The sequence below is a fragment of the Sphingopyxis sp. GW821-FHT12C06 genome (assembly GCF_058807415.1).
This window is the reverse complement of the sequence record NZ_JBXAQR010000006.1, coordinates 55,754-110,002: the sequence shown is the minus strand read 5'-3', so window position 1 is coordinate 110,002 and position 54,249 is coordinate 55,754. Positions and strand designations below refer to the sequence as shown.

The following is a 54,249-nucleotide window of genomic DNA, read 5'->3' as shown; positions in this document are numbered from 1 at the left end:
AGCCTTGGCCTTGCAGCCCAGCGCTGCGATCGCAGCGACAGTTCCGGCGGCGGGGACATAGGCCTTGGCGTTGCGGCGCAGCGCGGTGATCGTCGCGACGGTTTCGCCCGCGGCGTCTTCGTCGCGGGTGTAATTGACCGCGACGTCGGCGCCTGCCCTGGCCAGCGCGATCGCGATGCCGCGGCCGATCCCGCGCGAGGCGCCGGTGACGAGCGCGGTGCGGCCCGCGAGGTTGATGTCGGCCATATGTCTCTCCCTATTGCATCAGTTCATTATAGATGTCGTCGTCGCTGCGGCTCGCGGCGTTGCGCCATTTGGGCGCGTCCTTGCGGTTGAGAACGTCGCCATCGGCGTCGATAATCGCGACGGTCGGGGTGCCCTTGATCCGGAAACCGAAGCGTTTCGGTACGCCGGGGTTCCGGACGATGCCGCGGTGCGGCATGCCGATGTCGGCATAGACGATGTGATAGCGCGCGCGGACCGGTGCAAAACGCTCGCTCGCGACCAGATTGGCGAACCAGGCGCTGTCGTGACAATCGTTCATGCCCATTACCAGCAGCACCTGCTTGCCCGATTGGCGCGCCGCAGACAGCGCGGCGTCGATTGCCGCCATCGGATCGGCGTTTTCGGTGAAAGCGCCGGTTTCGAAAGGTGCCTCGACGCCGGCGATCGTATGCGGGGCGGTTTCGGTGGCGGCCAGCGGGGCGGAAAAGGTGAGGAAAGCGGCGGCGATCGCCAGCGTGGTTCTGCGTGTCATCGGGCGACGATAGCAGGGCAAAAGGGGCGGGCAAGGTTTTGCATGACGTTTCCGTCAACGTCAGTTAGCCTTCGTCCCATGAGCTGGAAAAACGAGATCGACGAACTGGCCGCGCGCCGTGCGATGGCCGAAAAAATGGGCGGCGAAGAGAAGGTCGCGCGTCAACATAGCCGCGGCAAGATGGACGCGCGGGCGCGGCTCGCGGGGATCGTCGACGAAGGCAGTTTTCGCGAGATCGGCAAGATTGCCGGACGCGGGACATATGGCGCTGATGGTGCGCTCGAAGATCTGGCGGCGTCGAACTTCATCTTCGGGCGCGCCAATATCGAGGGGCGGCCGGTGGTCGCCTCGGCCGATGATTTCACCGTGCGCGGCGGCGCGGCCGATGCGGCGCTGCACCGCAAATTTATCCAGTGCGAGGCGATGGCGCATGAATATCGCCTGCCGCTGATCCGCATGATCGACGGCACCGGCGGCGGCGGGTCGGTCAAGACGCTCGAGGATATGGGCTATACCTATATTCCGCATGTTCCCGGGTGGCACGAGATCATCGCCAATCTCGACACGGTCCCGGTGGTCGCGCTCGCGCTCGGGCCGACTGCGGGGCTCGGCGCGGCGCGCGTTGTGGCGAGCCATTACAGCATCATGGTGCGCGGACTGTCGCAGCTGTTCGCGGCGGGGCCCGCGGTCGCGGCGGCGATCGGTGACACATTGGACCGCGAGGAACTGGGCGGCAGCGACGTTCACACGCGCAACGGCGTCGTCGACGACGAGGTTGCGAGCGAGGCTGAAGCCTTCGCAGCGGCGCGGCGCTTCCTGTCCTATCTGCCCTCGTCGATCCATGATCGGGCGCTGCGGACGGCGTGCAGCGATCCGGTCGACCGGCGCGAGGAGGCGCTGCTGTCGGCGGTGCCGCGCGAGGCGAAGCAGGTCTATTCGATGCGCCGCATCGCCGATGCGGTGTTCGACAAGGGCAGCTTCTTTGAAATGGGCGCGCGCTGGGGGCGGGCGGCGATCACGGCGTTCGCGCGATTGGATGGCTATCCGGTCGCGGTGCTCGCGAGCGATCCCTCGTTCCTTGGTGGATCGTGGGACGCGAAGACGAGCGAGAAGGCCGAGCGCTTCGTCAAAATGGCCGACCAGTTCCGGCTGCCGATCGTTCACCTCGTCGACAATCCCGGCTTCATGATTGGCGGCGAGGCTGAACGGGCGGGGACGATCCGTTACGGGGTGCAGGCGATGAACGCGATCTACCGCGCGACGGTGCCGCTGGCGTCGGTCGTGGTGCGACGCGCCTACGGGATTGCGGGCAGTGCGATGTCGAACGCCGAGCGCTTCCAGTATCGCTTCGCCTGGCCGTCGGGCGACTGGGGCAGCCTGCCGATCGAGGGCGGGGTCGAGGTGGCTTACAAGAGCGAACTCGAGGTCGCCGAGGATCCGGCAGCGCATCTGGAGGCGATCCGCGAGCGGCTCAATCGCGTACGCTCGCCTTTCCGGACGGCGGAGAAATATGGCGTCGAGGATATCATCGATCCGCGCGACACGCGGCCTTTGCTGTGCGAGTTTGCTGAGCTCGCTTGGCGGGTGCTGAAATAGATATATCCATTGTCGTCATCCCGGACTTGATCCGGGATCCAGGCAACATCGCGCGCATGGATCCCGGATCAAGTCCGGGATGACGAATGTGGGAGGAGGAAGCCTATGACCGGCGTGCGTCACCTCGGCATGGATTGGCTGCGGATCGGGGCGTTTGGCCTCCTCATTCTCTATCATATCGGCATGTATTTCGTGCCGTGGGGCTGGCATGTGAAGATCGCGCAGCCGCTCGATTGGGCCGCGATCCCGATGCTGGCGACGAACAGCTGGCGGCTGCCTTTGCTGTTCCTCGTGTCGGGCTATGCGAGCGCGGCGCTGTTCGCGAAGCTCGGCGGTGCGGGGGCATTTGTGCGGTCGCGGAGTGCGCGGTTGCTGATCCCGCTCGCTTTCGGCATCATCGTCATCATCCCGCCGCAGCCGTGGATCGAGCTGGTCGGCCAGCATGGCTATGCCCATGGGCTCGGCTATTTCTGGCTGCACGACTATTTCCGCTTCGGGATGCTGGACGGCATTATCCTGCCGACGTGGCAGCATCTGTGGTTTGTCGTCTATCTGTGGGTGTATACGCTGCTGGCGGCGGCGGTGCTGGCGTGGGTGCCCGGGCGCATACGGACGCGGATCGCCGACAGCGCGGCGCGAGTGCTCGGCGGCTGGGGCATGTTGATCGTCCCGCTTGCGGTGTGGTTGCTGATCCTCACGCTATTCCCCGATCATGACGAAACGCACGCGCTGTTCGATGACGGGCCGTCGCATCTCCATTATCTGATCCCCTTTGCCATCGGCTGGCTGCTTCGCGTGCGGCCGGCGCTGTTCGCGGCGGTCGCGCGCTGCTGGCGCGCAGGGCTGGTCATCGGTCTTGCGGCGTTTGCCTTCGTTGCGTGGGTAGAGTGGAACTGGCCGGGTGATGCAGCCGCACCCGACTGGGTGTCCGTGCCGTTCCACATCGCGCGGCTGGTACAGGGCTGGGCGACGATCGTCGCGCTCGTCGGGATCGCCGACGCCTTTTGGAACCGCGACCACCCGTGGCGCACGACGCTCGCCGAGGCGGTGTTTCCCTTTTACATCATCCACCAGACGATCATCGTCGCCACCGGCTGGTATCTGCTTCGGGCCGGCGTGGGAGCGTTGCCGTCCTTTCTGATCCTGCTCGTCGTCACGATTGTGGGGTGCTGGCTTTTCTATGCGATCGGGCGCACCATCGGCTGGCTGCGGCCGCTGATCGGATTGCAGCGCCAATAGGGGAGAGCGAGCATGGGGGCCTTGAAAGGAGTATTGGCGATCGTCGGGGTCGCGATGGTTCTGGTCGGCGGGTTGTGGGCGTTGCAGGGGCTCGATGTCGTGCGCTGGCCGGCGAGCAGCTTCATGCTGGGCGACACGGTATGGACGCGCAATGGTGTCGTGCTGGCGATCGTTGGTGCCGTGCTGATCTGGTTCGCGCGCAAGCGCTGATCGACTACAAATGTAGTTGAACCTGCACTATGTCTGGGGCACATTTCCTTTCAAGCCGGGGTTTGGATAGGAGTTACCTCATGAAGCATTCCCGTCATCTCGTCCCCGTGCTGTTGCTCGCGGCCGCTGCGCCGTTCGTCGTCGCGCCGGTTCTGGCCACCGACACCGCCCCCGCCCCGGCCGTGCGGGCCAACAGCATCGCCGAAAATTATGCTGCGCTGCTCGAGCGCGATTATGTCTACCCAGAAACCGGCAAACGCTATGCCGAAGCGATCCGCGCCGGGATTGCGTCGGGCCGCTATGCTTCGTTGACCGGCGAGGCGCTGGGGCAGGCGGTCGACGAGGATGTGACCGCGGTGTCCCCCGACGGTCATTTGCGGCTCCGCGCCCCCGAGGGTGCCCCGGTATCGGGCAGCGCCGCCCCGACGCGGCGCCCGCCGCGCGTCCCGATCGAACAGGCGGGATGGATCGCGCCCGGGATCGCTTTTGTCCGCTTCAACGCCTTCCCCGACGATGCGGTAGTGACTGCGACAGCGGCGAAGTTCATGGCCGATCATGCCGACGCCAAGGCGATTATTTTCGACATCCGCACCCACAATGGCGGCGGGCTTGATCAGATGGACGTCATATTCCCCTGGCTGTTTGCCGAGCCGACGCGGCTGGTGACGATGGCGACGCGCGCTTCGGTCGACGCGCGCGGTGGTTCGCCGATCGACGGGCTGGCCTCGATGCGCCCGGTGAAGGGCGATGCCGGCATGGTGGCGCGCGAGCATTGGGCGACCCCGAATGCCGACACTCGGCTGCGCGATGCCAAAATCTATGTGCTGACGTCGGGCGCCACCGCTTCGGCGGCCGAGCATTTTTCGCTGGCGATGAAGCATAGTGGACGCGGTACTTTGGTGGGTGCACCGACCGCGGGCGCCAATCATTTCGGTAACGGTGAGGAATTGGGCGGCGGTTTCACCGCCTTCATTCCGGTTGGGCGCACCTATGACCCGGTGACGGGTAGGGATTGGGAGGGCGCCGGCGTTCAGCCCGACATATTGGTGCCGCCGTCGGAGGCATTGATGCGCGTGCTGACCGATCTGGGTGTCGAAGCGGACGAAGCCGAGCGTTTGTCCGAAGCGCATATGCCGACCGCGCCGATGGTACGGCGGGGGCCGAAGCCTGCGCGCCAGTGAACGCGCGGACCGGGCAGCTGATTGCTTCTGTCGTCATTCCGGACTTGATCCGGGATCCATTCAGCACCGTCGTCCGGGCCCCGGATCGAGTCCGGGGTGACGAAGATCCGGGGGCGAAGGTTCAGGAGCCCGCGAGGCTGGCGAGCGCGTCGCCGTCGACGCGCATCACCGTCCATTCGTCCATCATCCGCGCGCCGAGGCTCTGGTAGAAACCGATCGCCGGTGCGTTCCAGTCGAGCACGCTCCATTCGAGCCGCGCGCAGTCGCGTTCGGTGCAGAGCGCCGCGAGGTGGATGAGCAGCGCCTTGCCGAGCCCCGATCTGCGGGCTTCGGGGCGGACGAACAGATCTTCGAGGTAGATGCCGGGGCGCCCCTCGAAGGTCGAGAAATTGTGGAAGAAGAGTGCGAAGCCCTGCGGCGTGCCGTCGAGTTCGCCGATCACCACTTCGGCATAGGGGCGCGGTCCGAACAGTTTTGCGCCGAGCGTCGCTTCGTCGAAGCGCACTTCGTCGGCGAGCTTTTCATAGTCGGCGAGGTCGCGGATGAACTGCGCGATCAGCGGCAGGTCGGCGGACGTGGCGGGGCGGATTGAGAGGGTCACGCGGGTCATCCTGTGCAGAGGGTGTCGCGGCCCCTTTAGCGGCGGCGACGCCCGATGGGCAATGGCGCCGCCCTTACAATCACCGGCCGCCGCCCCATATGGGAAGGATGCCGCTGGACCAGGCCGCGTCGCAACGCGGCAGGACATCTGTCGGGCATTGTCTCCTTTCGATCAAAATGACTTTGGTTGGGTTTTTCCGGGACAGGAAATGATCGCGATTCCGGAAGGCTGACAGCCCGGGTCGGCGATCCGAAAGGCATGCCTTCATGATCGGCTATTTCATCCTTCTCCATCGCTTTCCCGAACAGTTCAAGCGGATGTTTCGCGCCATCTATGCTCCCGGCAACAGCTATGTGATCCATGTCGACAAAAGCTCGGGCCCCGAACTCGCCGCGGATATCGCCGAATTTTTGCAACCCTATCAGGGCGTCGCGATCATCGAATCGCAAAAGGCGCTGTGGGGCGGATACAGTCTGGTCGAGGCCGAGCTGCGCGGAATGGCCAAATTGCTGGCGATGAACAGCAGCTGGAGCCACTATATCAACCTCAGCGGCCAGGATTTCCCGCTGAAGTCGCAGGCCTATATTGCCGACTTTCTGCGCGCTCACCCGCAGCGCCAATATATTCGCGCGCTCGACCAGCGTGCGATTCGCCCCGACACGATGAACCGCGTCAGCCATATGTTCGTCGAGGCACGCGGACGGATGTTCCGCACCCGCCTGCCGCGCGCCTTCCTGAAGGGCGCGACTCCCTTTATCGGCACCCAGTGGAAAGCGGTGACGCGCGGCTTCTGCGAATTTGCGGTCCATCACCCGAGCGCCGACCGGTTCAAATCCTTCTACCGCCGCAGCTTCATCCCCGACGAGGCGTTTTTCCAGACGCTCATGATGAACAGCGGTGCGCAGGGCGAGGTGATGAACGACGATCTGCGGACGATCGACTGGATCCCCGACGGCGAGATCAAATTGCGCCCGCGCACCTTTGTCGCCGCCGACGCGCTGCGCCTGACGCTGAGCCCCGACCTGTTTGCGCGCAAGTTCAACGAAGAGGAGGATGCGGCGATTTTCGACCTGCTCGAGGCGCATCTGAAGACGCCCGCCGCGAATCTCTATGTCGAGGAGCCGAAGCTGCGGCCGCAGGACCGGACGCTCGAGCCGGCCTGATTTCGGGGCGCGCGGGTCAGTCCGCGCGCTTCGCCCGCTTTCGCGCGAAGAGGATGCCGAGCGCCGCGATGACGAGCGCGGGCTGGCCGAGCACCGCGGGGGCGTCGGCCCAGAAGGTCGCGGGACCGCAGATGCCGGCGGCGACTTCATAGATATGAAGCAGGCCGTGGAGCACCAGCCATAGCCCGCCGACGACCGCGGCACGCCAGTGGTAGGCAGGGTTCGCGGCGGCATAGAGCAGGATCAGCCCCGACCCCAGATAGGCGAGGCCGATGTCGCGGATGAAATGCGCGTTGGGCGGGCCAGTGGTGACGACGGTGGGGACAAAGACATACCAGTCGAGCGGTTTGATCAACATAAACACGCCATTGGCGATCGTTGTGATCGCGGCGATCAGCAGCAGGAGCTGGACAAGGCGGTCGAGGGCGTCGGGCTTTCCGAATGTCATGGCGTGCTCCTCCATCCTTCTGGATGTTGCGATGCTATGCCTTGCTGACAGCGATGGAAATAGTTTTACGCCGCCTTGCCGTGGAGCGTGTCCATGCTCACCGAACTGCCCGCGTCGATTTCGGCGGCCTTGGCTTCGACCAGTTTGACGATATGCGCGATCATGTCGGCGTCCTCGACATGATGATCGGTGACGCCCGACAGGAACACCATATGCTTGCCGTTGCCGCCGCCGGTGATGCCGATGTCGGTTTCGCGCGCCTCGCCGGGACCGTTGACGACGCAGCCGAGAACCGAGAGCGACATCGGGGTCTTGATGTGGCCGAGCGCCTCTTCGAGTGCCTGAACGGTTCGGATCACGTCGAAGCCCTGGCGTGCGCAGCTGGGACAGGAGACGACGCGGACACCGCGGGTGCGCAGGCCCAGGGATTTGAGGATTTCATAGCCGACGCGCACTTCCTCTTCGGGTTCTGCCGAAAGCGACACGCGGATCGTGTCGCCGATGCCGGCCCAGAGGAGATTGCCGATGCCGAGCGCGGACTTGACCGTGCCGCCGATCAGTCCGCCGGCCTCGGTGATGCCGAGGTGGAGCGGGCAATCGACCGCGTCGGCGAGCTGCGCATAGGCCGCGACCGCGAGGAAGACGTCGCTCGCCTTTACCGCGACCTTATACTCGTGGAAATCATGGTCCTGAAGCAGCTTGATGTGATCGAGCGCGCTTTCGACGAGCGCTTCGGGGCAGGGCTCGCCATATTTTTCGAGCAGATCTTTTTCGAGGCTGCCGGCGTTGACGCCGATGCGGATCGCGCAGCCATTCGCCTTTGCGGCGCGGACGACCTCGCCGACGCGCTCCGACGATCCGATGTTGCCGGGGTTGATGCGCAGGCATGCGGCGCCGGCGTCGGCGGCTTCGAGCGCGCGCTTATAGTGGAAATGAATGTCGGCGATGATCGGGATGCGCGCGGCGCGGACGATCTTGCCGAGTGCCGCGGTCGATTCGGTGTCGGGGCAGGAGACGCGGATCAGGTCGGCGCCGGCCTCTTCGCAGCGGCGGATCTGGTCGATCGTCGCAACGGCGTCGCTGGTCAGCGTGTTGGTCATCGTCTGGACGCTGATCGGCGCGCCGCCGCCGACGGGGACGGCGCCGACCATGATCTGGCGGCTGGTTCGCCGCGCAATGTCGCGCCAGGGGCGCAGGCCGGGATTGTGATCGCTCATGGTTGCTGCTCGACAGAGGGAATATGCGCGCTCTTTAGCCGTCCGGCCGCGGCTTGGCAAAGAACAAGCGCGGTTGGGCCCGCTGTTGCGGAAAAGCCACAGTTGAGCGCTGATTCTGCCCCCTGTGAAATTTTCGTTTGTGCATTGCAGCAAAATCGGCAATTTCGAATGCGTTCGTCGTCACAGGCCCGCAACAAGAGGTATGGACGCTTACTGCAGGTGGGACGATCCGTTTCAGCCATTAGGGGGATCACCCATGAAGTTTCTCACCAAAGCGTGCTTCGGCATGCTGCTCGCGGCTTCGGCCATGTCGACACCGGCCTTTGCCGAGGAAGAAGAAGACACGACAGCGATCGGCCCGTTCACGCTTTCGGGCGGCATCGCGGTCACGTCCGACTATCGGTTTCGCGGCGTTTCACTGTCGAACGAAAAGGTCGCGGTGCAGCCGACGCTGACCGTCAGCCACGAAAGCGGTTTTTACGTCGGCACCTGGGGCTCTTCGCTTCCCAACAGCACCGCCTATGGCAAGTTCGAACTCGACCTTTATGGCGGCTTCAACACCGAAATCGCGTCGGGGACGACCGTCGATCTGGGCGTCACCTATTACACCTATCCGGGTAGCCACGATGGCGGCGCGCCGACCGATTATTTCGAAGGCATCGCCAAGCTTTCGCACGACATCGGCCCCCTCTCGGTGACCGGGCAGGTGGCTTATGCTCCCAAGCAGAATTCGCTCGGCGACGAGGACAGCATCTACCTGAACCTCGGCGCCGGCTTTGGCGTACCGAATACGCCGGTGACGCTGTCGGCCGCTGTCGGCTATACCGACGGTTCGCTGGGTCTCGTTTCGCCCGACAGCAATTATATCGACTGGGTGATCGGTGCTTCGGTTCCCGCCGGCCCCTTCACCTTCTCGGTCCAGTATGTCGACACCGACGTCAAAAAGACGGGGGTCAAGGCCGTCGACACAAATTACGATCCAACCGTGGTCTTTACCCTGGGCGCGTCTTTCTGACCGCCTGACGGAGCAAAGGACCATGTGTGAAGGGGGCGGCTTCGGGGGAGGCCGCCCCCTTTTTCATGCGCGTTGTGCGACGACGGGGAAATGGGGTCAGCGCCAGCGCAGATTATGGGGGCCGAGATCCGACAGGGTCCTGGCCCCCATTAATTTCATGCCGCGCTCCATCTCGGCGCGGAGCAGCGCGATTGCGCGCGCGACGCCATCCTCGCCCGCCGCGGCGAGCGCGTAGAGATAGAGGCGGCCACCCGAACAGGCCTTCGCCCCGACCGACAGCGCTTTGAGCACATGGGTGCCGCGCGTGATGCCGCCGTCGCAAATGACCTCGACCCTGTCGCCGACCGCATCGACGATCTCGGCGAGCGCGTCGAAGGGCGAGATGCTGCCGTCGAGTTGCCGGCCGCCATGGTTCGATACCATGATCGCGGTCGCGCCGATGTCGGCGGCGCGTTTCGCATCCTCGACCGCGGCGATCCCCTTGAGGCAAAAGGGGCCGTCCCATTGCTTGCGGATCGCCTCGGCGCGTTTCCAGTCGAGGCTCTGGTCGAGCATCGTGGTGAAATAGTCGGCGACCGATTTGGGGACGCTCGACCCTTCGGACACATGCGTTGCGAGGTTGGGCAGGCTGAATTTCTCGCGCAGCACATAGTTGAGCCCCCAGCCCGGCTTGATGGCGTAGCTCAGCATATTGCCCGGGGTGAAGCGCGGCGGCGAAGTGAAGCCCGAGCGCAGACAGCGTTCGCGGTTGCCGCCGACGATCGTGTCGACGGTGAGCGCTACTGCATCGAACTTCGCATCGCGCGCGGCCTCGAGCATCGCGCGGTTGAGCCCTTCGTCGTGATGGACATAAAGCTGAAACAGCTTGGGGCCGTCGGTCAGCGCGCCGGCTTCGGCGAGGCTGATCGTCGCGAGGCTGGAAATTCCCGCCATCGTCCCGGCCTTGGCGGCGGCACGCAGGACTGCGCGCTCGCCCTGCCAGTGGAACAGCCGCTGGAGCGCGGTGGGCGAGAGAAACAGTGGCATCGCCATCTCGCGCCCGAACAGCGTCGTGCGCATGTTGACGCTGTCGACACCCGCAAGAACGCGCGGGATGAGATCGCAATCGTCGAACGCGGCGCGGTTGCGGCGGCGGGTGACCTCGTCATCGGCGGCGCCGTCGATATAATCGAACACCGGCCACGGCAGGCGGCGCTTCGCGAGCACGCGGAAATCGTCGATATTGTGGCAGTCGGCGAGTTTCATTCTATCCCCCCCGGAAAACAACTCAGGATGCCGGCGGCGACGGCGCAATCACGCCCCCAGTCAGCCTCGCCAGTGCCCAGCGCGGTTCGATCGGCCGCGCGGCGTCGGCGATATGCGCGGCGACGCGCGCACCGATGGCAGGAGCGAGCGCGAAGGCGCGGCCCGCGCCGCCGCCGACCACCCATGTGCGCGGCTGGTTCGGCAAACGATCAAGCAGCAGGTCGCCGGTGGTGGTGCGGCAGTCATGTGCAGCGGCGCTCGCGATCACCGGCGCGGTCGCGAGGTGGGGCAGGCGGCCGGCAATCCATTGGCGGATATCGGTGAGCGCGCCTTCGTCGGCGCGGCGGTCGAAGCTGTCGGGATCGACGCTCGCGTCGGCGGCGCTGCGCCAGCAGCGCACCCCCGCGCCCTCGACATCAGGGAGCAGGTGAAAGCCGTAAGCGCGGTCGATCAGGACGGGCATTGCGGGGGGACGGAATTGGGTGTCGCCCTGCCCGGGGCCGAAGTGGAAGATTTGCTGGCGTACCGCTGACAGTCGCTGCGGCGTCAAAATCTGCGGGAACAGCTCGGTCAGCCATGCACCGCAGGCATAGACGACGCTGCGCGCGGTGCCGCCGTCGGGAAGGACATAGAGGTCGCTGCGCTTGTCGCGGAGCGGCGCGGGCATCACGACATCCTCGACCAAAATTTGGGCGTCGAGGATGGTTTCTAGCACCCCGCGCTGGCCGGCGAGGACTGCGGCCTTCTCGGCGATGAGTGCCGCCTCGTCGTCGCGCCACGCGATTTGCGGATAGCGATGGCGCAGCTTTGCGCCGCTTTCGCGCCCGGTATCGCGAAGGTCGGGCAGTGCGTCGGCGGCGGTCGCGGTCGTGACGACTTCGCAGCGGGTCATAATTGGCAGGCTCGCGCTGTCGGAGAGCTTTTGCCAGGCGCCGAGGCTTTCCGCCGCCAGCGCGGCGTAGAGCGTATCGCCGCCCTGTACGGGGTCGAGCATCATCGATGACAGGCTCGATGCGGAACGGCCGCCGCCCGCACCATAGGCGTCGAACAGCCGCACGCTCTGCCCGGCGCGGACGAGGTGCCATGCGGTCCATGCTCCGAGCGCGCCGGCGCCGATCACCGCGACATCGACATGTTTTTCGGGCGCCTTTGCGCCCTTGCGGCGCCGCGAAGCGCGCGGGGCCGGCGGGTCTTTGGGCTTGGGTTCCTTCTTCGCGGCGCCGAGTGCGAGCGCGGCGGGAACGACGGCGAGCGCGCCCAGCATCCGGCGGCGGTCGATCGCCATGCCGTCAGTCCTTTTTCTTGTAATAGCGATAGCCGCCGATCCACGTCTCGAGCGGGACCATGCGGCGGATTTCGTCGGGGCTGGCGAGCATCGGGTCGGCCTCGACGATCAGGAAGTCGGCGCGCATTCCGGGCATCAGCGTGCCGAGGCGATCTTCGGCGAAGGCGGCATAGGCCGCGGTGCGGGTGAAGCCGTCGAGGGCAACCTCGCGGCTCACCGTTTCTTCTGGACGCCAACCGCCAAAGGGTTGGCCCGCGGCGTCGGTGCGCGAGATGGCAGCGGCGATACCAGGGAAGGGGTTGGCGCTCTCGACCGGCACATCGGATCCGAAGGCGAGGCGGGCGCCGGCGCTGGCGAGGCTGCGCCACGCATAAGCGCCCTTGAGGCGGTCGGGGCCGAGGCGGGCTTCGGCCATCAGGCGATCGCTCGTCTGGTGCACCGGCTGCATCGAGGCGATGACCTTCAATTGCGCAAAGCGCGGGATATCGACGGGGTCGATGATCTGCGCATGCTCGATCCGCCAGCGGCGCTCGCCGGGCAGGTCGGCGGTCAGGTCGGTGATCGCGTCGAGCGCCTCGGCATTGGCCGCGTCGCCGATCGCGTGGATCGCGACCTGGAACTTGTCCATCGACGCGCGCACCATCTTGTTGCGGAGCTGCGCTGGGGTAAGAAGGGGAAGGCCCTTTTGTCCCGGCGCATCGCTGTACGGCGTCTTGAGCCACGCGCCGCGCGAACCCAGCGCGCCGTCGAGATAGAGCTTCACGCCCACCATGCGGAGGCGGTCGTCATAAAGCCACGGGGTCGGCTCGCCTCCCGCGATCAGCGCCATATTGTCGATGTCGCCGCCATAGGAGAGGATGCGGATCGCGAGCTGTTTCTTGTCGCCGGCGCGGCGATAGGCCTGCCAGTCGGCGATCGACGTGCCCATGTCGGCGATGCTGGTAACGCCCTGTTCCATGAGCTTCTGCTGCGCGAGATAGAGGGCGCGGTCGAGGTCGCGCGCGAGCGGCTTGGGCTTGGCAGCGTCGACAAGGCTCATCGCGGCATCGATGAAGACCCCGCTGGGCTTGCCCCCCGCCATTTCGATGCGGCCGCCCTCGGGCGACTTGCTGGCGGCGGTGATTTTCGCCGAAGCCATCGCGGCGCTGTTCGCCCAACCGGCATGGCCGTCGATGCGCGTCAGCCAGACGGCGCGGTTCGGCACTGCGGCGTCGAGGTCGGCCGCAGTCGGAAAACGGCCGAGGCCCCATTTCTCCTGATTCCAGCCCGACCCGATGATCCACGGCATTTCGGGATTTTCGGCGGCATATTTGCGGATCGCCGCCTGCGCCTCGGCGAGCGAGCTGGTCTCGCTAAGGTCGAGCAGCATCAGCTGGAAGCCGAGCCCCATGACATGTCCGTGCGCGTCGATCAGCCCAGGGATTAGCGTGCGGCCCTTGCCGTCCTCCTTGAAATCGGGGCGCTCGGGGCGCTTGTCCTTGCGGTCGAGCAGCTGCTTGACCTTGCCCTGCGTGTCGATGACGAGCCCGGTGAAGCGGACGAGCTTGCCATCCTTGTCGAGCGTGACGCCGTTGACATTGTCGACCAGCGTGTCGGCGTGGGCGGGGGTGGTGAGGGGCAGCGCCAGCGCTGCGAGCAAGAGCCGCTTCACTTCGGCAGCCTCGTCACCAGCGAGCTCGTGTCGCGCCGCCCATGCCCCATGTCCTGCACATCGGCGTAAAATTGATCGACGATCGCCGCGACCGGTAGCGTCGCGCCATTGACCCGCGCTTCGTCGAGCGCGAGGCCGAGGTCCTTGCGCATCCAGTCGACCGCAAAACCAAAGTCGAACTCATCCTTGGACATTGTGCCCCAGCGGTTGAGCATCTGCCAGCTCGCCGCCGCGCCGCCCGATACCGCCTCGAACACCTTGTCGGTGTCGAGCTTCGATGCCTGCGCGAAACGCAGCGCTTCGGACAGGCCCTGGATCACTCCGGCGATCGCAATCTGGTTGACCATCTTGGTTGTCTGCCCCGCGCCGGGGCCGCCGATATGGACGATCCGCCCGGCATAGGCGCGCATCACCGGCTCGGCGGCATCGAACGCAGCCTTGCTGCCGCCGCACATGATCGAGAGCGTGCCCGCCTGTGCGCCCGATTCGCCGCCCGAGACGGGGGCGTCGACACTGAGCAGGCCGAGGGTTTCCGCCTCGACCGACAATTGCCGCGCGATGCGGGCGGAAACGGTGGTGTGATCGACGAACAGCGCGCCCTTCTTCATCGCCTTGAACGCCCCGTCGCGGCCGAGCGTGACCTGCGCGAGGTCGTCGTCGTTGCCAACGCAGGCGAGGACGACATCGGCGTCCTTCGCCGCCTCGGCGGGGGTTGCCGCCGCCGCGCCACCATATTGCGCGACCCAGGCGTCGGCCTTGGCGCGGGTGCGGTTGTAAACGGTGAGGTCGTGCCCCGCCTTGACGAGGTGGCCTGCCATCGGTCCGCCCATGACGCCGGTTCCGATGAAGCTCACGCGCAATTTTTGTTCGTTCATGGGGGAGTTCATAAGCATAGTTTGCGCGGCGCGCCAGATGGGGTAGGGCCTCTGTCGCTATGACAGATCAACTCACCCTGACCGCCGTCGCCGATTATCCGGCGATCACATTGGACGATGTGCGCGCGGCGGCGGAGCGAATTAACGGCGCGGTGATCCGCACACCGACGCTTCATTCGCAGACGCTGTCCGAACTGGTCGGCGCCGAAGTCTGGCTGAAGTTCGAAAATCTCCAGTTCACCGCGGCGTATAAGGAGCGTGGGGCGCTCAACGCGTTGCTGCTGCTCAGCGACGAGGCGAAAGCGCGCGGCGTGATCGCAGCATCGGCGGGCAATCATGCGCAGGGGCTGGCCTATCATGGCAAGCGGCTCGGCGTCCCCGTGACGATCGTGATGCCCAAGACGACGCCGCAGGTGAAGGTTTCGCAAACCGCGAGCCACGGCGCCGAAATCGTGCTGTTCGGCGAGAAGTTCGACGACGCTTCGGCGCATGCGCGCGAGCTGGAAGTCGAACGCGGGCTGACCTTCGTCCATCCCTTCGACCATCCGCACGTCGCGGCGGGGCAGGGAACGGTCGCGCTGGAAATGCTCGAGGATGTCCCCGAGCTCGATACGCTGATCGTCCCGATCGGCGGCGGCGGGCTGCTCGCGGGCATGGGCACCGCGGCGCGCGGGATCAAGAATGACATGCGCCTGGTGGGCGTGCAGGCCGAGCTTTATCCGTCGATGTACGCCGAACTTAACGGCGTTGACATGGCGTGCGAGGGCGACACGCTGGCCGAAGGGATCGCGGTCAAGGAACCCGGCGCGTACACGCGCAAACTCGTTGCCGCGCTGAACGACGATATCGTCCTCGTCGCCGAACGCCATCTGGAACGCGCGGTCAGCCTGCTGCTCCAGATCGAAAAGACGGTGGTCGAGGGCGCGGGCGCGGCGGGTCTCGCGGCGATGCTCGCGCATCCCGAGGAGTTCAAGGGACGCAAGGTCGGACTGGTGCTCACCGGCGGCAATATCGACACGCGGCTGCTCGCCAATGTGCTGCTGCGCGACCTCGCGCGTTCGGGCCGCATCGCGCGGCTGCGCATCCGGTTGCAGGATCGCCCAGGCGCGCTGTTCAAGGTGATGAAGCTGTTCGACGAGAAGCAGGTCAATATCATCGAAATCTATCACCAGCGCATCTTCACCACGCTGCCCGCGAAAGGGCTGATCACCGACATCGAATGCGAAGCGCGCGACCGCGAGCATCTGGACAGCCTCGTCACCGCACTGCGCGATGCGGGCTATATGGTGACGACGGTCGAGCTGGCCTAGTTCACCCCCTCCCGCTTGCGGGAGGGGCTTGCTATGGTCGCGCGATGAAAGACTTCACCCTCAACCTCACCGCCACCCCCGATGCCATCGACGAGCTTGGCCATGTCAACAATGCCGTCTGGGTCCAGTGGATCCAGCAGGTTGCGACCGGCCATTGGGATGCCGCAGCGCCGCAGAGCCACAAGGACGCCTATATCTGGGTCGTGGTGCGGCACGAGATCGACTATCTGCGCGCGCTCGGCCCCGGCGAAAGCGTGACTGCGCGGACATGGGTCGCGGACAAGCCGCAGGGCGCGAAGTTCGACCGTTTCATGGAATTTACCGGCGCGGACGGGAAGGTCCATGTTCGCGCGCGGACGGTGTGGGCGCTGCTCGACAAGGCGAGCGGCCGGCCGCTGCGGGTGACGGCGGAGGTGGTGGCGCCGTTTCTGGACGATGCGTCATGAGCGGCGCAGGAGCTTGGCGGCCGATGCGCGAGGCCGATCTTCCGACGGTCGTTCGCATTTCCGATACGGTGCACGGCGATTTTACCGAACCGCTGGAGACCTTTTTCGATCGTCTCGCGCATTATCCCGCAGGCTGCGCGATCCTCGAGCGCGACGGGGAAGCTTTGGGCTATCTGATCAGCCACCCCTGGCCGCGCGATGCCGCGCCGCCAAAACTCGGGTCGCAACTGGGCGCGATCCCGGTGGTGGACAGCTATTATCTCCATGATATTGCGCTGCTTCCAGCGGCGCGCGGAACTGGCGCGGGAGCGACGGCAACCGCTTTCGTCGTCCGTCAGGCCGAAGCCGAAGGCTGCCGCGACGTTCGACTGGTCGCGATTCAGGGTGCTGACAGCTATTGGCACAGGCAGGGCTTCGAATATGTCGAAGCCGATCCTTATGGGCCGGGCTCGCACCTGATGCAGCGCGAGATCGAAGCCGAATGACCGCTTCGCTGCGGATGTTGATCCGGCCCGCGCCGACGATGTTGCGGCGATCTGGCGGGCGGTTCTCGCGCGATGCCGTTCCACTTCGTCATCAGCACGAGCGCGTGCGGTGGTGACGTTCCGCAGGCTCTGATTATTCCCTGGCGCGTTCGCTCAGTGGCTTGTCGGCCAGCGCGTTCAGCGCCTTCAGTATCGCTCCGTGAACGTCCCCGACCTCTTCGAAGAGCGCGCGATAGATAGCGGTTATTCGCACACCATAGGCATCGATGCGGCGTAGCTGGTCGTGTCCCACGTCGGTCAGCCGGAAAATCTTGCGCCGCGCGTCGGCGGGATCGGCGTGCTGCGTTATGACGCCGAGGCGAAGCAGCGCCGGGCATTTCTGGATGACCAGCTGATGCGACTGGCTGAGGGCACGCGCGAGTTCGGCGGCCGAGGCTTCGCCCGCCGCGTCCAGTGCGGTGAGCAGGGAGCAGGAGCGGACGGGGACGATGATGCCGGCGTCGTCGAACAGCGGACGCGTCTGTTCCTCGATCCGCTGGCTCAATGCTTCGCTGAGGCGGCCGAGGAACGTGATGTCATTCAAGGCATTTGGGAGATCAGTCGAGGCGGGCATAGGTCTGGGTCGTTCCATCGCGGTCGATGCGTTCGAGCCCGGCGACCTTGCCGCCTTTGCGCACGACGCGGAAGCGGAAGTCGTGCACCCCCTCGATCGCCAGCAGATCGCCCGCGAGCGGCTGGAGCGACAGGCGGAAACGTTCGCGCCAGGTGTAAAGCAGTTTCCCGTCGACAAGGTCGATGCGCCGTCCTTCGTAACGACCGGCGATCGCCTTGAGCGCGGCGGCAGATAGCTGGGTGCGCTCCGCGAGCTCGGGGGCGAGCCAGTCGGCGTCGGCGCGTTTCGCCGGATCGGCCTTGACGAGATCGGCAAGCGCGAGGCGATGCGCGACGGCGAGTGCATCGGCGGAGGCGACTTCATGGTCAGGGGTGACGCCCTGTCCTTCGAAATCGCCGCGATCGACGGGGTCGCGGATCTGGCCAATCGGCACCTGCAGGAAATAATCGGTGCCGACGGGCTTGCGATCGACCGGATGCGCGCCACCCGCGGTGCGTTCGCCGACCAGCGTTGCCCGGCCCAGCTTCTTGAGGGTGTAGGCGAACCATTCGGCCGCCGAGAAGCTGGTCGAACCGGTGAGGACATAGACGGGTTTTCCGGTCAGGCGTTTCGCGGGCAGCGCGGGGAGGACCCACTGGCCGCGTTCGACGCGGCGGCCGTCGAGATTATAGTAATAGTCGAACAGTTCCTGATCCTTGTCGCCGCGAAAGAGCTGGCTCGCGAGCAGCTGCGCCATCTCGAGATAGCCGCCATTGTTGTAGCGCAGGTCATAAATCACCGCGTCGCCATTCTCGATAAAGCGCATCGCGGCGGCGGCGGCGTCATATCCGAGTTCGGGGTCGGCAAAATGCGTCAGATCGACATAGGCGATGTTGCCGTCGAGGTAGCGGAGCCCGGCAAAGCCGAAATTCCGGCGCGCTTCGTCCTTGCGTTCCTCGTCGCGCAGCGCTGCGGCGCGTACGGGATCCTGCCGTGCGGCATAGTCGGCGACCCACGCCGGATCGACCCCGACGGCGAAATGCAGATCGTTGCTCGCGGCAATCAGATCGTCGGTCAGCGCGCGCGCGAGGGCGGGACGGTCTTGCGCCTTGTCATAATCGCCGGCGTCGAGGTTGTGGCGCAAGGCCGCGGCGATGGTTTTTGCCTTGTCGGGATAGACATAGTTCGCCTCGAGCGTCTGGCCGAGCTGTTCGACCACGGCGCGTCGGTCGGCAGCGGAAAGCGGGGCTTCGTCCGCGGCGGCAACGGTCGCCAGCCAGGCCGTCGTGGCGGCCATAAAGACGGTCCAGCGCTTGTTGTTCATCCGATTCCCTGTCTGTGATGCGATTCGTACAATATATTGCGCAATATGTTGTATGAATCGGCAACGCAAGAGGGCTGGATCAAAATAGAGGGGTGAGGGCTGGCGTTGCTTTCAACCCCGTCGCCTGTACTGCTCCCGGCCTACACCGGGGAACCGCCGGTTTCGGTCGCCAGGGATTCTCACGCATAACCCACCCAGCCGCGCCAGGTGAAGGCGGCGTAAAATTGTTCGACGCCGGTGAATCCCGCGTCGCGCAAGACCGCCTCATCGGCTTCGGGGCTCAGCATCGCGACATGGGTGGCGACGGCCTCGCGGCCTTTGGCGACCTGATCGGGATCGCCGCCAGAAGCGATGGCAAAGGCGGCGTAGCGGTCGAGCCAGCGGTCGCGTTCGTCCGGGCCTTGCGGGAAGCTGCCGTGCGCGGCGACGAAGGGTGCGCCGGGTTTGAGGCGCGCGCGGATCTGCGCGGCGGTGCGAATCCGCTCTTCAGTCGCGAGAAAGTGGAGGGTGAGCAGGCACGTCGCGCCGTCGAAAGGGCCGGCCGGCGCATCGTCGATATATCCCTCGATCAGATCGGCGCGGTCGGCGTTTGCGCCCATGACCTCGGCCGCCAGATCGAGCATCGGGCCCGCCGGATCGACGCCGGTGAAACGCCAGCCTGGATGCGCTTCGGCCATCGCCTTGAGTTCGCTGCCGCCGCCAGCGCCGAGGACGAGGATATGCGCATCGTCGGGTACGCGCTCGGCGAGCAAAAGTCCGGTCATGCGGTGGAGCCCGTCGAGCCCCGGCACGAAACGCCGCGGCCCTTCGGTATAGCGCGCGACCGCGGCCGGGTCCTTGAAGCTGTCGAGGAAATGCCGGGCGCCTTCAGTCATGAATATGCTCCTGTGCAGGGATGGACCGCGCGGCCATGCGCGCGTGGAAATCGGCGGCGAGCTGCGCGAGCGTGACCTCGCCAAAGCGCGCGAGGAGCAGCGCCTCGGCGTCGCGGAAGCTGGTGTCGAGCGCGGCGTTGACCGCCTGTTCGACGAGGCAGCCGGGCGCTTCGGTGCGGTTGCCCATCGCCATCAGGTTCGGACGGCCGATCGCGTCATAGACGTCGCGCATCGTGATGGCCGAAAGGTCGCGCGCGATCGTCCAGCCGCCGCCATGCCCCTTTTCCGAATGGACGAAGCCCGCATCGCGGAGGCCGCCGAGGATACGGCGGATGACGACGGGATGCGTTTGCATCGCCTTCGCCTGCTGGTCGGAGGTCATCGGCGTACCTTGCTCCGCCATGTGGAGGAGGACGTGGAGCACGCCCGAGAGTCGGCTGTCGCGTTTCATGTAACTTTAGATAGTGCGTGAAAGCGCCACGTCAAGCGCGGGCTTGATCGCCACGCGTGCTGCTGTTAGGCCTGCCCGTGATGACCAGCGACCGATCCAATCGATTCAAGGCGTATTGGCGCTCCTTTACATAGGAGCGGCATGGCATCACCCTTTGACCATCGCCGCCGTGTTCGGACAGGCGAATGGTTATCATCACACCACCACCACCACCCCTCGATCACGGCGTGCGCTTTTTAAGAGACGCGACATGACCGATACCTTGCTTGCCCTGTCGACCGAAAATTGCCGCATCGCGCCGCTGCACGCCGATGATGCGCGCGCGCTCGCGACGATCACCGATGAAACGGTGACCTCGCAGGTCCATTTCCTGCCCGCACCGTTCACCGAGGCTGATGCCCGTGCGTTGATCGCGCGATCGGGCGGCGGCGATGTTTTTCACGCAGTGCGCGACGCCAGCGGCGGCGAGCTCAACGGCGTGATCGGCGTCCACCGCCGTGCGGGGGAGGAGTATGAGATCGGATACTGGTTCGCCGCGCGGGCCCGCGGCCGTGGGATCGCGACCGAGGCCGTGCGTGCGGTCGTCGATGCGCTCATCGGGTCGCGGCCGGGCTGTGCGATCGTCGCTGAATGCCATCCGGACAACGAGCGCTCGCGTGCGTTGCTGCGGCGGGTGGGCTTTGTGTCGACGGGGCTGGCCGGACGGCGGCCAGGGCGGATGTTGTTGTCGTGGCGCGCCGCGCCGGCCTATCGCATCGACGTGTGCTGACCCTGCGCCACCTCTTCGGTCAGCGCCTTGACGATCGCGGCGACCGAGGTGGGGGCATAGGCAAAGCCCATATGGCCGCAATCGACCTCGACCTGGCGGTCGCTTTCGTCAGCGCTGCCGCGCGCACTGTTGATCGCGACGACGCCGTCATGCTTCGACCAGAGCGCGAAGGTCGGCATTTCGGGGCGCGGTGCGGGGTGGAAATCGATTGGCGGATTGTCGACCGGGTGGCGGGCGACGAGGTGATAGAGCCGCCATGCGCGGTTGGCGCGGCGCGATCCCGAGAAGGGCGAGCCGAGGGTGACGACGCGCGCGACCTTGCCCGGGTGGTGCTTGGCATATTCGCGCGCGTAGATGCCGCCGAGGCTCCATCCGACGAGCGCCGGGGCGTGGCCGGTGCGGTCGATGATCCACTGGACGCGGCCGTCGATCCGCTCGATGATATCGGGGGTCGCGCCGCGGTTGAAACCAAGGCCCCAGGCATAGCAACGAAAGCCCGCGCGGCGCAGGTCGGCGCGCAGCGCCTTGGTCGCCCAGTCGCCCGACAGGAATCCCGGAAGCACCATCACCGGCGGATGGTCGCTGTCGGGATTGGGTTCGGGCGGCATCGGGCGGATGCGCCCGGCGATTGCGCGCGCGAATCCTCCTATCTCGCGCCACAGCAGCTTCAGCGGCGGCGCGGCATCGGGGTCGGCGATGCGCGCGGGCCATTCGCTGCGCCGGGAGAGAAAGCTGCGGATCACTGCTTCGGGACGAGCTTTACCAGCCTGCCGTCCTCGCCATCGGTGAGCAGCCAGACGGTTCCGTCATCACGCACCTCGACCTCGCGGATGCGGGTGCCAAAGTCCCAGCGGTCCGATTTGTGGAGCGTGTCGCCGTCGATGGCCATCCGGACCAGCCCCTCGCCCGACAGCGCGCCCATCAGCAGGCTGTTCTTCCAGCCGGGATAGAGGTCGCCGCCGTACCAGGCGAGCCCGCCGGGCGAGACCGACGGGTTCCACCACAGCTTCGGCGCGGCAAATTCGGGACGGGTCGGATGGTCGGGAATATCCTTGCCGTCATAATGGTCGCCGTTCGACACGACCGGATAGCCGTAATTGGCCTTCGCCTCGACCAGATTGACCTCGTCGCCGCCCTTTGGACCCATTTCCTGGTTCCAGAGCTTGCCGGTGCCGTCGAAGGCGAGGCCGAGGATGTTGCGGTGGCCGAGCGACCAGATTTGTGCGGTGACCCCGCCCTTTTGGGCGAAGGGATTGTCGGCGGGGATGCTGCCATCGGGGTTTAGCCGCAGGATTTTGCCGAGATTGGCGTTCATATCCTGCGCGGGGTCGAATTTCTGCCGCTCGCCCGACCCGATGAACAGATATTTGCCGTCGGGCGAGAAAGCGAGGCGGTGCGAGAAATGGCCGCGGCCGGTGACCTTGGGGCTCTGCGTCCAGATCGTCTGGAGGCCCGTGAGCTTGGGCGCGTTACCCTGTTCGAGTTTGGCGCGCGCGACCACGGCGCCAAAAGTGCCGCCGTCGCCGGCCTCAACCCAGCTCAGGTAAATATTGCCGGTCGTCGCAAAGTCGGGCGCGAGGATTACGTCGCCGAAGCCGCCCTGACCGCCATAAGCAACCGCCGGTACGCCCGCGACGTCGAGCAGTGCGCCGCCTTCCTGCCACAGCTTCAGCTTGCCCGCCCTTTCGGTGACGAGCGCGAGACGGGTGCCGGGGATGAAGGTCATCGCCCACGGTTCCTTGAAGCGCGCGACCTCCTGCACCGTAAAGGGGGCATCGGCGACCGGGGTGGCCGGCTGCGCGCCCGATGCGTCAAGTTTCGCGGTATCGGCGGGGGCGGCGTTGCTGCTGGTCGTGCCCGCCGAACAGGCGGCGACGACCATCGCGGCGGAAAGCGCGAGGGCAGGGAGCTTCGTCATCGGGGGAACTCGCTTTGCTGGGGAAGGATACGTCCATTTTGGCGCGTCGCTGCGGCAAAGTCGAGGGGCGAGCATATCTGGTCGCCCCCGCCAAGGCATGGGCGACGGTGGGCTTGAAATCAGCGGCTCTCGGCCTCGCGGCGCGCGGCGATCGTCTCGACGCTGTCCATGATCGCATCCATCGCCTCGCTCGCGGGCGGCGCGTCGGCGCGTTTTCGCGAGAATTGGCCGCTGGTCATAATCTCTTCCAGCGCCGCGCGCGCGCGCGATACGCGGCTTTTCATCGTGCCGAGCGCACAATCGCAGATTTGCGCGGCTTCTTCATAGGACATGCCGCCCGCGCCGACGAGGATCAATGCCTCGCGCTGGTCCTGCGGCAATTCCATCAATCCGCGCTGCAAGTCGGCCATCTCGCCACTGTCTTCCTGGCTGGCGGGAGTCGACAGTGTGCGTTCGACGACGCCCTCGTCATATTCGCCGCGAAACTTGTTACGGCGCATCTGCGACAGGAAGGTGTTGCGCAGGATGACGAAGGTCCATGCCTTGATCGAAGTACCGCGTTCGAAGCGTTCGCGCGAAGCCCATGCCTTGACCATCGTGTCCTGCGTCAGATCATCGGCGAGGTCGGGGCTGCCCGACAGGCTGCGCCCATAAGCGCGCAAATGGGGAATGACGTCGGCGAGCAGCGTCTTGAATTCACTGTCGGTGAGGCTGTCCCCGGCCTCCGGCTGCGCCGCAGCGGTCACGCGGGTCATTACTGTTTTGGGCTTTTCTGGTCGAGCTGGGACAGAAGATCGAGCATGTTGTCGGGCAGTTTTTCGGCAACGATGTTGCCATAGATCATCCGCAGCTTGGCGCTGACCGGTTCGGGCGACTGGCGCCCGGTCAGGGTGCGGTGCCACTGGTCGCCGCCGGTGCCGGGAAAGCTGCCCGGTGCCCGGCGTGGCGTATCGGCGACGCCATGCAGTCCGCCTTTGCCGTTGATCCTGTTGTTGCCGTGGGTTGCCATGTCGAAGCAACGACACAAGAGGTCGCAAGTTCCCGCCGTTCTTTAATTTTGCGATATAGTGTTGCGGGGAGGGCACAGTAGCGGATGCAGGCCGCCATTTGTGCTTAGGCTTTGCATCGGCCGAACGAGGCGCTAAGCCTGTACATCGTCAATGATAGAGCATTTCGCAACAAAGGTCAGTGTATCAGCGATTTAGTACCCCAACCCCTCGATGATGACAGCTTCAAGCGCGAGCTGGCGGCTATGCTGCCGCACTTGCGCGCCTTTGGTCGCAGCCTCTGCGGCAATGCCGATCTTGCCGATGATCTGGTCCAGGAAACGATGCTGAAGGCATGGAAGGCGCGCGCGCAATATGTGCCGGGGCCGTCGAGCATGAAGAGCTGGGCCTTTGTCATCCTGCGCAATTGTTTCCTGTCGCAGATGCGACGCAAGAAATTCACCGCCGAATATGACGAGCAGGCTGCCGAGCGATTGCTCGTCGCCCCCGACGATCAGGGTGACAGCCTGCACCTCGCCGATGTGCAGCGCGCACTGTTGATGCTGCCGGTCGACCAGCGCGAGGCGCTGGTGCTGATCGGCGCCGGCGGGCTGAGTTATGAAGAGGGCGCGGAGATTTGCGGCTGCGCGGTGGGCACGATGAAAAGCCGCGTATCGCGCGGGCGCAGCGCGCTGCAGGCAATATTGGATAGCGGCACGATGCCGCTGCGCAGCGACGATCTGGCCCCGGGAAGCGAGGCTTTTGCCGCGATCATGCACAATGTCGACGAGCTGACCGCGAACGGCCCGAGCGGGGATTAGAAGCCGGTCTCGGCCGAAGCCTTTCCCCTCCCGCAGGCGGGAGGGGAGGAGCTGCTACGCCGCGAGCTGCGGCGTGAAAAGCAGGCTCTGGCTGATCGCCGCGCGCACGGTGTTTTCGCGGAAGGGCTTGGAAATCAGGAAGGTCGGCTCGACCCGGTGGCCGGTGAGAAGCTGTTCGGGAAAGGCAGTGATGAAAATCGCCGGCACCGGGGCCAGCGCCAATATATCCTCCACCGCGTCGATCCCCGAGGATCCGTCGGCGAGCTGAATATCGGCGAGCACGAGGCCCGCGTCGGTCGCCGCGAATGCTGCGACCGCATCCTCATGCGTCGTCGCGATGCCCGCGACCTTGTGGCCGAGCGCGCGGACGATCTGTTCGAGCTCCATCGCGATCAGCGGCTCATCCTCGATGATCAGCACCGAAGTGCGCGATTCGCGATCGAGATCACCGACGGCTTCGGCAAGCAGGCTTTCGACCGTCGCGACGTCGGTGCCGGTGACGATCGCTGCCTCCTCGACCGAAAAGCCTTCGAGTGCGGTCAACAGCAGGATCTGCCGCCCGAGCGGGGTGATGCGGGCGAGGCGGCGGTTGGCAGCGCGGACGAGCGGGTCTTCGCCATCGTCGCTGCCCTCGCCGTCGTCGATAAAGGCGCTTTCCCAGATGCGATGGAAATGACGGTAGAGATCGATCCGCGTTCCGTTGCCGACGTTGAATTCGTCCGGCGCCGCGACGATGACCTCCAGCGTCGTGTGAACGAAATTGTCGCCATGCTGCTGGCTGCCGGTCAGCGCGCGGGCGTAGCGGCGCAGGAAGGGCAGGTGTCCGCGGATTTCTTCACCCAATGGCATTTGGAATCCTCCCGTTGATATTCTGTCATACGCGCCCCGGCGCAATCGGGTTCCGGGCGAAGGGGCAAGGGACGGCCCGAATGACTGCAACTTGTCATGCCATGGTGCGTAGACTCTCACGGGATGCAGCGATGCCGGCGCGCAAGCAATGTGACGAGGATGCTTTTGCAGGAACCATATTCATGGCACAGCGGCCCCGGATGAATGAGGATGCAACCGCATCACAAGCGAGCGAGGGGCGGGACTTGGCGGACGGCGGGGACAGGGGGGCAGCACAGGCCGAACGTCTGCGGCTCGAGACTCTTCGTGAATATCGCATTTTGGATACGGCGCCGGAGCCGGCGTTCGACCGGGTGACCAAGCTGGTTGCCGACCTGTTCGACGCGCCGATCGCGCTCGTGTCGCTGGTCGACGATTGCCGCCAATGGTTCAAGTCGGCGCATGGCCTCGACGTCACCGAAACCCCGCGTGAAATCAGTTTTTGCCAATATGTCCTCGCCGATGGCGAACCGCTGGTCGTTACCGACGTCGTCGGCGATCCGCGCTTTCGGGACAATCCGCTCGTCACCGGCGATCCGGCCATCCGCTTCTATGCCGGGATGCCGCTGCGCGCCTATAATGGCGCGATCCTTGGTACGCTGTGCGTGATCGACCGCAAGGAGCGGCCGGCGCTGACCGGGCATGAACTGGCGCGGCTCGGCGATTTCGCCGCGATCATCATGGCCGAGGCCGATCTGCGCCGGACCGCTGCCGAACGCGATGACGCGCGCCAGATGCTGGAACGCGCGCTCGATTTTTCGGGGGTCGCGACGTGGCAGGTCGATCCCAGGACCGAGGGGCTGACGTGGCGCGGCGCCGTCGCCGACCTGTGGGGCGCCGATTTCGAGACCGCGCTTGCGGACATAGGCGGCTTCCTCGCCCGCGTTCACACCGATGACCGCGATGCGGTGGCGGCGGTGCTGGGCGAATCGATCGCGAACGGCACCCCTTATGCGACCGAATATCGGATCGATCATCCCGAACGCGGGGTGCGCTGGATCGCCGGGCGCGGCGACTGGGATGTCCGGTCGAACGACGCGATGCTGACCGGGATCAACGTCGACATCACCGAACAGAAAAGCCGGCAGGAAAACGCCAATCTGTTGATGCGCGAACTGCACCACCGCATGCGCAACCTGTTCGCGACGGTGAGTGCGATCATCTCGCTCACCCGCCACGCCGCGCGCGATGTCGACGATTATGTCGAGCGGATCAGCAGCCGCCTCGACGCACTCAACCGCGCGCAAAATGTGCTGCTCGGCGCCAATTTCATGACCGGGTCGATGCACGCGCTGATGCGCGAGGTCCAGGCGGCCTTTCCGCGCGTCCGCTGGTCGGGCCCCGACCTGCTGCTTCCCGAAAATGCGCTGGTCGCGATGGCGCTGGTGTTCAACGAACTTGCGACCAATGCGGTCAAGCATGGCGCGCTCGTCAGCGACGAGGGCCGCGTCGAGGTGCACTGGACGCAGGATGCCGATGGTGACGAACCGCGGCTGTTCCGGCTGACCTGGACCGAGAGTGGCGGCAGCGGTCCGATCGGCCCGCCCGAGCGCACCAGCTTTGGTACGCTGCTGATGGAACGCAGCGTGCGCAACAATCTGGGCGGCACGATCGAACGCCATTGGGAACCGACGGGGCTGGTGTGCGAAATCGCACTGCCCGCCAAATGGCGCGAGGCCTGAGGCGTCGGCGATGGGCGCGATATAGCGCGCCGGTGATCGACGAGACGTTTCTTTTGTCTGAAAAATTCCGCGTACCGGGGTTGCAACCGCATGGGGTCGTACCGAGTTAAAGGCCCCGAACCTTCAAAGATAATGATGGAGACTGCCATGACGATCGCTCATCCTCCCCTGCCTTATGCCCAGGACGCGCTGGCGCCGCATATTTTGGCCGACACGCTCGCGACTCACCATGGCAAGCATCACAAGGCCTATGTCGACAAGGTCAACGCCGCGATCGAGGGCACCGAACTCGCCGACAAGTCGCTCGAAGAAATCGTCCACCACGCCGAGGGCGCGGGCAACAAGGGCCTGTTCAACAATGCCGCCCAGTCGTGGAATCACGCTTTTTACTGGGAAAGCCTGTCGCCGACGAAGACCGCGCCCGCAGGCGACCTGCTCGCCGCGATCGAGCGCGATTTCGGTTCGCTCGACGATCTGAAAAAGAAGCTCAAGGAAACCGCGGTCAACCATTTCGCGTCGGGCTGGGCCTGGCTCGTTTCGCGCGACGGCACGCTGTCGGTCACCGACACGCATGACGCGGGCACCGAACTGACCACGGGCATCAAGCCGCTGGTCGTGATCGATGTGTGGGAACATGCCTATTATATCGACCGCAAGAATCTGCGCCCGGCCTATGTCGATGCGGTCGTCGACGAATTGCTGAACTGGGATTTCGCAGCAGCGAATCTGGCAAGCGACACGACCTGGACCTATCCGGCCTGACGACTTGCCTCCTCCCCATCGCTTCGCGATGGGGAGGATATTCTTGTAAGCCGTAACGAAAATTGGCCCAAGCGGGCCTATCCCGATGGCGTGGCTTCTCCTATAGCGCCGCCATGACGATCAGCCTCTTCGAACTCTTCAAAATCGGTGTCGGTCCCTCGAGCTCGCACACCGTCGGCCCCATGGTTGCCGCACGCCGTTTCACCGTCTGGCTCGACGAGCAGCAACTGCTCGATCGCACCGCGCATGTCGAAGCCGATCTCTATGGCTCGCTCGCGCTGACCGGCAAAGGTCATGCCGCCGACACCGCGGTCGTGGCGGGCCTCGCCGGCGAAATTCCCGCATCCACCAGCCTTGTCGCGATCCGCGCGCATTGGGATCGCGCGACCAGCGAAGGCTGTATCTATCTGCTCGGGCGCCAGCGCGTGCGGTTTCAACCGGCGCGCGATCTGCATTTCCAGATGCGCCAGCGCCAGCCCTTTCACAGCAATGCGCTGAGCTTCACCGCGCGCGACGGCGATGGCGAGATTCTCGCCAAGCGCATGTTTTTCTCGATCGGCGGCGGCTTCGTCGTCGACGAGGATGAGGCGGGGCGTAACAGCCGCGGCGGCGAAGATGAAGTCGAACTGCCCTATCCCTTCACCTCGGGCGCCGACCTGATCGCGATGGGCAAGGCGTCGAGCCTCAGCTTTGCCGAAATGATGTTCGCCAACGAAGTGCGGCACCGCCCGCCGCATGAGGTGACGGCGGGCATCGATGCGATCGCCGCTGCGATGGACGCATCGATCGATGCCGGCTGTTCGAGCACCGGCATTTTGCCCGGCGGGCTCAAGGTCAAGCGCCGCGCGCCGCAGATCGCCGACGACATTCGCAATCGTCACGAGCAAAATCTGACCGACCCGCTGGCGATGATGGACTGGATCAACCTGTGGGCGATGGCGGTGAACGAGGAAAATGCCGCGGGGGGCAAGGTCGTGACCGCGCCGACCAACGGCGCGGCGGGGATCATCCCCGCGGTGATCCGTTTCTACCGGCGCGGCTATCGCGGCGATGACGCCGGGGTGCGCACCTTCCTGCTTGCGGCGGGCGCGGTCGGCGCGCTCTACAAGCGCAACGCCAGCATCTCGGGCGCCGAAGTCGGCTGCCAGGGCGAGGTCGGCGTCGCCTGCTCGATGGCGGCGGCGGGACTGACTGCGGCGCTGGGCGGGACCAACGCGCAGGTCGAAAATGCCGCCGAGATCGGCATGGAGCACAATCTTGGCCTGACCTGCGATCCGATCGGCGGGCTGGTCCAGATTCCGTGCATCGAGCGCAACGCGATGGGCGCGATCAAAGCGATCGACGCGAGCCGCATCGCGATGATCGGCGACGGCACCCATGTCGTCAGCCTCGACACCGTCATCGCAACCATGTTGCAGACGGGCCGCGACATGCGCGACAAATATAAGGAAACGTCGAAAGGCGGGCTTGCGGTCAGCGTCGTGGAGTGTTGAGGGGTACCTTTCGCGTCCGTTTACTTGCTGGCAAACCACTCAAATTTGAAAGCGGAATAGTCGCTGGAGGCTAATGTAATTCCGTCTTCGTTAGGAGCGCCATCGAGAAGCTCTTTAGCGCTCTCTCGAAAATCGCCTTCGACCAAGCTGTTCATACCGGCCATTTCATTCTCACGCCCAACAAAGTCAGCTGTTGATATGCGGTCCCTTCGGCCATTCGCAAAAATTTCGATCATGCGCGGGACGTCGCCATCGGCATCCACTTCGTAAAAGATTACAACGGGATCGCTGCTCTCCTGATGGGGCCAATCACAGCGATAGTAAGACCGAGGCATGGAGTCGTTGTACTTAGGCTCTTGAATGACCGCAATTGAGAGAATGTCAGGCGTCTAACAGGTTTCAGATTGTGGGCGCTGAATTTTCGGCTACCAATCCTTTGATGTGGTTCAAAAAGAAACTCCCGGTAACTGCGATGGTCCAACCTGAACCCGGCGAGATTGAGGAAGCAACTCGCCATCCCAGTGGCTGGGTATATCGCATTTCCGGCAATTACGGGCCGGATGATGGAGTCCCTCCGGAAGCGATTGTCGGAGCGTGGAAGGTCGGAGAAGACGGGGTGATTCAAGGCGAATTCACGCCGAATCCAAATTATAATCCGTCGAGCGCTGCAGCAAACAAGCCCTGAAGTCCGGTGATCGAGTTTGACTAACTGATCTCGCTTCGCTGCAACGCCCCCGGCAATTTCTCGCGCAGTTTGTCGATCAGCAATCGCACCTTCGGCAGCAGATGGCCCCGCTGCGGATAGACCGCCCACGTCGGTTCCTCCTGTGGGTGGAGCGGGTCGAGGAGCGAGGCGAGTGCGGCTTTCATTTCATCGTCACCCCGGGCTTGACCCGGGATCCCGCTTTTCACCGTCGCCAGCGGGACCCCGGGTCAAGCCCGGGGTGACGGGTCTGCGAGTTCCGCACGCTCATTTCGGGTGCTCTTCACCGCCGAAGCTTCCTCGCATCTTGCATTGCCGCCGCGTTTGCCTGATGGCGCGCTACGAAGAGGAGACCGCCCATGAAGACCCGCGCCGCCGTTGCGTTCGAAGCGAAGAAGCCGCTGGAGATCGTCGAACTCGACCTCGAAGGCCCGAAGGCGGGCGAGGTGCTGGTCGAGATCATGGCGACGGGCATCTGTCACACCGACGCCTATACGCTCGACGGTTTCGACAGCGAGGGCATCTTCCCGAGCGTGCTGGGACATGAAGGCGCGGGCATCGTGCGCGAAGTTGGCGCAGGCGTGACGAGCGTCGTCCCCGGCGACCATGTCATTCCGCTCTACACCCCCGAATGCCGTCAGTGCAAAAGCTGCCTCAGCGGCAAGACCAACCTGTGCACCGCGATCCGCGCGACGCAGGGCAAGGGGCTGATGCCCGACGGCACGACGCGCTTCAGCTACAAGGGCCAGCCGATCTTCCATTATATGGGCTGCTCGACCTTCTCGAACTTCACCGTGCTGCCCGAGATCGCGGTCGCAAAGATCCGTCAGGACGCGCCGTTCCAGTCGAGCTGCTATATCGGCTGTGGCGTCACCACCGGCGTTGGCGCGGTGATCAACACCGCCAAGGTCCAGGTCGGCGACAATGTCGTCGTCTTCGGTTTGGGCGGCATCGGATTGAACGTGATCCAGGGCGCGCGCCTCGCAGGCGCCGACAAGATCATCGGCGTCGACATCAATCCGGCGCGTGAGGAATGGGGCCGCAAGTTCGGTATGACCCAATTCCTCAATTCGAAGGGCATGAGCCGCGAGGAGGTCGTCGCGGCGATCGTCCAACTGACCGACGGTGGCGCCGATTATACCTTCGACGCCACCGGCAATACCGAGGTGATGCGCACGGCGCTTGAGGCCTGCCACCGCGGCTGGGGCACCTCGATCATCATCGGCGTGGCCGAGGCCGGCAAGGAGATTGCGACGCGTCCGTTCCAGCTCGTCACCGGACGCAACTGGCGCGGCACCGCGTTCGGCGGCGCGAAGGGGCGCACCGATGTGCCGAAGATCGTCGACATGTATATGCAGGGCAAGATCGAGATCGACCCGATGATCACCCACGTCATGGGCCTCGAAGAGATCAACAAGGGCTTCGACCTGATGCACGCGGGCGAGAGCATCCGCTCGGTCGTGGTCTTCTGAGGCCGGCATGTTCAGTCATGTCGCGCTGGGCGCCGACGATATCGAAGCCGCACGCCGTTTCTATGATGCCGCGTTGGGCGCGCTCGGCGTGCCGCCGGGCACCGTCGATGCATGGGGCCGGTTGATTTATTCGCATGCGGGCGGGCGCTTCCTGATCACGAAGCCGCTCAACGGCGAAGCCGCGCATGGCGCCAATGGCGGAACACTCGGCTTCGTGGCCGCGTCGACCGAAGCGGTCGATGCGTGGCATGCCGCGGGTGCGGCGAACGGCGGCGCCATGATCGAAGACCCGCCGGGCATCCGTCAGGTCACAGAGGGGCGGCAGGTCTATCTGGCGTATCTGCGCGATCCCGCGGGCAACAAGCTGTGCGCGACGCACCGGGTCGCCTGATGGAAACGAACAAGCCCGCCTTCGTCCTCACCTTCAGCTGCGTCGATGCGGTCGGCATCGTTGCGGCGGTCACCGGGCTGCTCGCGGAGCGCGACGGCTTCATCCTCGACAGCCAGCAATATGCCGACCTCGATTCGGGACGCTTTTTCATGCGCGTCGCGTTTCGCGGCGCGGGGCCGGCTTTTCCGGATGATCTCGCCGGCATCGAAGCGGCCTTCGCGCCGATCGTCGAACGGTTCCAGATGGAAGCGCGGATCAGCGACAGCGCCGCCAAACCGCGCTTCGTGATTGCCGTGTCGCAGGGGAGCCATTGTCTCAATGACCTTCTTCATCGCTGGTCGACAGGCAATCTGGCGATCGACATCGCGGGGGTGGTGTCGAACCATGAGCATCTGCGGCGGCTGACCGAATGGCACGGCGTGCCCTTTCACCACCTGCCGGTCAGCGATGCGAACCGTGCAAGCCAAGAAGCGGCGATCCTGCAGGTCATGGCCGATGCGGGCGCCGACTATCTGGTGCTCGCGCGCTATATGCAGGTGCTGTCGAGCGAGCTGTCGGCGAAGCTTTCGGGGCGCTGCATCAATATCCACCACAGTTTCCTGCCGGGCTTCAAGGGCGCCAAACCCTATCACCGCGCGCACGAGCGCGGGGTTAAGCTGATCGGTGCGACCGCACATTTCGTCACCGGCGACCTCGACGAAGGGCCGATCATCGAACAGGCGGTCGAGCGTGTCGATCATCGCAACAGCGTTGAGGATCTGATCCGCACCGGCCGCGATATCGAGGCGCAGGTGCTGGCGAAGGCCGTGCGCTGGGTCGCCGAACAGCGGGTGCTGATCGACGGACGAAAGACAGTGGTTTTTCGCTGAGACAGCGCGCACAAGTCCGTAGCGATTCGCAACGAAAAAAGGAGAGAGCGATGTACAGCCACAATATGGTCGGGGCGAACGACCTCGACGCCGCGAAGAAATTTTATGACGCGACCTTCCAGGCGCTTGGCGGCAGGCCGGCGATCCAGGACGACAAGGGCCGCCTCATCTATATGCACAATGGCGGGATTTTCCTCGTCACCGCGCCGATCGACGGCGAGCCCGCGACGGTCGGCAATGGCTGCACCATCGGTTTCGCCGCGAGCGGCCCCGAACAGGCCGACGCGTGGCACGCAGCGGGCCTCGCAGCGGGCGGCAAGGCAATCGAAGACCCGCCGGGCGTGCGCGAAGGCAATGGCATGAAAATGTACCTCGCCTATCTGCGCGACCCGACCGGCAACAAGGTCTGCGTCATGCACCGCATGGTCTGACGCATGATGCGCGGCGAAGCGGGATTGCTGGCGGACCTCGGCAGGCTTGCGGTCCCCTTCGCCGCCCATGAACATCAGGCGGTGTTCACCGTCGCCGAGAGCGACGCCGTGCACGCCGCGATGCCCGGCGCGCATACCAAAAATCTGTTTCTGAGAGACAGCGGCGGGGCGTTTTGGCTGGTGACCGTGCCCGCCGAAGCCCGTGTCGACCTGAAAGCCCTGCCTGCGGCGATCGGCAGCAAGCGCGTCAGTTTCGGCAAGGCCGACGATATGGACCGGTTGCTCGGCATCGCGCCGGGATCGGTGACTCCGCTCGCCGCGATCAATGCCGCAGCCGGAAGCATCACGGTTGTTCTCGACGCCGGTCTGGCGGTGTCCGATCGGGTCAACGTCCATCCGCTGCGCAACACCGCGACGCTCGGACTTTCCGGCACAGCGATACTGGACCTGCTGCGCCATTGGGGGCATCAGCCGATCATCGCGCCCATTCCCGTGCAGGAACCCCAATGACTTTTGAAACCCTCTCCACCAACCGCAGCCATGGCGGGACGCAAGGCGTGTACAAGCACGCCAGCGCGACAACGGGCACCGACATGACATTCGCGGTCTTTGTCCCCGATCATGCGCCGGGCGCGAAGCTGCCCGTGCTCTGGTATTTGTCGGGGCTGACCTGCACCCATGCCAATGTGATGGAGAAGGGCGAATATCGCGCCGCCTGCGCCGAGCAGGGCATCATCCTCATCGCGCCCGATACGTCGCCGCGTGGTGAGGGCGTTCCCGACGATCCCGAGGGCGCGTGGGATTTCGGGCTGGGCGCGGGTTTCTATGTCGATGCGACCGAAGAGCCTTGGGCGGCGAACTATCGTATGCGGTCCTATATCGAGGACGAGTTGCCGTCGCTGATCCTGCGCGAATTTCCTGCCGCCGATATGACGCGGCAGGGGATCAGTGGCCATTCGATGGGCGGGCATGGCGCGCTGACGGTGGCGCTGCGGACGCCCGACCGGTTCCGCTCGGTATCGGCCTTTTCGCCGATCGTCGCGCCGCTGCAATGCGCGTGGGGCGAGAAGGCGCTGGGCAATTATCTGGGCGCGGATCGCGAAGCGTGGAGCATCTATGACGCGTGCGCGCTGATCGCAGGCGGGGCGCGGGTACCCGATCTGCTGGTCGATCAGGGCGAGGCGGACGGTTTTCTGGCCGATCAACTCAAGGCGCATCTGCTGGTCGAGGCGTGCGAACTGGCCGGGCAGAAGGCGGAGATCCGCATGCAGCCGGGTTATGACCATAGCTATTATTTCATCTCGACCTTCATGGCCGAGCATGTTGCGTGGCATGCGGAGCGGCTGAAGGCTTAACTTTCCCCTCCCGCCTGCGGGAGGGGAGGTTCAGGGTATCAACAACGTCGAACCCGTCGTGCGTCCGGCTTCCAGATCGGCGTGCGCTCTTGCTGCATCCTGCAATCCGTAGCGCTGGCCGACGGTGATCCGCACCGCGCCCGAGGCGATCATCTCGAACACCCGCGCGGCCCCCGCGGCACGCTCGCCGGGGTGGAGATAATAGTCGAACAGCGTCGGGCGGGTGACGAATTGCGAGCCATGCTGAGCGAGGATGCCGAGGTTGACCCCGGTCACCGGCCCGCCGGCATTGCCATAGCTGACGATCAGCCCGCGCCGTGCGGTGGCTTTCAGCGAAACATTCCATGTCGCCATGCCGATGCCGTCGAAGGTGACGGGCACGCCCTGGCCGTCGGTGATCTCGCGGACATGCGCGGCGACGTCGTCCTGCTTGTACATGAGCACATGGTCGGCGCCGGCTTCGCGCGCGGCATGCGCCTTGGCGTCGGTGCTGACGGTGCCGATGACGGTCGCGCCGACCGATTTCAGCCACTGGACAAGGATCAGTCCGACCCCGCCCGCGGCGGCGTGGACAAGCACCGGCCAGCCGGCCTCGACCTTGGCGCAGCGTTCGACGAGCATTTCGACGGTGCAGGCCTTGAGCAACGCGGCTGCGGCGGTTTCGTCGTCGATGTTTGCGGGGAGTTTGAACAGCGATGCGGCGTTGAGGATGCGCGCGCTGGCATAGGCGTTGCGTTCGGGACCGAAGGTCGCGGCGCGGTCGCCGGGTTTGAAACCGGTGACGCCTTCGCCGACGGCAATGACTTCGCCCGCCGATTCGACACCGAGTCCGCCGGGCAGCGCGATCGGGTAGGTGCCGTCGCGGTGATAGGTATCGAGATAGTTGAGCCCGACCGCGGTCTGGCGGAGCAGGACTTCACCCGGACCGGGTTTGCCCAATGTGACCGTGCGCCAGTCGATGACCTCGGGTCCGCCCTGGCTTTCGATAAAGGCTTCGATCGCTTGCATGGCCGCTCTCCTGCTGTCCCGCCCATCTGGGGCGGCAGGGGCGGTCGCGCAAGGGGCGTGCGGTCAACCCCCCTCCCGCGAGGGGAGGGGGTGAAGACGCTTAGCGGGTGGGCTTGCGCGGTCCGCCCTTGTTGCCAAAGGGCTTCGCCTTGTACGGCGGCTTACCGCCGGGACCGCGGGGGCCGGAGCGATCGCCAAAGCCGCCGGGGCCGCGCGGGCCCGAGCGATCGCCAAAGCCACGGTCGCCGCCGGGCGCGCGGCCCAGCGTGGCACGCGGAGCGCTGTCGCGCGGGCCTTTATCGCGGCGCGGCGGATAGGTCGGGCCGTCGGGCGCGGGGGTGATCGCAACGCCGCTATCATCCTCGCCATCGGCATTGGCGCTGCGCAGCACCGCTTCGGCAAAGCGATCGGCGATCGCGCGCGGGATGTTGAACATCGTTTCCTTGGGGCCGATGCGGATCGCGCCGATCTCACCCTTGGTCACATGGCCGCGGCGGCAGAGCAGGGGCAGGATCCAGCGCGGATCGGCATTCTGATGACGGCCGATGTTGATCTTGAACCAGACGGCATCCTCGAAGCCTTCGCGTTCGCCGCCGGCGCCACGCTCGGGGCGTTCGAAACGCTCGCCGCGCTCGGGGCGGCCCGCGCTGTCGCGGCCGCGCGGGCTGTTGTCGAGCAGATCCTCGGGCGGCGGCATCAGGGCGCGGTGCGCGCGGACGAGCGATGCCGCGATGTCTTCGGCGCTGCGTTCGGCCATCAGGCGCTGCGCGAGTTCCAGATCCTCGGGCTCATGCTCGACGGGAGCGAGCAATTTCTCGATCAGCCGTTCCTGATCGCGCTTGCGCACATCGGCGGCGGTCGGGGCGTCCATCCATTCGGCCTCGATCCGCGCACCGCGCAGCATGCCGTCGACCCGGCGGCGGCGCGGATAGGGGACGATGATGACCGCAGTGCCCTTTTTGCCCGCGCGGCCGGTACGGCCCGAACGGTGCTGGAGTGCTTCGGCATCGCGGGGGATTTCGACGTGCACGACGAGGCTGAGCGTCGGAAGATCGATGCCGCGTGCGGCGACGTCGGTCGCGACGCAGACGCGGGCGCGGCGATCGCGCAGCGCTTGCAGCGCGTGGTTGCGTTCGTTCTGGCTATGCTCGCCCGACAGGGCGACGGCGGCGAAGCCACGCTCGACGAGGCTGGCGTGCAGGCGGCGGACATTGTCGCGCGTCGCGCAGAACAGCATCGCGGTCTCGGCGTCATGCAGGCGGAGCAGGTTGACGACCGCGCCTTCGATGTCGGCGGGAGCGACGGTCACGGCCTGATAGGCGATGTCGCCATGGCCGCGGTCTTCGCCGACGGTCGAGATGCGCAGCGCATTTTGCTGATAGCGCTTGGCAAGCTGGACGATCGGCTTGGGCATGGTCGCCGAGAAGAGCAGGGTGCGGCGCGTCGCCGGGGTGGCGTCGAGAATTTCCTCGAGATCGTCGCGAAAGCCCATGTCGAGCATTTCATCGGCCTCGTCGAGCACCGCAACGCGCAGTGCCGAGAGGTCGAGTGCGCCGCGTTCGAGGTGATCGCGCAGACGACCCGGGGTGCCGACGACGATCTGTACGCCCTGGCCGAGGGCGCGGCGTTCCTTGCTGGCGTCCATTCCGCCGACGCAGGTGGCGATGCGCGCGCCGGCCTTGGCATAAAGCCAGCTGAGTTCGCGGCTGACCTGAAGTGCGAGTTCGCGGGTCGGGGCGATAATCAATGCGAGGGGCGAGGTCGCGAAGGGCATTTTATCGCCCTCGAGCAGCTGTTCGGCCATTGCGAGGCCAAAGGCGACGGTCTTGCCCGAGCCGGTTTGCGCCGACACGATCAGGTCGCGGCCATGCGCTTCGGATTCGATCACGGCGGACTGGACGGGGGTGAGCGCTTCGTAGCCGCGCGCGCTGAGCGCGTCCGACAGGACGGGGGACATGTTTTCAAAAGACATTATGATCTCAATAGATTGCCGCCACCCAAATGGGTGATGGGTAGGGGGAAAAGGGGCCTAAATGGGTCAAATCGCCTGACCGGCAGCGTTGCCGCTGGCCCAGGCCCATTGAAAGTTATAGCCGCCCAGCCACCCTGTGACATCTACGGCCTCGCCGACCGCATACAGCCCAGGAACGGTTTTGGCCACCATTGATTGCGACGACAGCCCGGCGGTGCTGATTCCGCCTACGGTCACCTCGGCCTTGGCGAAGCCTTCGGTGCCGTTGGGATGGAAGCTCCAGCGCGCGAGCCGCGCCTCGGCATCGGTCAATTTGCGGTCGGTCTGTGCGGCGAGTTCGCCGGGCAAGGCCAGCCGTTCAGCGAGCGTTTCGGCGAGGCGGTCGGGAAGCTGTGCGCCCAGCACCGCGCGGACGGTGGCGCGTGGACGGCTACGCTTGGCGTCTAGCAGCCAGCCCGACGGCATGTCGGGGAGGAAGTCGATCGTCACCGCTTCGCCGTGACGCCAATAGCTGCTGATCTGGAGGATGGCCGGACCCGACAGGCCGCGGTGGGTAAAGAGTGCGGCTTCGCGAAACGCCGCCTTGCCCGCGCGCGCGGCGACCGGCGCGGCGATGCCGGAGAGTTCGCGGAACAGTACATCGTCGCCGCCCAATGTCAGCGGGACGAGTGCGGGGCGCGGCTCGACGACCTTCAATCCGAACTGGCGTGCGAGGTCGTAGGCGAAGCCGGTCGCGCCCATTTTGGGGATCGACGGGCCGCCGGTGGCGATGACGAGGTTGGGGGCGGTAAAATTCTGGTCGCCGAATTGCACACCGAACTTGCCGTCGGCGTGGGTCACTTCGCGCACCGGCTGACCGACGCGGACATCGACCCCGGCCTTTGCCGCTTCGTCGAGCAGCATCGCGACAATCTGTTTCGCCGATCCGTCGCAGAATAACTGCCCCAGCGTCTTTTCATGATGCGCGATGCCATAAGCGTTCACCAGCGCGATGAAATCGGCAGGCGTGTAGCGCGCGAGCGCCGACTTGGCGAAATGCGGGTTCGCCGAGATGAAGCGGTCGGGTGCGGTATGGACGTTGGTGAAGTTGCAGCGGCCACCGCCTGAAATCAGGATCTTCTTGCCGACGGCATCGGCGTGATCGAGCAGCAACACGCGCCGCCCGCGCTGTCCCGCGACCGCGGCGCACATCAGTCCGGCCGCGCCGGCACCCAGCACGATGGCGTCAAATTCATGGGTGGACATAAGGGGCCTAGCGCAGCTTTGCGATCGGGAGGCTGTCGGCCTTGGCGCGGTCTTTCACCGATTCCTCGCTGCGCGTCAGCGCCTTGGCGATGGCTTTCAGCGCCATGCCCTTTTTGGCGAGGGTGTGGAGCTTGTCGATCTCCGCGGCGGTCCACGGCTGACGATGGCGTTCGAACTTGTCTTTCATGCCTGTACCTCCGGGTCGGCGTGGGCGACGAGAATGTCGATCGCATCCTCGCGGTCCTGATAGGCAACGCTTTCGCCGGCCTCGGTACCCATCATCGCGCGGGCGAGCGGGGCCGAAAAGGCGATGTAGCCGCGTGCCGGATCGGCCTCGTCGCCGCCGACGATGGTGATCGTGCGTTCGGCGCCGTTGAAACGATAGGTCACGCGGCTGCCTATGCCGACGCTTCCGTCGGCGGGCGGTGCCTGAATTTCGGCGGTGATATCGCGGGTGGCGAAGTAGCGCAGCTCGCGCTGCAGCTTTTTGCGCGGCTCTTCTTCGGCGGTCCCTGCGATCAGCGCTTTCAACCGCGCGATCTCTTCGCCGAGCAAGCGCTTGCCGCGCGGCGTCACCAGATTCGGGCCGACCGCGATGGGCAGCTCAAACGCCGGTTCCTTATGCTCGTCGTCGCTTTCGCGGCGAAACGCTACGCTCATGGTTCTTCTCGCTGGTAGAGGGGAGGAAGCGCCTTTGCACCGCGAAGGTGGCGACAAGATGGCAGGCCTGCTGGACAGCGTTGGCGATCGTGTGTTATGCGTACAATACACAAAGGAGATTTGCGATGCGGAACTGGATGATGGCGATTTTGCCGCTGGCGCTTGTAACGGGTTGCAACGGCACGGCGCCGGGCGACGGGAAGCAAGGCACGCGGAGCGAAGCAGGGCCGCCGGCCCATGTCGGCCCCATCGTCAGCCAGTCCTATGCGCTGACGGGCTTCACCGGCGTCGAGGTTTCGGGGCCCGACGATGTCACCATTCGTCAGGGCGACGCCTTTTCGATCACCGCGCGCGGCCGCAAGGAGACGCTCGAGCGGCTCGAGATCAAGCTGGACGGGACGCGCCTGACGATCGGGCGCAAGCGCGAAGGTTTCCGGTTCGGCAGCCGCGACGAGGATGATCTGGATATCGCCATCACCATGCCGCGGCTGAACGCGGTGCGGCTGACCGGATCGGGATCGATCGACGCCGACAATGTCGATGGCGATGCGGTCGAGGCGGTGCTGACCGGATCGGGCGACCTGAAGATCGCAAAACTCGGCGGCAAGCGCGCCAAAATCACTCTGTCGGGGGCGGGCGATATCGAAATCGCTGGCGGAACGATCGGATCGGGTGAGGTTAGCATCACCGGCGCGGGCGATGTCGATGCCGACGGCCTTGTTGCTACTACGCTCGACGTTTCGATTGCCGGATCGGGCAATGTCGATGCACAGGCGACGGGCACGGCGAACGTCCGCATCCTGGGATCGGGTGACGCGAAGGTCACGGGCGGCGCGACCTGCACGACCAAGCAGGTGGGATCCGGCACGGCGACCTGCAACTGATGATTTCATGGCGCCGCTGCGGCGAAGCGGCTAGAGCGGCGCCATGACCCATGCCTTGCGATGGGCCGCGATCGCGGCCGCAGCCCTGATCGTTTCCGGCCCCGCGGCGGCGGCGGAAAAGCGCTATGGCCTGACGAGCTTCGAAGCGATCGAAGTATTGGCCGATGTCGCGGTCGAAGTGACAACGCGCGCGCCGGTCAGCGCGGTTGCGTCGGGGCCGCAGGATGGGCTCGACCGGATCAGCATCGAGGCGCGCGATGGAAAACTGGTGATCAGCGAGCGCAAGTTCGCGGGCGATGAGGCCCGGCGGAAGCCGCGCGGGGCGGTGACGATCCGCATCAATGCCACCAATCTGCGGTCGGCGATGCTCGCCGGCGCGGGATCGCTGCAGATCGACCGCTTGAAAGGAACGCGCGTTACGATCGGACTGCGCGGCCCGGGACGGTTGACGGTTGGAGCGGTGAGCAGCGACCGGCTGTCGGTCGCGATGGTCGGCAATGGCGCGATGACGCTGGGTGGCCAGGTCAAGCAGGCCCAGATGAGCCTGTCGGGTGCGGGCCGGGTCGACGCCGGCGCCCTGGTGGTCGATGCGCTGACCAGCGACAGCGAGGGCGCGGGCGAGCATATGCTGCGCGCGGTCAAGAGTGCCTCGGTCACGGCGCGCGGGGTCGGGAAAACGGTCGTGCTGGGCAAGCCGGTGTGCACGGTTCGCAATATTGGCAGCGGCACGGTGACGTGCGGGGCGGGGAAGTGACCCGTTCCCCTCCCGCGTGCGGGAGGGGGGAGCTGGCTAGTGCCCCGACGCCATCCCCAGCCGGTCGATCTTTTTCGACTGGCGGATGATCAGTCCCGGGAACCAGCGCGCGAGCAGCGACAGACGCTTTGCCATCTTCCCTACCGGCGTGTGGACCTTGTCGCCATGCACGGCTTGCCACGCGGCCTCGGCGACGCGCTCGACGGGTGCGATTTCGAAACCGCCTTCTGACAGGCGGTTGCGCGCGGGTTCGTTGCTGTCGGCGCTGACCTGATCGAGCAGCGGGGTGTCGATGAAGCCGGGCATAAGCGAACGGACCTTGATGCCCTCTTTCGCAAATTCGATCTCCAGCGCCTCGGTCAGTCCGCGCACCGCGAATTTGGTCGCCGAATAGACGGCAAGGCCGGCGACGCCATAAAAGCCCGATGCTGATCCGGTGTTGAGGATCGTCGCCCCCGGGGTGGCGCGCAGCAGCGGCATCGCGCAATAGATGCCGTTGACGACGCCGCCGAAGTTGATCGCGATCAGCCGGTCGGCCTCGGCGGGATCCATGTCCAGATACTGGCCGCCCGACCCGATGCCGGCATTGTTGAACAGGACGTCGAGCCGCCCGCCGCTGGCCGAGGCAAAGGCGTCGAGCGCGGCCTTCCACTGGTCGCGGTCGCGCACGTCCATGACATGGCGCGACGACGCGCCGTCGGGCAGCAGTGCTGCGGTTTCGTCGATTCCCTGCACATTGACGTCGGCGATGCCGACGAACCAGCCCTGGCCCGCAAAGTGGCGCGCGACCGCGCGGCCGATGCCCGAACCGCCGCCCGTGATAAAAATCGCCTTCCGTGCCACCCTGACTCTCCTTACATGATTGTCAATTAGATGATGCAAAGCCGAGGGGAAGGTCAAGGTGCAAATGCACGGGTTTCGGAAGGCGGCGGCGTTTCAATGGCGGCCGGGCGCCTATCCTCTGGACGAAATGGCGCTTTCACCCTATGTTCAGCGTCGGGCGCGCTATAACTGGTGCGTTCAACGTAATGAGGGGCTTTTCTTGCGGTTGTTGCTGACCCTTTTGGCATTGCTGACCGGCCTGGCGACCGCCGACCGGGCTGTTGCCGCGCCTGCCGTTCCGGCGGCGATGGGGGCGCTCGTCCTGCTTGCCGAGACGGGCGCGCAGGCGGAGATTGGCGACAGCGAACGCCGCCCGACCGCGACAACCCCGACGCGGCGCACGTCCAGCGGCTCCGGCCGCAAGACGCGCAAAGCCGCCGCACCGCATCTTCCCGGATTTCTCACCGGCAGCGACCGCGCGCTCGAATAGCCGCGCCGTCCCGCGTCCGCACGCGGACGCTGCCCCGTCATGCGGGGCCCTGATCCGTATTCCGGCGGCCGTTTGGCTGCGATAACTGTATAAATATCCAAGGAAATTTCTATGTTTGCTGGCCTCGCCAAGAGCCTGTTCGGTTCGTCCAACGACCGCTATGTCGCCTCGATCCGCAAGATCGTTGAAAAGATCAACAGCTTCGAACCCGCGCTCGAAGCGCTCGACGACGATGCGCTGCGCGGACAGACGCAGTTGTTCCGCGACCGGCTGGCCGGCGGCGAGACGCTCGACCAGATCTTGCCCGAAGCCTTTGCGACGGTGCGCGAAGCGGCGAAGCGCACGCTGAAGATGCGCCATTTCGACGTCCAGATGATCGGCGGCATCGTCCTCCACCGCGGCGAAATTTCCGAAATGGCAACGGGTGAAGGCAAGACGCTGATGGCGACGCTGCCCGCCTATCTCAACGCGATCGAGGGCAAGGGCGTTCATGTCGTCACCGTCAACGACTATCTCGCCCGCCGCGACGCCGAGTGGATGAGCGCGGTCTATGGTTTTCTGGGCCTGTCGACCGGGATCATCGTGCCGAACCTCAACGAGATGCAGCGCCGCGACGCCTATAACGCCGACATCACCTATGCGACGAACAACGAGCTCGGTTTCGATTATCTGCGCGACAATATGAAGTTCGACCGCCAGCAGATGGTCCACCGCGAATTTAATTTCGGCATCGTCGACGAGGTTGATTCGATCCTGATCGACGAAGCGCGCACCCCGCTGATCATCTCGGGCCCCACCGACGACAAGTCGGAGCTGTATATCCGCGTCAACGAGGTGGTCCTCAATCTGACTGATGATGATTTCGAGAAGGATGAAAAGTCCAAGTCGATCAATCTGACCGAAGATGGCACCGAACATGTCGAGCGATTGCTCGAAGACGCCGGACTGCTTCAGGGCAATAATCTCTACGACATCGAGAACACCCAGATCGTCCATCACGTCAATCAGGCGCTGAAGGCGATCCAGATGTTCCGGATCGACACCGACTATATCGTCAAGGACGACAAGGTCATCATCATCGACGAATTCACCGGCCGTATGATGGACGGTCGCCGCTGGTCCGACGGCCTGCACCAGGCGGTCGAGGCGAAGGAGCGGGTGCAAATCGAGCCCGAGAACCAGACCCTCGCTTCGATCACCTTCCAGAATTATTTCCGCATGTATCCGAAGCTTTCGGGCATGACGGGCACCGCCTCGACCGAGGCGGCCGAATTCTTCGACATTTACAAGATGAACTGCGTCACCATTCCGACCAACCGGCCGATCGCGCGGCAGGATGACGAGGATGAATTCTACAAGAATATCACCGACAAGTTCGGTGCGATCGCCAAGACGATCCGCGAGGCGCAGGATCGCGGCCAGCCGGTGCTGGTCGGTACCGTGTCGATTGAAAAGTCGGAGCTTCTGTCTTCCTTCCTCGAAAAGGAAAATGTCGCGCACAGCGTCCTGAACGCGCGCTTCCATGAGAGCGAGGCACATATCGTCGCGCAGGCCGGGCGCACCGGCGCGGTCACGATCGCGACCAATATGGCGGGTCGCGGCACCGACATCAAACTCGGTGGCAACGAAGAATTCCGTATCGACGACGAGTTGAAGGACGTGCCCGAGGGCCCCGAGCGCGAAGCTGGCATTGCGCGCATCCACGCCGAGGTTGCCGCCGAACGCGAAGCCGTGGTCGCAGCAGGCGGGCTGTTCGTGCTCGCGACCGAGCGCCACGAAAGCCGCCGCATCGACAACCAGCTGCGCGGCCGTTCGGGGCGTCAGGGCGACCCCGGTCTGAGCAAATTCTACCTCTGCCTCGACGATGATCTGCTGCGCATCTTTGGCCCCGACACGCTCTTCTCCAAGATGATGAACAAAAATCTGGAGGATGGCGAAGCGATCGGGTCGAAGTGGCTGTCGAAGGCGATCGAGACCGCGCAGAAGAAGGTCGAAGCGCGCAACTATGACATTCGCAAGCAGGTCGTCGAATATGACAACGTCATGAACGACCAGCGCAAAGTCATTTACGAACAGCGCGGCGAGATCATCGACAGCGAAACCGTCGACGAGGTGATGATCGCGATGCGCGCCGAAACGGTCAATGCGATCGTCGCCGACGCATGCCCGGCGGGCAGCTATCCCGAGCAGTGGAATATCGAGCAGATGAAGGAGCGGACGCAACATATCCTCGACCTCGACCTGCCGATTGACGCCTGGATGGAGGAAGACGCCGTCGACCCCGAAATGTTCGAGCAGCGCATCCAGGAGCAGGCCGATGCCGTCGCTGCCGAAAAGGCGGCGCAGGTCGACGAGGAAACGTGGAAGGGCATCGAGAAATCGGTGCTGCTCCAGACGCTCGACCATCACTGGAAAGAGCATCTGTCGACCCTCGACGCGCTGCGCCAGGTCGTCTTCCTGCGCGCCTATGCGCAGAAGCAGCCGATCAACGAGTATAAGCAGGAAGCCTTTGCGTTGTTCGAACGCATGCTGTCGAACATCCGCGAAGATGTGACGCGGACCATTGCCCGGCTCGAGCTGCGCATGGACGAACCCGAAGCGATGCCGCTTCCCGAACTGCCCGATTTTCTGACCACGCATATCGACCCCTTCACCGGCGACGATAACAGCGCCGATATCGATGACGGGTCGCTGGGGGTGATTGCCAACACGCTGCCGCCGATGCAGATTCCGCGCCCCGATATGCCGCAGGGGGAAAATCCCTATGCGGAGCTCGAACTCAGCCGCAATGCGCCGTGCCCGTGCGGGTCGGGCCGCAAATACAAGCATTGCCACGGGGTGATTTGATCGCGGCAGCCCCTCTCTTCCTTTCGTCACCCCGGGCCTGACCCGGGGGCCATTCCTCGCCGCCGGAATGGATGCCGGATCGAGGCCGGCATGACGAACGAAGGGAGGCGGCTCTTCTGCGCCATAACAATTCGACCGTACGACCCCGCTTGCCAAGGTGCGCGGGCACGATTAGCATCTTTCCCATAAGCTTGGCGGCCACGTAGCGGCCAAGTGACGCAGCAGCTGGAACATAAGGGGCCGCGCACACCCGGAGCATCGGGCGCGGCCGGATGATGGCATGTTGCGTGGAAAGGGCTGGCGCATTTCCTTTTTTTTCGATGAGATGATGAGCCAGGAGGGCGGAACCCGGTCGCCCTATCGAGACTATTGCGGGTGGTTCGAGGCTGAGGATGCGGCGCGCATACAGCGCAAGACCCAGCAGGCCGAAGCCTTTTTCCGCACCACCGGGATTACGTTCAACGTCTATGGTCAGGCCGATGCCGACGAGCGGCTGATTCCGTTCGATGTCGTGCCGCGCATCATCTCGGCGAGCGAATGGCGCCGCTTGTCGCGCGGGATCGAACAGCGGGTCCGCGCGCTCAACGCCTTTCTTCACGATATCTACCACCGGCAGGAGATTTTGCGCGCCGGCCGGGTACCGACCTCGCTGATCGCGGGGAATGAGGCTTTCCTGCCGATGATGATGGGGCTCGACCCGCCGGGCGGCATCTATACCCACATCAGCGGCACCGACATCGTGCGCACCGGTGCCGACGAATTTTACGTGCTCGAGGATAATGCCCGCACCCCGTCGGGCGTGTCGTACATGCTCGAAAATCGCGAAACGATGCTCCAGATGTTTCCCGAGCTGTTCGCGAAAATTCCGGTGCGCGAGGTCAGCGACTATCCGATTAACCTCTTGAAATCGCTGGCAGCCTGTGCGCCACCCGCGTGTCAGGGCACCCCGACAGTCGCGGTGCTGACCCCGGGGATCCACAACAGCGCCTATTATGAGCATAGCTTCCTCGCCGATCATATGGGCGCCGAACTGGTCGAGGGGCATGATCTGCGCGTCGTCGACGGCCGCGTCGCGATGCGGACGACGCAAGGGTATCGCGCGATCGACGTCCTCTATCGCCGCGTCGACGATGATTATCTCGACCCGCTGAATTTCCGTCCCGATTCGATGCTCGGTGTCCCCGGCATCTGGGATGTGTATCGCGCCGGAGGCATCACCATCGCCAATGCGCCGGGCACTGGCATCGCCGACGACAAGGCGCTGTACAGCTACATGCCCGATATCATCGAATTCTACACCGGCGAAAAGGCACTATTGCCCAATGTGCCGACGTGGCGCTGTTCGGAGCCCGACCATTTGCGCGAAGTGCTCGATCGGCTTCCCGAACTGGTGGTCAAGGAAGTCCATGGGTCGGGTGGTTACGGGATGCTTGTTGGTCCGGCGGCGAGCAAGAAGGAACTCGCGGTTTTCCGTGCCAAGCTGGAGGCGAACCCCGGAAATTATATCGCGCAACCGACGCTGTCGCTGTCGACCGTGCCGATCTTCACCAAAAAGGGGCTGGCGCCGCGCCATGTCGACTTGCGGCCCTTTGTCCTGATGTCGCCGCAGGGGGTGACGATTACGCCGGGGGGATTGACCCGCGTTGCGATGACCAGCGGGTCGCTGGTGGTGAATTCGAGCCAGGGTGGCGGGACCAAGGATACGTGGGTGTTGGAAGACTGATGCTAGGCAAAACCGCAGGCAGCCTCTTCTGGATGGCGCGTTACCTCGAACGCAGCGAGAATAATGCCCGCCTGATCGACGCGGGTTTCCGCATCGCGCTGACCCGGTCGGCGACCGCGCCTGCCGAATGGAAATCGGTGCTGGTCACCGCGGGGGTCAATCAGGCGTTTCAGGCGGCGCACGGCGACTATAGTTCGGCGCGGGTGATCGATTTTCTGCTGCGCGATCCTGCCAATCCGTCGAGCATCATGTCGGTGGTCAAGCAGGCGCGCGACAATGCCCGTACCGCGCGCACCGCGCTGACCCGCGAGACGTGGGAGGCGGTCAACACCAGCTGGATGACGCTTGTCGCGCTGCTCAAGCGGCCGGTGCGCGAGGATGATCTGCCCGACGTGCTGACAACGATCCGCCAGCAAAGCGCGCAGGTGCGCGGTGCGATCAACGGGACGATGCTGCGCAACGACGGTTATTATTTCTCGCTGCTCGGCACCCTGCTCGAACGCGCCGACAACACCGCGCGCATCCTCGACGTCAAATATTATCTGCTGCTGCCATCCGTTGCGCATATCGGCACGACGATCGACAATGTGCAGTGGGAAACGATCCTGCGATCGGTGTCGGCGCACCGCGCCTATCGCTGGCTCTATGGCGCCGAGATCAGCGCGCTGAAAATCGCCGAATTCCTGATCCTCTATCGCCAAATGCCGCGCAGCCTCGCCTTTTGCTGCGAGCGGATGGAGGATAATCTGGCGCAGCTGGCCGAGGGCTATGGCGAGCCGACCGAGGCGGGGCGGATGGCCGCGGCGCTGAACCGCGAACGGCTCGCCGGGCCGATCCAGTCGATCTTCGACGGCGGGCTGCACGAATATGTCACCGGCTTTCTTCGCGCCACGGCCGCGCTCGCGCGGCAGATCGAGCGCGATTACCGGTTTGTGGAATAGGGTCCGTTCATGAGGCTGCGCGTCGAACATACCACAAGTTATCAATATGATGCCCCCGTCGGCTATGCGCTGCAGCAGCTCAAACTGATGCCCAAGGACCGGCCGGGGCAGCAGCGCGTGATCGACTGGACGATCGACGTCGAGGGTGGTGCGCAGCAGCTCCACTACACCGACCATCATGGCAATGGCGTCGACCTGATCGCGGTGGCGGGCGGGGCGAGCGAGCTGGTCATCCGCTGTCACGGCGAGGTCGAGCTGGAGACATGGGACGGGGTGATCGGGCCGCACCGCGGCGCGATGCCGCTGTGGACCTTCCTGCGCCCGACCGCGCTGACGCGCGCGGGGCGGCAGGTGCGCGCGCTGACCGCCGCGTTGGGCCGCGATCATGCAAGCGAGATCGAGCGCGCGCACGCGCTGTCGGGGCTGATCATCGACCGGCTGGCCTACCGGATCGGCATGACCGATGCCGAGACGACCGCCGAGCAGGCGCTGGGCGGCGAGGGCGGCGTGTGTCAGGATCATGCGCATATCTTCATCGCCGCGATGCGCCATCTGGGTCACCCGGCGCGTTATGTCTCGGGCTATCTGATGATGAACGACCGGACGCATCAGGACGCGACCCATGCGTGGGCCGAGGCGCATTTCGACCATATCGGCTGGATCGGTTTCGATGTCAGCAACGGCCATTCGCCCGACCAGCGCTATATCCGGGTCGCGACCGGGCTCGATTATCGCGATGCCGCCCCGGTTCGCGGAATGCGCTATGGTGCGGCGCAGGAAAATCTGGTTGTTCAGTTGCAGGTCCAGCAATAAGCCGGGCCGGGGCAGCCTTGGGAAACCGGAAAAACATGACTTATTGCGTCGGCATGCGTTTGAACAAGGGGCTGGTGTTCATGTCGGACACCCGCACCAATGCGGGTGTCGACGACATTTCGCAGGTCCGCAAGATGCGCAGCTGGCACGTCCCGGGCGAGCGCGTCATCACCTTGATGTCGGCGGGAAATCTGGCAACGACGCAGGCGGTGGTCAGCATCCTCGATGAGCGCACCAAGGCGCCCGAAGAACGCAATCCGTCGATCCTCGCCGCGCCGTCGATGTTTCAGGTCGCGACGATCATCGGCGAGACGCTGCGTCAGATCGTGATGCGCCACAATCCCGCAGGTCCGGCCGCCGAATCGCTGTTTCGCGCCTCGCTGATCGTCGGCGGGCAGATCAAGGGCGCCGAACCGCGGTTGTTCCTCATCTATCCCGAAGGCAATTTCATCGAGGCGGGGGAGGATAATCCCTTCTTCCAGATCGGCGAGACGAAATACGGGCGCCCGATCATCGTGCGATCCTATGATCCCGCGATGTCGTTCGAGGATGCGGTGAAATTGCTCTGTGTCTCGTTCGATTCGACAATCCGGGCGAATGCCGGGGTCGATTTGCCGATCGACCTGCGCGTGCATGAGCGCGACGATTTCACGACGGTGCGCGAGCGGCGGTTCGAGCGTGACGATCCTTATTTCGACAGCGTCGCCGACGGCTGGGCCGAAGCGCTGGGGATGGCGCTGGCCGAATTGCCCGACTTTCATTTCTGACGCAGCGATAGCGTATTTATCATCGTCACCCCGGACTTGATCCGGGGTCCACAGCCGCGCCGTCGGAATGAATCCCGGATCAAGTCCGGGATGACGATAGTGAGATTACCTGTTCTTTCGCCCTTCGATCAGTCCATCGACCAGGCCCGGATCGGCGAGCGTCGATGTATCGCCCAGCGACCCGAAATCATTCTCCGCAATCTTGCGCAAAATACGGCGCATGATCTTGCCTGAGCGCGTCTTGGGCAAGCCGGGCGTCAGGTGGATATGGTCGGGGGTCGCGATCGGGCCGATTTCGGTGCGCACCTGCTGCTTGAGCGCGGCGGCAACTTCGTCGGTCGGCTCGACCCCGGCGTTGAGCGTGACATAGGCGTAGATGCCCTGACCCTTGATGTCGTGCGGGAAGCCGACGACCGCGGCCTCGGCGACCGACGCGTGGAGCACCAGCGCGCTTTCGACCTCGGCGGTGCCCATGCGGTGGCCCGAGACGTTGATGACATCGTCGACGCGCCCGGTGATCCGCCAATAGCCGTCACCGTCGCGGCGGCAGCCGTCGCCGGTGAAATATTTGCCCTTATAGGTCGAGAAATAGGTTTCGGCGAAGCGCTGATGATCGCCGTAAAGCGTGCGCGCCTGACCCGGCCAGCTGTGCGTGATGCAGAGGTTGCCCTCGGTCGCGCCGCCGATCTGTTCGTCGGCGAGGACGTCACCCTCGGCATCGACGAGCTGCGGCCGGATGCCAAAGAAGGGCCGCCCGGCGCTGCCCGGCTGCATCGGGTGTGCGCCGGGGAGGGTGGTGATCATGATCCCGCCGGTTTCGGTTTGCCACCATGTGTCGACGACGGGGACGCGGCCCTTGCCGACGAGCTGATGATACCAGCGCCACGCTTCGGGATTGATCGGTTCGCCGACGCTGCCGAGCAGGCGGATCGAGCTGAGGTCGTGGCGGGTCACATAATCATCGCCCTCGCGCATCAACGCGCGGATCGCGGTCGGCGCGGTGTAGAGGATGTTGACCTTATGCTTGTCGACGACCTGCCAGAAGCGGTCGTGGCCGGGATAGTTGGGCACGCCCTCGAACATCAGGCTCGTCGCGCCATTTTGCAGCGGGCCATAGACGACATAGCTATGTCCGGTAACCCAGCCGATGTCGGCGCTGCACCAGAAGACCTCGCCGGGGCGATAGTCGAAGCCATAATGGAAGGTGCTGGCTGTCCAGACCGAATAGCCGCCCACCGTGTGGAGCACGCCCTTCGGCTTGCCGGTCGAGCCCGAGGTGTAGAGAATGAACAGCGGATCTTCGGCGTTCATCGGCTCGCACGGGCAGGTCGAATCGACCTCGGCCGACAGCGCGTCATACCAATGGTCGCGGCCTTCCTTCATGGCGATATCGCCGCCGGTGTGGGCGATGACGAGCACCGCCTTCACATCGACGCGTTCGAGCGCTTTGTCGACATTGGCTTTCAGCGGGATCGTCTTGCCGCCGCGCAGGCCTTCGTCAGCGCAGATCACCCAGTCGCTCGCGCAATCCTCGATGCGGCCGTGGATCGCCTCGGGCGAGAAGCCGCCGAAGATCACGCTGTGGACCGCGCCGATGCGCGCGCAGGCGAGCATCGCGACCGCGCCTTCGGGGATCATCGGCATATAGATGGTGACGCGGTCGCCCTTCCGGACGCCCAGCTTTTTCAGCGTATTCGCCATGCGGATCACGTCGGCAAGCAGCGCGGCATAGCTGATCGTCCGCGTCTCGCCGTCGGGGGCGTCGGGTTCGAAGATGATCGCTGTGCGGTCGCCGTTTCCGGCCGCGACATGGCGGTCGATCGCATTGTGGCAAAGATTGAGGACGCCATCCTCATACCATTTGATCTCGACCGGATCGAACGACCAGCCCGCGATCTTTGTCGGGGGCGTCATCCAGTCGATGCGCTGTGCCTGTTCGGCCCAGAAGGCGTCGGGATCGGCGATGCTTTGCGCGTAGAGGCGGTCATAGTCGGCGGCGGTGCAGTGCGTGTTCGCGGCGGCATCGGCCGGGACCGGGATCAGGGGTTCGGAGGGGGGCAGTTCGGACGACACGTTGAAGACTCTCCCGCTTGGCTTTGCAATGCGCTCATGGTGCGATAGGCCGATTGTCGCAAGAGGCAAGGGGCGGCCGGACTACCGACGGAGGGACAGATAATGACGGAAATGGGCCAGACGATCGAACGGCTGCTCGGCGGGCTGGGGGTCGATCCGGCGCTGTGGACCGACGGATCGATGCCGTCGGTGACCCCGCTGACCGGCGAAGAGGTCGCGCGCGTGCGCGTCTCCGATGCGGCCGCGATCGACGAACGACTGGATGCGGCGACTGCGGCGTTCCGCTACTGGCGCCATGTCCCGCCGCCGCGGCGCGGCGAGCTGGTACGACTGTGGGGCGAGGAATTGCGCGCGGCGAAAGATGATCTGGCGCAGCTGGTGACGATCGAGGCGGGCAAGATCGCGTCCGAAGGCGCGGGCGAAGTGCAGGAGATGATCGACATCTGCGACTTTGCAGTCGGCCTCTCGCGCCAATTATACGGGCTGACGATAGCAACCGAGCGGCCGGGGCACCGGATGATGGAGCAATGGCACCCGCTCGGCGTCGTCGGGGTGATCTCGGCTTTCAACTTCCCGGTTGCGGTGTGGGCGTGGAATGCCGCGCTGGCGCTGGTGTGCGGCAATGCCGTCATCTGGAAGCCGTCGGAAAAGACGCCGCTGACCGCGCTCGCGGTGCAGGCGATTTTCGATCGCGCCGCGGCGCGTTTCGGCGACGCTCCCGAGGGGCTGGCGCAGGTGCTGATTGGCGGGCGCGAGGCGGGCGAAGCGCTGGTCGACGACGTGCGCGTCGCGCTGGTGTCGGCGACCGGATCGACACGGATGGGCCGGGCGGTGGCGCCGCGGATTGCGGCGCGGTTCGCGCGCGCGATCCTCGAGCTGGGCGGCAACAATGGCGCGATCGTTGCGCCGTCGGCCGACCTCGATCTCGCGCTGCGCGGCATCGCCTTTGGCGCGATGGGGACCGCTGGACAGCGTTGCACGACGACGCGACGACTTTTCGTTCACGACAGTATTTACGATGGCTTCGTCGGGCGATTGAAGGCCGCATATGCCAGCGTCGCGGTCGGCAATCCGCTGGAGGGTGAGGTGCTGGTCGGGCCGCTCATCGACCGCGCGGCGTTTGAGGCCATGGAGGCGGCACTGGGCGCGGCACGCGCCGCCGGCGGCGTCGTTCATGGCGGGACACGGGTCGGTGAGGGGGCAAGCTATTATGTGAAGCCCGCGCTGGTCGAAATGCCGTCGCAGACCGGGCCGGTGTGCGAAGAGACGTTTGCACCGATCCTTTATGTGATGCGCTATTATGATCTCGATTCCGCGATCGACCTTCACAATGGGGTTGCGGCGGGGTTGTCGTCGGCGATCTTCACCCGTGATCTGACCGAGGCCGAGCGTTTCCTCGCTGCGAGCGGGTCCGACTGTGGCATTGCCAACGTCAACCTCGGCACGTCGGGCGCGGAAATCGGCGGGGCGTTTGGCGGCGAAAAGGAGACGGGCGGCGGCCGCGAAAGCGGATCGGACGCCTGGCGCGCCTATATGCGTCGCGCGACCAACACGATCAACTATTCGGATGCACTGCCGCTGGCGCAGGGGGTTTCGTTCGAGATTTGACCAGTCCCCCTCCCGCTTGCGGGAGGGGAGAGGTTTAGGCCGCGTGCCACCCGAAACGGTCCTCGCCCAGCGGCACGATCTGCCCTTTGGTGCCTACCGGCTCCTCAGTTCCGTCGGTCAGAAACGCCAGCATCGCGCCATCGCTTACATCGACATGCGCCAGCGTTCGTGCGCCTTCGGGGGTGCGCGCGACGACAACCCCGGCCTTGGGGCTCCCGTCGCGACCGTAAAAGACGGTGTAGCTTTCGATCGTCGCGGGGCCTGCATAGTCCTTGACCAGTTCGGGCACCGCGCCGCGCGCGGTATCGGCTTCGGCCTGATAGTCGAAATCCTGCGGGAAGTTTGCGGCGGCGATGCGTTGTTTGCCCAATATGATGCAATGATTGTCGGTCGCGAAGCCGCCATTGGCGAAGAGGAAGCCATAACGGCCTTCTTGACGCAGCTTTTCGACCATCGAGACGATCGCGTGGCTCATATAATTGGCGATCGGGCCGCCGCCGAAGGTCAACCCGCCGAACACGGTGGCGGGCTTGTCGACCGGCCAGCCCAGCGTCCGCCGCGCCATTTTGGGGACGCAGGGGAAGCAACTGTAGAGTTCGACATGGTCGAAATCGGCGACGGTCATGCCGTTGAGGCCCAGCGTGCGGTTGATGCTCGTCTCCATGCTGACGCTGCCGTCGTAGCGGTCGCGGTGGAGGATGTTCGCGGGCTCCTTTGCCGCGGCGCCCATGCCGATATGGATCAGCCGCTCCTCGGGGATGCCGCGCCGCCACGCCTCGGCGATGCTCGTCACGATGAAGCCCGCGCCCTGATTCACCGAACTGTTGGCGACCATCAGCTTCGAATAGGGAAAGGCGATCGGCCGGTTGCGCTCGTCGACGGTCAGGATCGCGTCGGGGCTCGCGGGCTTGCGGATCCACGCGCCGTCGTTCGCGGCGGCGACTTCGGAGAAACGCGACCAGATGGCGGCGCTTTCGCCCTGCGCTTCGGCGAGGCTCTGCCCCCACGCGGCGCGGGTCGCATTTTCGTAAAGCGGATAGACATCGACCGGCGCCGACAGGCCGTGGAGCTGGGCATAGTTGGGTTCGCGCCGGTTCGAAACCGCGCGCACGGCATTGTAGCTTTTGTCCTCACCC

58 protein-coding genes (2 of these 58 only partly in view) are annotated in these 54,249 nt (G+C 64.9%); 30 read left to right on the top strand and 28 right to left on the bottom strand.

Annotation, left to right across the window (positions count from 1 at the left end; translation table 11 throughout):
• Positions 1–246: the 5' end (the start) of an SDR family NAD(P)-dependent oxidoreductase gene (locus AC1RRJ_RS18020; protein WP_493125211.1), read on the bottom strand. It extends 594 nt beyond the left edge of the window; 246 of the gene's 840 nt are visible here — the first part of the coding sequence; its start codon is at positions 244–246; its stop codon lies beyond the left edge, outside the window.
• Between the two features lie 10 nt (positions 247–256).
• Positions 257–757 carry a thioredoxin family protein gene (locus AC1RRJ_RS18015; protein ID WP_493125209.1) on the bottom strand — a complete coding sequence of 167 codons (501 nt, stop codon included), beginning with the start codon at positions 755–757 and terminating at the stop codon, positions 257–259.
• Between the two features lie 78 nt (positions 758–835).
• Between AC1RRJ_RS18015 and AC1RRJ_RS18010 the strand changes: the two genes are divergently transcribed.
• The 4 genes from AC1RRJ_RS18010 to AC1RRJ_RS17995 all read left to right on the top strand — a co-directional run bounded on the left by AC1RRJ_RS18010 (position 836) and on the right by AC1RRJ_RS17995 (position 4,983).
• Entirely contained in the window at positions 836–2,353 is a 1,518-nt protein-coding gene (locus AC1RRJ_RS18010) for an acyl-CoA carboxylase subunit beta (protein ID WP_493125207.1), read from the top strand.
• A gap of 105 nt (positions 2,354–2,458) precedes the next feature.
• Entirely contained in the window at positions 2,459–3,592 is a 1,134-nt protein-coding gene (locus AC1RRJ_RS18005; RefSeq protein WP_493125205.1) for an acyltransferase family protein, read from the top strand.
• 12 nt (positions 3,593–3,604) lie between these two features.
• Positions 3,605–3,802 (top strand): hypothetical protein, encoded by a 198-nt coding sequence (locus tag AC1RRJ_RS18000; protein ID WP_493125203.1) that lies wholly within the window; start codon positions 3,605–3,607, stop codon positions 3,800–3,802.
• A gap of 80 nt (positions 3,803–3,882) precedes the next feature.
• Complete coding sequence (locus AC1RRJ_RS17995; RefSeq protein ID WP_493125201.1) at positions 3,883–4,983, top strand: S41 family peptidase; 1,101 nt, start codon at positions 3,883–3,885, stop codon at positions 4,981–4,983.
• A 121-nt stretch (positions 4,984–5,104) separates the two neighbouring features.
• Here the strand turns inward: AC1RRJ_RS17995 and AC1RRJ_RS17990 are convergent, their stop codons facing one another.
• Positions 5,105–5,584, bottom strand: a complete 480-nt coding sequence (locus tag AC1RRJ_RS17990; protein ID WP_493125199.1) for a GNAT family N-acetyltransferase — start codon at positions 5,582–5,584, stop codon at positions 5,105–5,107.
• A 266-nt stretch (positions 5,585–5,850) separates the two neighbouring features.
• Here AC1RRJ_RS17990 and AC1RRJ_RS17985 point away from each other — a divergent pair, with 266 nt between their 5' ends.
• On the top strand, positions 5,851–6,747 hold the full coding sequence (locus AC1RRJ_RS17985; protein WP_493125197.1) for a beta-1,6-N-acetylglucosaminyltransferase: 897 nt from the start codon (positions 5,851–5,853) through the stop codon (positions 6,745–6,747).
• A 16-nt stretch (positions 6,748–6,763) separates the two neighbouring features.
• Here the strand turns inward: AC1RRJ_RS17985 and AC1RRJ_RS17980 are convergent, their stop codons facing one another.
• The gene (locus AC1RRJ_RS17980; protein ID WP_493125195.1) at positions 6,764–7,195 is read right to left on the bottom strand and encodes a hypothetical protein; all 432 of its coding nucleotides are present in this window, start codon (positions 7,193–7,195) and stop codon (positions 6,764–6,766) included.
• 65 nt (positions 7,196–7,260) lie between these two features.
• The gene (gene ispG, locus AC1RRJ_RS17975) at positions 7,261–8,412 is read right to left on the bottom strand and encodes a flavodoxin-dependent (E)-4-hydroxy-3-methylbut-2-enyl-diphosphate synthase (protein WP_493125193.1); all 1,152 of its coding nucleotides are present in this window, start codon (positions 8,410–8,412) and stop codon (positions 7,261–7,263) included.
• A 256-nt stretch (positions 8,413–8,668) separates the two neighbouring features.
• Here ispG and AC1RRJ_RS17970 point away from each other — a divergent pair, with 256 nt between their 5' ends.
• Positions 8,669–9,427 carry a TorF family putative porin gene (locus AC1RRJ_RS17970; RefSeq protein ID WP_493125191.1) on the top strand — a complete coding sequence of 253 codons (759 nt, stop codon included), beginning with the start codon at positions 8,669–8,671 and terminating at the stop codon, positions 9,425–9,427.
• A gap of 96 nt (positions 9,428–9,523) precedes the next feature.
• On the opposite strand, the gene AC1RRJ_RS17965 is transcribed toward AC1RRJ_RS17970, so the two are convergent.
• The 4 genes from AC1RRJ_RS17965 to AC1RRJ_RS17950 are packed head-to-tail and all read right to left on the bottom strand — an operon-like array spanning position 9,524 to position 14,483.
• A complete protein-coding gene (locus AC1RRJ_RS17965; RefSeq protein ID WP_493125189.1) occupies positions 9,524–10,672 on the bottom strand; it encodes an alpha-hydroxy acid oxidase in 1,149 nt (382 codons plus the stop codon).
• 22 nt (positions 10,673–10,694) lie between these two features.
• Positions 10,695–11,957 carry an NAD(P)/FAD-dependent oxidoreductase gene (locus tag AC1RRJ_RS17960; RefSeq protein WP_493125187.1) on the bottom strand — a complete coding sequence of 421 codons (1,263 nt, stop codon included), beginning with the start codon at positions 11,955–11,957 and terminating at the stop codon, positions 10,695–10,697.
• A 4-nt stretch (positions 11,958–11,961) separates the two neighbouring features.
• Positions 11,962–13,608: an amidohydrolase gene (locus tag AC1RRJ_RS17955; protein WP_493125185.1), complete on the bottom strand. Its 1,647-nt coding sequence runs from the start codon at positions 13,606–13,608 to the stop codon at positions 11,962–11,964.
• Positions 13,605–14,483 (bottom strand): NAD(P)-dependent oxidoreductase, encoded by an 879-nt coding sequence (locus AC1RRJ_RS17950; protein ID WP_493125183.1) that lies wholly within the window; start codon positions 14,481–14,483, stop codon positions 13,605–13,607. The genes AC1RRJ_RS17955 and AC1RRJ_RS17950 overlap by 4 nt, the downstream gene beginning before the upstream one ends.
• A 59-nt stretch (positions 14,484–14,542) precedes the next feature.
• Between AC1RRJ_RS17950 and AC1RRJ_RS17945 the strand changes: the two genes are divergently transcribed.
• Genes AC1RRJ_RS17945 through AC1RRJ_RS17935 form a run of 3 tightly spaced genes read left to right on the top strand, consistent with a single transcriptional unit; the run spans position 14,543 to position 16,724 of the window.
• A complete protein-coding gene (locus AC1RRJ_RS17945) occupies positions 14,543–15,793 on the top strand; it encodes a threonine ammonia-lyase (RefSeq protein WP_493125181.1) in 1,251 nt (416 codons plus the stop codon).
• A 44-nt stretch (positions 15,794–15,837) separates the two neighbouring features.
• A complete protein-coding gene (locus AC1RRJ_RS17940; RefSeq protein ID WP_493125179.1) occupies positions 15,838–16,239 on the top strand; it encodes an acyl-CoA thioesterase in 402 nt (133 codons plus the stop codon).
• Positions 16,236–16,724, top strand: a complete 489-nt coding sequence (locus AC1RRJ_RS17935; RefSeq protein WP_493125177.1) for a GNAT family N-acetyltransferase — start codon at positions 16,236–16,238, stop codon at positions 16,722–16,724. Before AC1RRJ_RS17940 ends, AC1RRJ_RS17935 begins: the two co-directional genes overlap by 4 nt.
• Positions 16,725–16,857: 133 nt before the next feature.
• Here the strand turns inward: AC1RRJ_RS17935 and AC1RRJ_RS17930 are convergent, their stop codons facing one another.
• The 4 genes from AC1RRJ_RS17930 to AC1RRJ_RS17915 all read right to left on the bottom strand — a co-directional run bounded on the left by AC1RRJ_RS17930 (position 16,858) and on the right by AC1RRJ_RS17915 (position 19,966).
• Positions 16,858–17,307 (bottom strand): MarR family transcriptional regulator, encoded by a 450-nt coding sequence (locus tag AC1RRJ_RS17930; RefSeq protein WP_493125175.1) that lies wholly within the window; start codon positions 17,305–17,307, stop codon positions 16,858–16,860.
• 13 nt (positions 17,308–17,320) lie between these two features.
• Positions 17,321–18,640 (bottom strand): S41 family peptidase, encoded by a 1,320-nt coding sequence (locus tag AC1RRJ_RS17925; RefSeq protein ID WP_493125173.1) that lies wholly within the window; start codon positions 18,638–18,640, stop codon positions 17,321–17,323.
• Positions 18,641–18,819: 179 nt separating this feature from the next.
• A complete protein-coding gene (locus tag AC1RRJ_RS17920) occupies positions 18,820–19,515 on the bottom strand; it encodes a class I SAM-dependent methyltransferase (RefSeq protein WP_493125171.1) in 696 nt (231 codons plus the stop codon).
• Positions 19,508–19,966 (bottom strand): Rrf2 family transcriptional regulator, encoded by a 459-nt coding sequence (locus tag AC1RRJ_RS17915; RefSeq protein WP_493125169.1) that lies wholly within the window; start codon positions 19,964–19,966, stop codon positions 19,508–19,510. The genes AC1RRJ_RS17920 and AC1RRJ_RS17915 overlap by 8 nt, the downstream gene beginning before the upstream one ends.
• 250 nt (positions 19,967–20,216) lie before the next feature.
• Here AC1RRJ_RS17915 and AC1RRJ_RS17910 point away from each other — a divergent pair, with 250 nt between their 5' ends.
• Positions 20,217–20,735: a GNAT family N-acetyltransferase gene (locus AC1RRJ_RS17910; RefSeq protein ID WP_493125167.1), complete on the top strand. Its 519-nt coding sequence runs from the start codon at positions 20,217–20,219 to the stop codon at positions 20,733–20,735.
• Here AC1RRJ_RS17910 and AC1RRJ_RS17905 read toward each other — a convergent pair.
• The 4 genes from AC1RRJ_RS17905 to AC1RRJ_RS17890 form a co-directional block, all read right to left on the bottom strand.
• Complete coding sequence (locus AC1RRJ_RS17905; protein ID WP_493125165.1) at positions 20,714–21,478, bottom strand: esterase/lipase family protein; 765 nt, start codon at positions 21,476–21,478, stop codon at positions 20,714–20,716. The genes AC1RRJ_RS17910 and AC1RRJ_RS17905 overlap by 22 nt on opposite strands.
• Complete coding sequence (locus AC1RRJ_RS17900) at positions 21,475–22,653, bottom strand: PQQ-dependent sugar dehydrogenase (protein ID WP_493125164.1); 1,179 nt, start codon at positions 22,651–22,653, stop codon at positions 21,475–21,477. The genes AC1RRJ_RS17905 and AC1RRJ_RS17900 overlap by 4 nt, the downstream gene beginning before the upstream one ends.
• A 119-nt stretch (positions 22,654–22,772) precedes the next feature.
• Positions 22,773–23,408 carry a sigma-70 family RNA polymerase sigma factor gene (locus tag AC1RRJ_RS17895; RefSeq protein ID WP_493125162.1) on the bottom strand — a complete coding sequence of 212 codons (636 nt, stop codon included), beginning with the start codon at positions 23,406–23,408 and terminating at the stop codon, positions 22,773–22,775.
• Positions 23,408–23,662, bottom strand: a complete 255-nt coding sequence (locus AC1RRJ_RS17890; protein WP_493125160.1) for a NepR family anti-sigma factor — start codon at positions 23,660–23,662, stop codon at positions 23,408–23,410. The genes AC1RRJ_RS17895 and AC1RRJ_RS17890 overlap by 1 nt, the downstream gene beginning before the upstream one ends.
• Positions 23,663–23,905: 243 nt before the next feature.
• Between AC1RRJ_RS17890 and AC1RRJ_RS17885 the strand changes: the two genes are divergently transcribed.
• On the top strand, positions 23,906–24,460 hold the full coding sequence (locus tag AC1RRJ_RS17885) for a sigma-70 family RNA polymerase sigma factor (RefSeq protein ID WP_493125158.1): 555 nt from the start codon (positions 23,906–23,908) through the stop codon (positions 24,458–24,460).
• A 54-nt stretch (positions 24,461–24,514) separates the two neighbouring features.
• Here AC1RRJ_RS17885 and AC1RRJ_RS17880 read toward each other — a convergent pair whose 3' ends face one another.
• Entirely contained in the window at positions 24,515–25,309 is a 795-nt protein-coding gene (locus AC1RRJ_RS17880; RefSeq protein ID WP_493125156.1) for a response regulator, read from the bottom strand.
• Positions 25,310–25,491: 182 nt separating this feature from the next.
• On the opposite strand from AC1RRJ_RS17880, the gene AC1RRJ_RS17875 reads away from it, so the two are divergent.
• From AC1RRJ_RS17875 to AC1RRJ_RS17865, 3 genes are all read left to right on the top strand, one after another.
• The gene (locus AC1RRJ_RS17875; RefSeq protein WP_493125154.1) at positions 25,492–27,030 is read left to right on the top strand and encodes a sensor histidine kinase; all 1,539 of its coding nucleotides are present in this window, start codon (positions 25,492–25,494) and stop codon (positions 27,028–27,030) included.
• A 147-nt stretch (positions 27,031–27,177) separates the two neighbouring features.
• Positions 27,178–27,792, top strand: coding sequence for a superoxide dismutase (locus AC1RRJ_RS17870; RefSeq protein ID WP_493125152.1), 615 nt, complete (start codon positions 27,178–27,180; stop codon positions 27,790–27,792).
• A gap of 113 nt (positions 27,793–27,905) precedes the next feature.
• Positions 27,906–29,285 (top strand): L-serine ammonia-lyase, encoded by a 1,380-nt coding sequence (locus tag AC1RRJ_RS17865; protein ID WP_493125150.1) that lies wholly within the window; start codon positions 27,906–27,908, stop codon positions 29,283–29,285.
• 20 nt (positions 29,286–29,305) lie between these two features.
• Here the strand turns inward: AC1RRJ_RS17865 and AC1RRJ_RS17860 are convergent, their stop codons facing one another.
• Positions 29,306–29,620, bottom strand: a complete 315-nt coding sequence (locus AC1RRJ_RS17860) for a DUF6881 domain-containing protein (protein WP_493125148.1) — start codon at positions 29,618–29,620, stop codon at positions 29,306–29,308.
• Between the two features lie 71 nt (positions 29,621–29,691).
• On the opposite strand from AC1RRJ_RS17860, the gene AC1RRJ_RS17855 reads away from it, so the two are divergent.
• Entirely contained in the window at positions 29,692–29,970 is a 279-nt protein-coding gene (locus tag AC1RRJ_RS17855; protein ID WP_493125146.1) for a hypothetical protein, read from the top strand.
• A gap of 20 nt (positions 29,971–29,990) precedes the next feature.
• Here AC1RRJ_RS17855 and AC1RRJ_RS17850 read toward each other — a convergent pair whose 3' ends face one another.
• On the bottom strand, positions 29,991–30,155 hold the full coding sequence (locus AC1RRJ_RS17850) for a hypothetical protein (RefSeq protein ID WP_493125144.1): 165 nt from the start codon (positions 30,153–30,155) through the stop codon (positions 29,991–29,993).
• A 192-nt stretch (positions 30,156–30,347) separates the two neighbouring features.
• Between AC1RRJ_RS17850 and AC1RRJ_RS17845 the strand changes: the two genes are divergently transcribed.
• Genes AC1RRJ_RS17845 through fghA form a run of 6 tightly spaced genes read left to right on the top strand, consistent with a single transcriptional unit; the run spans position 30,348 to position 34,506 of the window.
• Complete coding sequence (locus AC1RRJ_RS17845) at positions 30,348–31,460, top strand: S-(hydroxymethyl)glutathione dehydrogenase/class III alcohol dehydrogenase (RefSeq protein WP_493125142.1); 1,113 nt, start codon at positions 30,348–30,350, stop codon at positions 31,458–31,460.
• 7 nt (positions 31,461–31,467) lie between these two features.
• A complete protein-coding gene (locus AC1RRJ_RS17840) occupies positions 31,468–31,851 on the top strand; it encodes a VOC family protein (protein ID WP_493125140.1) in 384 nt (127 codons plus the stop codon).
• Complete coding sequence (gene purU / locus AC1RRJ_RS17835; protein ID WP_493125728.1) at positions 31,851–32,720, top strand: formyltetrahydrofolate deformylase; 870 nt, start codon at positions 31,851–31,853, stop codon at positions 32,718–32,720. Before AC1RRJ_RS17840 ends, purU begins: the two co-directional genes overlap by 1 nt.
• 50 nt (positions 32,721–32,770) lie before the next feature.
• A complete protein-coding gene (locus AC1RRJ_RS17830) occupies positions 32,771–33,151 on the top strand; it encodes a VOC family protein (RefSeq protein ID WP_493125138.1) in 381 nt (126 codons plus the stop codon).
• 3 nt (positions 33,152–33,154) lie between these two features.
• Complete coding sequence (locus AC1RRJ_RS17825; protein ID WP_493125136.1) at positions 33,155–33,661, top strand: prolyl-tRNA synthetase associated domain-containing protein; 507 nt, start codon at positions 33,155–33,157, stop codon at positions 33,659–33,661.
• Positions 33,658–34,506 carry an S-formylglutathione hydrolase gene (gene fghA, locus AC1RRJ_RS17820; RefSeq protein ID WP_493125134.1) on the top strand — a complete coding sequence of 283 codons (849 nt, stop codon included), beginning with the start codon at positions 33,658–33,660 and terminating at the stop codon, positions 34,504–34,506. Before AC1RRJ_RS17825 ends, fghA begins: the two co-directional genes overlap by 4 nt.
• Before the next feature lie 30 nt (positions 34,507–34,536).
• On the opposite strand, the gene AC1RRJ_RS17815 is transcribed toward fghA, so the two are convergent.
• The 5 genes from AC1RRJ_RS17815 to AC1RRJ_RS17795 form a co-directional block, all read right to left on the bottom strand.
• Positions 34,537–35,514 (bottom strand): quinone oxidoreductase family protein, encoded by a 978-nt coding sequence (locus AC1RRJ_RS17815; protein WP_493125132.1) that lies wholly within the window; start codon positions 35,512–35,514, stop codon positions 34,537–34,539.
• A gap of 100 nt (positions 35,515–35,614) precedes the next feature.
• Entirely contained in the window at positions 35,615–37,486 is a 1,872-nt protein-coding gene (locus tag AC1RRJ_RS17810) for a DEAD/DEAH box helicase (RefSeq protein ID WP_493125130.1), read from the bottom strand.
• A gap of 66 nt (positions 37,487–37,552) precedes the next feature.
• Positions 37,553–38,731: a BaiN/RdsA family NAD(P)/FAD-dependent oxidoreductase gene (locus AC1RRJ_RS17805; RefSeq protein ID WP_493125128.1), complete on the bottom strand. Its 1,179-nt coding sequence runs from the start codon at positions 38,729–38,731 to the stop codon at positions 37,553–37,555.
• A gap of 7 nt (positions 38,732–38,738) precedes the next feature.
• The gene (locus AC1RRJ_RS17800) at positions 38,739–38,918 is read right to left on the bottom strand and encodes a hypothetical protein (RefSeq protein WP_088473484.1); all 180 of its coding nucleotides are present in this window, start codon (positions 38,916–38,918) and stop codon (positions 38,739–38,741) included.
• Positions 38,915–39,391, bottom strand: coding sequence for a GreA/GreB family elongation factor (locus AC1RRJ_RS17795; protein ID WP_493125125.1), 477 nt, complete (start codon positions 39,389–39,391; stop codon positions 38,915–38,917). Before AC1RRJ_RS17795 ends, AC1RRJ_RS17800 begins: the two co-directional genes overlap by 4 nt.
• 125 nt (positions 39,392–39,516) lie before the next feature.
• Here AC1RRJ_RS17795 and AC1RRJ_RS17790 point away from each other — a divergent pair, with 125 nt between their 5' ends.
• A complete protein-coding gene (locus tag AC1RRJ_RS17790; RefSeq protein WP_493125123.1) occupies positions 39,517–40,275 on the top strand; it encodes a head GIN domain-containing protein in 759 nt (252 codons plus the stop codon).
• Between the two features lie 43 nt (positions 40,276–40,318).
• Entirely contained in the window at positions 40,319–41,029 is a 711-nt protein-coding gene (locus AC1RRJ_RS17785) for a head GIN domain-containing protein (RefSeq protein WP_493125121.1), read from the top strand.
• Positions 41,030–41,065: 36 nt separating this feature from the next.
• Here AC1RRJ_RS17785 and AC1RRJ_RS17780 read toward each other — a convergent pair whose 3' ends face one another.
• Positions 41,066–41,872 (bottom strand): SDR family oxidoreductase, encoded by an 807-nt coding sequence (locus AC1RRJ_RS17780; RefSeq protein ID WP_493125119.1) that lies wholly within the window; start codon positions 41,870–41,872, stop codon positions 41,066–41,068.
• 64 nt (positions 41,873–41,936) lie between these two features.
• Here AC1RRJ_RS17780 and AC1RRJ_RS17775 point away from each other — a divergent pair, with 64 nt between their 5' ends.
• The 6 genes from AC1RRJ_RS17775 to AC1RRJ_RS17750 all read left to right on the top strand — a co-directional run bounded on the left by AC1RRJ_RS17775 (position 41,937) and on the right by AC1RRJ_RS17750 (position 49,432).
• The gene (locus AC1RRJ_RS17775; protein WP_493125117.1) at positions 41,937–42,341 is read left to right on the top strand and encodes a hypothetical protein; all 405 of its coding nucleotides are present in this window, start codon (positions 41,937–41,939) and stop codon (positions 42,339–42,341) included.
• A gap of 111 nt (positions 42,342–42,452) precedes the next feature.
• The gene (secA, locus tag AC1RRJ_RS17770) at positions 42,453–45,188 is read left to right on the top strand and encodes a preprotein translocase subunit SecA (RefSeq protein WP_493125115.1); all 2,736 of its coding nucleotides are present in this window, start codon (positions 42,453–42,455) and stop codon (positions 45,186–45,188) included.
• Between the two features lie 325 nt (positions 45,189–45,513).
• Complete coding sequence (locus AC1RRJ_RS17765; RefSeq protein ID WP_493125113.1) at positions 45,514–46,911, top strand: circularly permuted type 2 ATP-grasp protein; 1,398 nt, start codon at positions 45,514–45,516, stop codon at positions 46,909–46,911.
• A complete protein-coding gene (locus AC1RRJ_RS17760; protein ID WP_493125111.1) occupies positions 46,911–47,852 on the top strand; it encodes an alpha-E domain-containing protein in 942 nt (313 codons plus the stop codon). Before AC1RRJ_RS17765 ends, AC1RRJ_RS17760 begins: the two co-directional genes overlap by 1 nt.
• Positions 47,853–47,861: 9 nt before the next feature.
• Positions 47,862–48,665 carry a transglutaminase family protein gene (locus AC1RRJ_RS17755; RefSeq protein WP_493125109.1) on the top strand — a complete coding sequence of 268 codons (804 nt, stop codon included), beginning with the start codon at positions 47,862–47,864 and terminating at the stop codon, positions 48,663–48,665.
• A 35-nt stretch (positions 48,666–48,700) separates the two neighbouring features.
• Positions 48,701–49,432 carry a proteasome-type protease gene (locus AC1RRJ_RS17750; RefSeq protein ID WP_493125107.1) on the top strand — a complete coding sequence of 244 codons (732 nt, stop codon included), beginning with the start codon at positions 48,701–48,703 and terminating at the stop codon, positions 49,430–49,432.
• A gap of 105 nt (positions 49,433–49,537) precedes the next feature.
• On the opposite strand, the gene acs is transcribed toward AC1RRJ_RS17750, so the two are convergent.
• Positions 49,538–51,475, bottom strand: coding sequence for an acetate--CoA ligase (acs, locus tag AC1RRJ_RS17745; RefSeq protein ID WP_493125726.1), 1,938 nt, complete (start codon positions 51,473–51,475; stop codon positions 49,538–49,540).
• A 141-nt stretch (positions 51,476–51,616) separates the two neighbouring features.
• Here acs and amaB point away from each other — a divergent pair, with 141 nt between their 5' ends.
• On the top strand, positions 51,617–53,113 hold the full coding sequence (gene amaB / locus AC1RRJ_RS17740; protein ID WP_493125724.1) for an L-piperidine-6-carboxylate dehydrogenase: 1,497 nt from the start codon (positions 51,617–51,619) through the stop codon (positions 53,111–53,113).
• Positions 53,114–53,147: 34 nt separating this feature from the next.
• On the opposite strand, the gene AC1RRJ_RS17735 is transcribed toward amaB, so the two are convergent.
• Positions 53,148–54,249, bottom strand: partial view of an acetyl-CoA acetyltransferase gene (locus tag AC1RRJ_RS17735; RefSeq protein ID WP_493125105.1) — the 3' portion only. The gene runs 407 nt beyond the window's last position; only the last 1,102 of its 1,509 coding nucleotides appear in the window; its start codon lies off the right edge, out of view; its stop codon occupies positions 53,148–53,150.

Coding starts and splice junctions, on each gene's coding strand:
- AC1RRJ_RS17810 (WP_493125130.1), bottom strand. CDS start 37,486: ATGTCTTTTGAAAACATGTCCCCCGTCCTGTCGGACGCGCTCAGCGCG.
- AC1RRJ_RS17775 (WP_493125117.1), top strand. CDS start 41,937: ATGCACGGGTTTCGGAAGGCGGCGGCGTTTCAATGGCGGCCGGGCGCC.
- AC1RRJ_RS18000 (WP_493125203.1), top strand. CDS start 3,605: ATGGGGGCCTTGAAAGGAGTATTGGCGATCGTCGGGGTCGCGATGGTT.
- AC1RRJ_RS17870 (WP_493125152.1), top strand. CDS start 27,178: ATGACGATCGCTCATCCTCCCCTGCCTTATGCCCAGGACGCGCTGGCG.
- AC1RRJ_RS17960 (WP_493125187.1), bottom strand. CDS start 11,957: ATGGCGATCGACCGCCGCCGGATGCTGGGCGCGCTCGCCGTCGTTCCC.
- AC1RRJ_RS17795 (WP_493125125.1), bottom strand. CDS start 39,391: ATGAGCGTAGCGTTTCGCCGCGAAAGCGACGACGAGCATAAGGAACCG.
- AC1RRJ_RS17850 (WP_493125144.1), bottom strand. CDS start 30,155: ATGAAAGCCGCACTCGCCTCGCTCCTCGACCCGCTCCACCCACAGGAG.
- AC1RRJ_RS17755 (WP_493125109.1), top strand. CDS start 47,862: ATGAGGCTGCGCGTCGAACATACCACAAGTTATCAATATGATGCCCCC.
- AC1RRJ_RS17895 (WP_493125162.1), bottom strand. CDS start 23,408: ATGACCCGCGTGACCGCTGCGGCGCAGCCGGAGGCCGGGGACAGCCTC.
- AC1RRJ_RS17940 (WP_493125179.1), top strand. CDS start 15,838: ATGAAAGACTTCACCCTCAACCTCACCGCCACCCCCGATGCCATCGAC.
- fghA (WP_493125134.1), top strand. CDS start 33,658: ATGACTTTTGAAACCCTCTCCACCAACCGCAGCCATGGCGGGACGCAA.
- AC1RRJ_RS17915 (WP_493125169.1), bottom strand. CDS start 19,966: ATGAAACGCGACAGCCGACTCTCGGGCGTGCTCCACGTCCTCCTCCAC.
- AC1RRJ_RS17845 (WP_493125142.1), top strand. CDS start 30,348: ATGAAGACCCGCGCCGCCGTTGCGTTCGAAGCGAAGAAGCCGCTGGAG.
- AC1RRJ_RS17900 (WP_493125164.1), bottom strand. CDS start 22,653: ATGACGAAGCTCCCTGCCCTCGCGCTTTCCGCCGCGATGGTCGTCGCC.
- secA (WP_493125115.1), top strand. CDS start 42,453: ATGTTTGCTGGCCTCGCCAAGAGCCTGTTCGGTTCGTCCAACGACCGC.
- AC1RRJ_RS18015 (WP_493125209.1), bottom strand. CDS start 757: ATGACACGCAGAACCACGCTGGCGATCGCCGCCGCTTTCCTCACCTTT.
- AC1RRJ_RS17825 (WP_493125136.1), top strand. CDS start 33,155: ATGATGCGCGGCGAAGCGGGATTGCTGGCGGACCTCGGCAGGCTTGCG.
- AC1RRJ_RS17750 (WP_493125107.1), top strand. CDS start 48,701: ATGACTTATTGCGTCGGCATGCGTTTGAACAAGGGGCTGGTGTTCATG.
- AC1RRJ_RS17865 (WP_493125150.1), top strand. CDS start 27,906: ATGACGATCAGCCTCTTCGAACTCTTCAAAATCGGTGTCGGTCCCTCG.
- AC1RRJ_RS17765 (WP_493125113.1), top strand. CDS start 45,514: ATGATGAGCCAGGAGGGCGGAACCCGGTCGCCCTATCGAGACTATTGC.
- AC1RRJ_RS17945 (WP_493125181.1), top strand. CDS start 14,543: ATGACAGATCAACTCACCCTGACCGCCGTCGCCGATTATCCGGCGATC.
- AC1RRJ_RS17805 (WP_493125128.1), bottom strand. CDS start 38,731: ATGTCCACCCATGAATTTGACGCCATCGTGCTGGGTGCCGGCGCGGCC.
- AC1RRJ_RS17910 (WP_493125167.1), top strand. CDS start 20,217: ATGACCGATACCTTGCTTGCCCTGTCGACCGAAAATTGCCGCATCGCG.
- ispG (WP_493125193.1), bottom strand. CDS start 8,412: ATGAGCGATCACAATCCCGGCCTGCGCCCCTGGCGCGACATTGCGCGG.
- AC1RRJ_RS17965 (WP_493125189.1), bottom strand. CDS start 10,672: ATGAAACTCGCCGACTGCCACAATATCGACGATTTCCGCGTGCTCGCG.
- AC1RRJ_RS17760 (WP_493125111.1), top strand. CDS start 46,911: ATGCTAGGCAAAACCGCAGGCAGCCTCTTCTGGATGGCGCGTTACCTC.
- AC1RRJ_RS17890 (WP_493125160.1), bottom strand. CDS start 23,662: ATGGCAACCCACGGCAACAACAGGATCAACGGCAAAGGCGGACTGCAT.
- AC1RRJ_RS17935 (WP_493125177.1), top strand. CDS start 16,236: ATGAGCGGCGCAGGAGCTTGGCGGCCGATGCGCGAGGCCGATCTTCCG.
- AC1RRJ_RS17920 (WP_493125171.1), bottom strand. CDS start 19,515: ATGACTGAAGGCGCCCGGCATTTCCTCGACAGCTTCAAGGACCCGGCC.
- amaB (WP_493125724.1), top strand. CDS start 51,617: ATGGGCCAGACGATCGAACGGCTGCTCGGCGGGCTGGGGGTCGATCCG.
- AC1RRJ_RS17970 (WP_493125191.1), top strand. CDS start 8,669: ATGAAGTTTCTCACCAAAGCGTGCTTCGGCATGCTGCTCGCGGCTTCG.
- AC1RRJ_RS17995 (WP_493125201.1), top strand. CDS start 3,883: ATGAAGCATTCCCGTCATCTCGTCCCCGTGCTGTTGCTCGCGGCCGCT.
- AC1RRJ_RS17860 (WP_493125148.1), bottom strand. CDS start 29,620: ATGCCTCGGTCTTACTATCGCTGTGATTGGCCCCATCAGGAGAGCAGC.
- AC1RRJ_RS17950 (WP_493125183.1), bottom strand. CDS start 14,483: ATGAACGAACAAAAATTGCGCGTGAGCTTCATCGGAACCGGCGTCATG.
- AC1RRJ_RS17875 (WP_493125154.1), top strand. CDS start 25,492: ATGGCACAGCGGCCCCGGATGAATGAGGATGCAACCGCATCACAAGCG.
- AC1RRJ_RS17980 (WP_493125195.1), bottom strand. CDS start 7,195: ATGACATTCGGAAAGCCCGACGCCCTCGACCGCCTTGTCCAGCTCCTG.
- AC1RRJ_RS17830 (WP_493125138.1), top strand. CDS start 32,771: ATGTACAGCCACAATATGGTCGGGGCGAACGACCTCGACGCCGCGAAG.
- AC1RRJ_RS18010 (WP_493125207.1), top strand. CDS start 836: ATGAGCTGGAAAAACGAGATCGACGAACTGGCCGCGCGCCGTGCGATG.
- AC1RRJ_RS17880 (WP_493125156.1), bottom strand. CDS start 25,309: ATGCCATTGGGTGAAGAAATCCGCGGACACCTGCCCTTCCTGCGCCGC.
- AC1RRJ_RS17985 (WP_493125197.1), top strand. CDS start 5,851: ATGATCGGCTATTTCATCCTTCTCCATCGCTTTCCCGAACAGTTCAAG.
- purU (WP_493125728.1), top strand. CDS start 31,851: ATGGAAACGAACAAGCCCGCCTTCGTCCTCACCTTCAGCTGCGTCGAT.
- AC1RRJ_RS18005 (WP_493125205.1), top strand. CDS start 2,459: ATGACCGGCGTGCGTCACCTCGGCATGGATTGGCTGCGGATCGGGGCG.
- AC1RRJ_RS17815 (WP_493125132.1), bottom strand. CDS start 35,514: ATGCAAGCGATCGAAGCCTTTATCGAAAGCCAGGGCGGACCCGAGGTC.
- AC1RRJ_RS17785 (WP_493125121.1), top strand. CDS start 40,319: ATGACCCATGCCTTGCGATGGGCCGCGATCGCGGCCGCAGCCCTGATC.
- AC1RRJ_RS17800 (WP_088473484.1), bottom strand. CDS start 38,918: ATGAAAGACAAGTTCGAACGCCATCGTCAGCCGTGGACCGCCGCGGAG.
- AC1RRJ_RS17885 (WP_493125158.1), top strand. CDS start 23,906: ATGCTGCCGCACTTGCGCGCCTTTGGTCGCAGCCTCTGCGGCAATGCC.
- AC1RRJ_RS17840 (WP_493125140.1), top strand. CDS start 31,468: ATGTTCAGTCATGTCGCGCTGGGCGCCGACGATATCGAAGCCGCACGC.
- AC1RRJ_RS17925 (WP_493125173.1), bottom strand. CDS start 18,640: ATGAACAACAAGCGCTGGACCGTCTTTATGGCCGCCACGACGGCCTGG.
- AC1RRJ_RS17790 (WP_493125123.1), top strand. CDS start 39,517: ATGCGGAACTGGATGATGGCGATTTTGCCGCTGGCGCTTGTAACGGGT.